The sequence below is a fragment of the Pseudomonas sp. W2Aug9 genome (genome assembly GCF_023127755.1).
GTDB classification, from domain to species: domain Bacteria; phylum Pseudomonadota; class Gammaproteobacteria; order Pseudomonadales; family Pseudomonadaceae; genus Aquipseudomonas; species Aquipseudomonas synxantha_A.
On the sequence record NZ_SPKL01000035.1, the window covers coordinates 348,021 to 405,691 of the forward strand.

Genomic DNA, 57,671 nt, shown 5'->3' on the forward strand with positions numbered 1-57,671 from the left:
TCAAATCGTTGCGTTCTGTATTACTTGCCAGTGTCCTTTTGCCTTTGGCCCTTTCGGCCACTGCCGCCCCCATCAATACTGCCCTGCCCCCCAGCGTCGCGCAGGCCTTGCAGAAAGCCAAACTGCCCAATACCGCGTTGTCTCTGGTAATGCTGCCTCTGAACGGCCCCGGTACGCCAACCGTATTCAATGCCGACGTATCGGTGAACCCGGCCTCTACCATGAAGCTGGTGACCACTTACGCGGCCCTGGAGATGCTCGGCCCCAACCACCAGTGGAAGACCGAGTTCTACACCGACGGCACCCTCAGCGGTGGCGTGTTGCGCGGCAACCTGTACCTCAAGGGCGGCGGCGATCCCAAGCTGAACATGGAAAAGCTCTGGCTGCTGATGCGCGACCTGCGTGCCAATGGCGTGCAGCAGGTCACCGGCGACCTGGTACTGGATCGCAACTTCTTCAACCAGCCGCTGTTGCCTGATTTCAATGACGACGGCAACGACGAGAACAAGCCGTTCCTGGTCAAGCCCGATGCCTTGCTGGTCAACCTCAAGGCCCTGCGCTTCGTGACCCGTAATGATTCGGGACGCGTGATCGTGTCGGTCGAACCGCCGATTGCCAGCATTCGCATCGACAACCAGGTGAAAGTCACCAACGCCAAACAGTGCACCGGTGACGTGCGTTACAACCCGGTGACCGCCGCCGACGGCAGTGTGACCGTGACCGTCAGCGGCCAACTGGCTGATGGCTGCAGCTCGCAGACTTACCTGTCACTGCTCGACCACGCCACCTACACCGCCGGCGCCGTGCGTGCGATCTGGAAGGAGCTGGGCGGCACCATCCAGGGCCGCGATATCCAGGCGCCAGTGCCCAAGGATGCCAAGGTGCTGGCCCGCGCATTCTCGCCGGACCTGGCGGAAATCATTCGCGACATCAACAAATACAGCAACAACACCATGGCCCAGCAACTGTTCCTGAGCCTGGGCGCGCAATTTCGCAACGATGCCGATGGCGACGATGCCAAGGCCGCGCAACGCGTCGTGCGCCAATGGCTGGCCAAAAAAGGCATCACCGCACCGCACCTGGTAATGGAGAACGGCTCCGGCCTGTCCCGCGCCGAACGGGTCAGCGCTCGCGAAATGGCGGCCATGCTGCAAGCCGCCTGGAAAAGCCCCTACGCGGCGGAGTACATCAGCTCGATGCCAATCGCCGGCACTGACGGCACCATGCGTAAACGCCTGAAGACCACAGCGATGCGCGGCGAAGCTCATGTGAAGACCGGTACCCTGAACACCGTACGCGCCATTGCCGGGTTCAGTCGTGACAACAACGGCAACACTTGGGCGGTGGTGGCGATTCTCAACGACTCCAAGCCTTGGGGCGCGTCATCGGTGTTGGACCAGGTGCTCCTGGACCTGTATCGCCAGCCAAAGGCCGTTGCAGCCGCACCGGTTCTGTAAAGCATCACACTACCCGGCAGGAGCGAGCTTGCTCGCGAAAAACGTCAACGATAACGCGCGCTTCCTGAGTAAACGCGGCGTCTATGGTTTTTTCGCGAGCAAGCTCGCTCCTACAGCCAGTAGGGCTTGCTCGCTCCCACACGCCTCGACCCGGTCCCTGCCCGCCTGCTTGGCCACATACACTGCCGAATCAGCGCGCAGCAGCAACCCATCGATATCTTCATCGGTCCGCCAACTGGCTACGCCAAAGCTGGCAGTGACGATGCCCACCGGTTCCATCGGCGTATCGCGCAACGACTGCCACAACTGAGTTGCCAGGCTATAGGCCTGGGCACCATTGGTACTTGGGCACAGCACCACGAATTCTTCCCCACCCAGGCGGCAAAACACGTCGGTACGGCGCAAGCGCTGGCCTATGCGCTTGCACAACTCCTGCAACACCCCGTCGCCCACGGCGTGACCATGCTGGTCGTTGATGAGCTTGAAGTGATCGATATCGAGCATGATCAACGACAGTGCACCCGAGGTGCGGTTGATCCGCAGCATCTCGCCCTTGAGCCGATCCTGAAAATAACGCCGGTTATAGATGCCCGTCAGAGAGTCAGTGATGGAAAGCGCGCGCAGTTCTTCCTCGACCCGTTTGAGATCGGAAATATCCGACACATAACCGTGCCAAAGCGTACCGCCTCCAGGTAACTCTTCAGGTGTCGCTTCGCCGCGAATCCAGCGCAAGCCTCGCTGAGGCAACTGCACGCGATATTCTTCGCGCCAATGGCTCAGTTGCAACGCCGACAAACGTATCGAGGCACGCACTCGCTCAATGTCCAAGGGGTGAATGCGTTCCAGCACCTTGCCTGCATCCTGCTGTAATGCGCCAAGTTCGATTTCATAGATATCGCGCATACCTTCGCTGGCGTAAATGAAACGCCCATTGCCCTGCAGGTCCTGGGTGAACTGGAAAATCCCGCCAGGCACATGAGCACTGAGTTTTTTCAGCAGACGGTCCCGGGCGGCCAGGGCTTCATAGGCGCGCTTTTGCTCGGTGATATCCAGGTAAATTGCCAAGTGCCCGACCCACAGGCCAAAGTCGTCCAGGAGCACGGTGGCCAGCATGTTGACCGTCAGTTGGGTACCGTCCTTGCGCACCAGCGTCCACTCGCGAGCTTCATGCAGGCTGTCAGGGCTCTCCACCAGCATTGCCTGGCTCGGCGCAATACGCTTGCCTAGCGCCAGGCTCAACGGCGCAGCCCGCGCTTCGAGTTCCACGGCCAGGTGCAGGCTTTCCAGGGTCAGGCGACCCAGCACCTCTTCGGCCTTGAAACCCAACATCTGTTCGGCGCCAGCATTGAAGGTGTTGATCACACCGCGCAAATCGGTGGCGATGATCGCGACCTGAGTCGCCGCATTCAGCACACTGCGTAATTGCCCGTGAGCCCCACGCAACTCTTGCTCACGCAAGCGCAACTGCACGGTGCGCTGTTCCACCAGTTTCAGCGCACGCTGGCGCTGGCTGACCAGCACGTAGAGCAAGGCACTGAGCAAGGCGCTGAGCAGCACACCCATGCCCAGAATGGTGTTCATCGAGGAATGATTGGCCTTGTCGAACACCTCGCTGGCACGCAGGCTCAGGGCATAGACGTGATCGCCAAGGGTGAGGCGGCGTGTCGCCGTCAGGTCGCTGTTGCCCACCGTATTGCTGGATGCATACAACACCCGTTGCTGCGTATCGGAAGTGTCAACGATCTGCATGACCAGATTGTCGCGATTCGGTTTGGGCAACCCATCGGCCACCAGTTGGCGCATGCTGAGCACCGCCATGACAAAGCCGTAGGGCTCGCTGCCAACGGCTTTGCTCACTGGCGCCACCAGCAGCACGCCGGCCGCGTAGGCAGGCTCCACGCCCACCAATTGCATGGGCTGTGACACTGCCGGCCTGGCGTTTTTTTGCGCACGCTCCAGGGCTGAACGGCGCAAGGGCTGCGCCAGCAGGTCAAACCCCAAGGGAGAACCCAGCAGGCTTTGCGTCTGGCTGTACAACACCGGTACGTATTCATCGCGCTCGGGCGCGGGCGCCAACTCACCCAAGCCATTGAGTTCACGGATGCTGAAAGGGATGCCACGCTGACGGGAAATCTCTCGCTCGAACGCCCTGCGCTGCTCACGAAATATGCGCGGTGCCCAGGCGTAGGCACGCGCATTGAGCAACAGAGGCTGGGCGAAGCCGTCGAACTCGGCACGGGAGACATCGCCAGAGTTGATGAAGAAACGCTGCAGGCTACCCAGGCGCAACTCCTGATCCTCAAAACGCTCCTGGATGCGGGTGTAGCGCTCATTGACCAGCAACTGGAAACGCTGGCGCACCTGTTGCTGATACAGGTCGGCAGTCGCCCACGCGACAACCATCGTCAACGCGCTGCCAGCCAACAACACCACCAATGCCACCAGCCAAGCCGACGCCTGTTCACTGATAAAACCAAGGATTTTCGGGCGGACAGCTTGCATCGGCATAGGCAACACTCACAACGCCAGTGTGCGGGGGTGTCACGTTGGCTGGGGTTTAAGTTATAGCCATTGGTCGGGTGTTTGACCAGCCTAAAAACTGCAGGGGCTTAATGTGGGAGGGGGCTTGCTCCCGATAGCGGTGGATCAGCCATTCCATTGATGACTGATACTCTGCTATCGGGAGCAAGCCCCCTCCCACACTGGATACTCAGCGCATTCAGAACTGCTGATATTAATCAGCGAGCAGTGATTTTCCAGGCCCGGTGGATCTTCGCATTGCGCGCAAAATCCGGGTCGATGGTCTTGTCGCTGATCTCCTCGACCGCATAGCGTTCGCTGAGGTTGTCTTCCAACTGGAACTTGCGGAAGTTGTTGGAGAAGTACAGCACGCCACCCGGCGCCAGGCGCGCCATGGCCAGGTCGAGCAACTGCACGTGGTCACGCTGCACGTCGAAGATACCTTCCATGCGCTTGGAGTTGGAGAAGGTCGGCGGATCGATGAAAATCATATCGAACTCATCGCGACTGGCCTCCAGCCACGCCATGACATCACCCTGCTCCAGGCGGTTCTTGTCGGAGAAACCATTGAGGGAGAAGTTGCGACGCGCCCAGTCCAGATAGGTTTTGGACAGGTCGACGCTGGTGGTGCTGCGCGCTCCACCCTTGGCAGCATGGACGCTGGCGGTGGCGGTGTAGCAATACAGGTTGAGGAAGCGCTTGCCGGCCGCTTCTTTCTGGATGCGCATACGCATCGGGCGGTGGTCGAGGAACAGGCCGGTATCCAGGTAGTCGGTGAGGTTGACCAGCAGCTTCACGCCACCTTCGCTGACCTCGGTGAACTTGCCCTGGGCGCTCTGGCGTTCGTATTGCTTGGTGCCGCTCTGACGCTCGCGACGCTTGACCACCACGCGGCTCTTGTCGACGTTCAGGGCCTGGGGAATCGCTGCCAGGGCGTCGAACATGCGCGCCGAAGCTTTTTCCGGGTCGATGGATTTTGGTGCCGCGTATTCCTGTACGTGAACCCAATCGTGGTACAGGTCGATGGCCATGGAGTACTCGGGCATGTCGGCGTCATACACACGGTAGCAATCCACGCCTTCACGCTTGGCCCATTTGCCCAGCAGCTTGAGGTTCTTTTGCAGGCGGTTGGCAAACATCTGCCCGCCTTCGCTCAAGCGCGCCTGTTCGACCACCGGGGCCGGGGCTGGCTTGATCGGGTTGCCGTTCTTGTTGTACTGGCGCTCAACGGGTTCGGTCGGCGCCTGGTCGTAAGCCGCTTGCTCACGCTCAGCCTGGCGCTGCTCCGGCGTGCGACGTTCGCCGGTGACGAACTGATCCGGGTTGACCTTGATCAGCAGTAATTTGCACGGCAACGCGCCGTTCCAGAACGAATACTGTTTGTGGCTGCGGATGCCCATGCGCTTGCCCAGGTCCGGCGCGCCGGTGAACACCGCAGCTTCCCAGCCCATGCAGGCCTGGCGCAGGCGCTCGCCGAGGTTCTGGTAGAGGTACAACAGGCTGGCTTCGTCACCCAGGCGCTCACCGTAGGGTGGGTTGCAGATCACTAGGCCTTTCTGGTTCTGGTCCGGGCGCGGCTCGAACGTGCCCACTTCGCCCTGGTACACCTTGATCCAATGGCTCAGGCCGGCGCGTTCGATGTTATTGCGGGCGGGTTGAATCAGGCGCGGGTCGGCTTCGTAACCGCGGACCCACAACGGTGGCTTGTTCATACCAATGGCCGCACGCTCGCTGGCCTCGGTGTGCAGCTTTTTCCACAGCGCCGGGACGTGGCCCAGCCACGTGGTGAAACCCCACAGCTCGCGGTTGAGGTTGGGGGCCATGTCGGCGGCGATCATCGCGCCTTCAACCAGGAAGGTGCCGACGCCGCACATCGGGTCGGTCAGCGCGCCGCCTTCGGCTGCAATGCGTGGCCAGCCGGCGCGAATCAGGATCGCCGCTGCCAGGTTTTCCTTCAGCGGTGCCGCGCCCTGCTGCAGGCGGTAGCCACGCTGGTGCAGGCTGTGGCCGGAAAGGTCCAGGGACAGGATCGCTTCGCCACGGTCCAGGCGCAGGTGAATGCGCAGGTCCGGGTTGATCTTGTCGATGGATGGACGCTCGCCGGTTGGGGTGCGCAGCTTGTCGACGATCGCATCCTTGACCTTCAGCGCGCCGAAGTGGGTGTTGTCGATGCCCGAGCCGTGACCGCTGAACTCGACCGCCAGGGTGCCGTCGGGAACCATATGGTCGGCCCATTCGATATCCAGCACGCCGTGGTAGAGGTCTTCGGCGTCCTTCATCGGGAAGCGCTTGAGCACCAGCAGCACACGGTTGGCCAGGCGCGACCACAGGCACAGGCGGTAGGCGGTTTCCATGTCGGCCATGCCGCGAACGGCCGAGGTGTGCTCGCGGGCGTCCTCAAGGCCTAGCCCGACGGCTTCCTCGATCAGCAGGCCTTCGAGGCCCTTGGGGCAAGTGAGGAAGAGTTCAAAACGGTCCGACATGGGGCATTCCAGGCTTTTCAGCAATAAATGAACGGGCGACGCATCGCCGGTTCGGTTTTCAATCAAGCACTTTTCTTGAAGAGTGCTCGCGTGGCACGAATGTGCCGTCCCACCCCGCTTTCCGGGCCGTTGAGCCTTGTTTGACGGGGCAGAGAAACAATGTGAAGCAACAAAAGGAAATATTCAGACCCTTCGTCGAATAATAACCGACTGCAACAGGCGGGCATTCTCACTAAAGGATTAACCCGCTTCGCTGTGCAGGGCACATCATAGCTGGCTTTGCTGCATAAAAGGGGCGAAAAACCATCCCAGCTTATGGCTATAGCATCGTTATCGTTACGTGCTTATGACAAAACGATCATTGAATACATGTGACCTATTGGTTAGAACTCAACACAGGTTGGCGCCGTAACGACGCCGACACATCGGCTCGCCACGCCGGCAGCGAGCCCACCAACGGCAGAAAAACTCTGCCCGGCCTTGGACAAGGCCGAAGGATATCTAGACAGTCAACAAGTGAGGGAAACACCCTATGAGAAGACTTAAGCGTGATCCGTTGGAAAGAGCATTTTTACGCGGATATCAATATGGCGTTCATGGAAAATCCCGTGAGCTTTGCCCATTTACTCTACCGTCGGTACGCCAAGCCTGGATCAACGGCTGGCGAGAAGGACGCGGCGACAACTGGGACGGTATGACTGGCACTGCGGGCATCCACAGACTCAACGAACTTCACGCCGTCGGCTAATCAGGGGCATTTTATTCCGACACACATCTTTGAATGAGTAACGACTTAACCACGCGCGCCCCATCCGGGCGGCGGGCTTCGGCCCAGGGGCTCCTTTATGGAGCCCTTTTTATTGCCTGGCAGATTGTCAGCGCAGGGCAGCGATGGCATCCACCGACTCGCGAATCAACGCCGGCCCCTTATAGATAAAGCCGGAGTACAACTGCACCAGGCTGGCGCCAGCCGCGATCTTCTCGGCCGCGTGCTTGCCTTCGGTAATACCGCCCACCGCGATGATCGGCAAACGCCCGGCCAACTCGGCCGCCAGCACCTTGACGATATGGGTGCTCTTGTCCCGTACCGGCGCGCCCGACAGGCCGCCCGCCTCGTCGCCATGGGCCAGCCCCTCGACGCCCACGCGGCTGAGGGTGGTGTTGGTCGCAATCACTGCGTCCATGCCCGCATCCACCAGGGCCTGGGCCACCAGTACGGTTTCTTCATCGCTCATGTCCGGGGCGATCTTGATTGCCAGGGGTACGCGCTTGCCATGACGCACGGCCAAGTCTTCCTGACGCTGGCGCAAGGCTTCGAGCAGTTGTTTGAGGGAGTCACCGAATTGCAGGCTACGCAGGCCCGGGGTATTGGGCGAGCTGACGTTGACGGTGACGTAGCTGGCGTGGGCGTAAACCTTGTCCAGGCAGATCAGGTAATCGTCCACTGCACGCTCCACCGGCGTGTCAAAGTTCTTGCCGATATTGATCCCGAGGATGCCTGTGTATTTTGCCGCTTGAACCCGCGATAACAGGTGATCGACGCCGAGGTTGTTGAAACCCATGCGATTGATGATCGCCTCTGCGTCCGGCAGGCGGAAAATGCGTGGCTTGGGATTTCCCGGCTGTGGCCGTGGCGTCACGGTGCCGATTTCAACGAAGCCGAACCCCAACTGTGCAAACCCGTCGATGGCCGCGCCGTTTTTGTCCAGGCCGGCTGCCAGGCCGACCGGATTGGGAAAATCCAGGCCCATCACCGACACCGGCACTTTCGCCGCAGCCTTGCATACCAGGCCATTGAGCCCCAGGCGGCCACCGGCACCGATCAAGTCCAGGGACAGATCGTGGGAGGTTTCCGGGGAGAGTTTGAACAACAGCTGGCGGGCCAAGGTATACATGGGCGGGCTAGACTCGGATGGCGGCAAAAGGTGACGCGATTATAGCCGGGGTGGCGGGCCTCATGCGAGGCGTGCTGCGCTCATCGGCGCTGAGCAATCAACGCCTGATAACGCACCCAGATCCTTTCGGCGTAGCGCTGGCGCAACGCCTCACGCTGCGAGCCAGGGCCCGGTCCAACATTGTAGGAACCCACCGCCATCCAGTTGTAGCCGAAACGCTGAATAAACTCGGCCAGAATCGAGGCACCGACTTGCACCGACAAACAAGGTTCGCTCAACAACCGCTCCTCGGTAATGCCCTGTTTGAGCAAACGCGGCAGGTGGATGCTGTTGATCTGCATCAAGCCGATATCACGCGTGCCATTGCGGTTGGCGTAGTTGATCGCCTGCGCACGCGAACCCGATTCGACATCAGCGATAGCCTGCAACAGTTCCGGTTCGAGATCGTACCGGCTGGCCGCCTCGTCCCAGCAATAGGCCAGTACCTGGTGACTGCCCATCAGCCCACTGAGCAACAGTACCACGCTCCAAACCTTAAGCATTGCTGGCCTGGCCACACACAGAGCACACATGCACGACACCCCGTGGTGGTTCCCCCACCCGCACCGGGCACGTAAAGCGATACCCCTTGCCATAAATCGTCTTGATAAACCCTTTGTCGGCCCTCAAATGTTTGCGCAGGGAATAGATACAGCGTGTCAGTGACTCATCGGCCACCTCTCCCCGGGGCCAGGCCAGCTCCAGCAGGCGATCCTTGGTCATCAGCGTGCCACCGGAGGCCAGCAACAATCGGAGCACATGCCACTCCTTGGGCGGCAACTGAATATCCGCATCGCCGCCCGTCAACCGGCCATCGCCATGCAAGGTCCAGCGAGCGAAGACCAGGGAGGTCGTCGATTCATCAATCACGACGGCCATACGCACCTCTGCTTTTTACTACTGACATTCACATCCTTAGTTTCCGTATCGGCTCACCTGCCAATGTCACGACTATAAAAAACCGGCCTACGGCTCGCGCTAGGACAAAGCCCATTCGGGCGCCCTTTTTTGGAAACTTTCGGTCAGACAATTCTCCTGACGCACTTATTGGGGTAGCCATTCCTGATACGTCTCCTGCAACTCAACCCCCAGCCGATCCTCCAGTTGCACCAGCTCACCCAACGCCATCAGTTGCCCATTGACCCGTACCTCCACACATCGAGTCGCCCCTGGATCCAGAGGCAGCACCTTCCCCGGTGCGAACGCAGCCAAACGCTTGCGGCTGATCAATTGCTCCTGCAGCAGTATTTCCAGGTGCATGGACAAACGCCTTTTTCATGGGGAAAACTCACGATCGGTGCGCAGGAACGCACGCTGCACACGCTCATGTTGTGCTGTGCTCAATTGCGCAGGCGCGGGAGGTGGCGGTAATGGGTCAGGGCCTGACGAAACGTCATCCTGGACCGTGGCGTTATCCAGCTCCGCCACCAGTTTTTCGATAAGACTCACCTGGGCAGGCTGGCCCTTGATCAACAAACTGTTGGTATCCGAATAGGCCACCAACACCAGGCTACCGTCTGCCAATTGGCCTTTCTGCTCAGGGGATAGCCGGGCTTCGATCATGGCAGCCATACCCGGTACGCGGACCTTATTGGCACCCTCTCCTTGCTGGCGGTCCTGAACAGCTGCATTGATCACCTGGACAACGCCGAATGCCGTTGCGCCTTCGGGCTGCTTGCGGCGTGGCTGGTCCATCAGGCTGGCCAGCCGCAAGACATGATCGACATAGCTCGGTGGCCCGTAAACGTAGAACGTACGTGCCCCACTCTCACGCAACGGGTAGCGCGGCTCATCCAGCCCCGCACGCCGCATGATGCCGCGCAGCCGATTGACTGAGATATGCCGCAGCACCACCGCAGAACTACGCACCTCATCGGCGGTGTAGAGATGCACCACTTGCCCGCTGCGGTGCCAGATCAGGTCTTGCTGCTCAGCGAGGGTTTCCAGGACCCGTTGCGGCGCTGCAAAGTCGAAGGTTCCGCTGATGCGCCTGCGCGCCACCGCACGGCTGGTGACCACAGGCAGGCCCAATGGCCCCGACAGCGCGGTAAAGAAAGTATGCAAACTTTCATCCTGTGCCTGGTACGCCTGGCCCCAGGCTGCGCGGCTACCCAGCAACAGGGCGGCACACAGTAACCCGCAGTGCAGCCAGCGGCAGTTCATGGGGTTCGGGGAATCAGTGTGCACCGTGGGTATTCCTGGGCGATCTGGCCTGAAGAAGCGGCCATACTGCGAGGCGCAAGAGGTTCAATCATGATGGAAAGTTGACGGCAGACTGCACCACGCCCCCGTGGCATGTGCCTTGCTTCGCACTTTGTATCAGGCCCGCACCAAAGGCGGCGCGGGCCTACGGACAAAGGCGTCGTTACCCGGCAATGGCCTGTCACGCCAAGCCGGGAAACGACGCTTTTTTTTCAGAAAAGGCAGGTATTGATGAACGATCCGCTGGCTTGGGTAAACGGCAGCGATGCCCCGGAAAAGAGCAGCCTTGACCTGGGGTTCATGGCCCTGACCGATTGCGCGTCGCTGGTGGTCGCTGCCACCCAGGGCTTCGCCCAGCCCTACGGCCTCACACTGAACCTCAAGCGCCAATCATCCTGGGCCAACCTGCGGGACAAGCTGGTCAGTGGCGAGCTGGACGCCGCCCACGGTCTGTACGGGCTGATCTATGCCGTGCATCTGGGCATCGGCGGCGTTGCGCCTACCGACATGGCCGTACTGATGGGCCTCAACCAGAACGGTCAGAGCATCAACCTGTCCCACGGCCTGCAACACCAGGGAGTGGTCACTCCTGAAGCGCTGGAACGCCACGTGCACCAAAGCCGGACAAAACTGACCTTCGCCCAGACATTTCCCACGGGCACCCACGCCATGTGGTTGTATTACTGGCTGGCGAGCCAAGGCATTCATCCATTGCAGGATGTGAACAGCGTGGTGGTGCCGCCGCCGCAAATGGTGGCGCACCTGCAGGCCGGACGCATCGACGGTTTTTGTGTCGGCGAGCCTTGGAGTGCCAGTGCAGTGCAACATCATCAAGGCTTTACTCTGGCGACCACCCAGGCGATCTGGCCCAATCATCCGGAAAAGGTCCTGGGCTGCACCCAGGCGTTCGTCGACGCGTTTCCCAATACCGCCCGCCTATTGGTCATGGCGATCCTCGAGGCCAGCCGGTTTATCGAACAGAGCATTGAAAACCGCCGTTCCACCGCGCAGTTGCTCAGCGCTCGCGACTACCTCGACGCCCCGTTGGACTGCATCGAGCCGCGTCTGCTGGGTCATTACGAGGACGGCTTGGGTAACCAGTGGCAGGATCCCCATGCTTTGCGCTTTTTCGCCGGTGGCGAGGTGAATTTGCCCTACCTCAGCGACGGCATGTGGTTCATGACCCAGTTCCGGCGTTGGGGCTTGTTGCGTGAAGACCCTGACTACCTCGGCGTCGCCTGCCAGGTCCAGCAATTGGCACTGTATCGCCAGGCCGCCGATGCGCTGGGCCTCAGCGTTGGCGACGCGCCGATGCGCAGCAGTCAATTGATCGACGGCAAAATCTGGGACGGCTCCGACCCCGCCGGTTACGCCCGCAGCTTCCGCCTCAATGCCCTGGGCGATGACAACCACCGTCAAGCGCTGCGCTGACAGGAGCTCAATGATGCTACGAATCCTGTTGATCAATGACACCCCACGCAAGGTCGGGCGCCTCAAGGCCGCCCTGACCGAAGCCGGCTTCGAGGTGATCGATGAATCCGGCCTGACCATCGACCTGCCCGCACGCGTCGAAACAGTGCGCCCGGACGTGATCCTGATCGATACCGAGTCACCCGGCCGCGATGTGATGGAGCAAGTGGTGTTGGTCAGCCGCGACCAGCCCCGGCCTATCGTGATGTTTACCGATGAGCATGACCCGAATGTGATGCGCCAGGCAATCAAGTCCGGCGTCAGTGCCTATATCGTCGAAGGCATTCAGGCCCAACGCCTGCAACCGATCCTTGATGTGGCCATGGCCCGCTTCGAGAGTGACCAGGCCCTGCGCGCGCAGTTGCAGGCCCGCGACCTGCAATTGGCCGAACGTAAACGCATCGAGTTGGCCAAGGGCCTGCTGATGAAAATGAAGAGCTGTAATGAAGAAGAGGCGTACACCCTGATGCGCCGTCAGGCCATGAGTCGCCAGCAGAAACTGATCCAGGTGGCAGAGCAGATTATTGCCATGAGCGAGTTGCTCGGCTGATCTGGCTCAGCTCTTGCTAAAGAATCCTCACAGGTAACCAACGGCGGTTGCCCCTCCACGACAAAGACGTCGCCCACCCGGTTTGCCCTCGCGAACCCGGTGGCGGCGTTTTTTCGTTTCAGACCCCCAACCGTTGAGGTGCGTGATGAAATCAAGCTTCTGGAAATCCGGGCATACCCCGACCCTGTTTGCCGCGTTCCTGTATTTCGACCTGAGTTTCATGGTCTGGTACCTGTTGGGCCCGCTGGCGGTGCAAATTGCCGCCGACCTGCACCTGACCACCCAGCAGCGCGGCCTGGTGGTGGCCACGCCGATCCTGGCGGGCGCGGTCCTGCGTTTTCTGATGGGCATGTTGGCCGACAAGCTGTCACCCAAGACCGCTGGGCTGATAGGCCAAGTGATTGTGATCGTGGCGCTGTTCTGCGCCTGGAAGCTGGGGATCCACAGTTACGAGCAAGCCTTGCTGCTGGGCGTGTTTCTGGGCATGGCCGGTGCCTCCTTTGCCGTGGCTCTGCCCCTGGCATCGCAGTGGTATCCCGCAGAGCACCAGGGCAAGGCCATGGGCATCGCCGGTGCCGGTAATTCCGGCACCGTATTTGCCGCCTTGCTGGCACCGGTGCTGGCGGCTGCGTTCGGCTGGAGCAATGTGTTCGGCTTTGCGCTGATTCCGCTGGTCCTTACCCTGATCGTATTCGCCTGGCTCGCACGCAACGCGCCACAACGTCCGAAAGCCAAGTCCATGGCCGACTACTTCAAGGCCCTGGGCGACCGCGACAGCTGGTGGTTCATGTTCTTCTACAGCGTGACCTTTGGTGGCTTCATCGGCCTGGCCAGCGCCCTGCCCGGCTACTTCAACGACCAATACGGCCTGAGCCCGGTGACCGCCGGTTACTACACCGCGGCCTGCGTGTTCGGTGGCAGCCTGATGCGCCCGCTGGGCGGCGCCCTGGCCGACCGTTTTGGCGGGATCAAGACCCTGCTCGGCATGTACAGCGTGGCGGTGATCTGTATTGCCGCAGTGGGTTTCAACCTGCCCAGCTCCTACGCGGCGCTGGCGCTTTTCGTCTGCACCATGCTCGGCCTGGGTGCCGGAAATGGCGCGGTATTCCAATTGGTGCCGCAGCGTTTTCGCAATGAGATCGGCGTAATGACCGGCTTGATCGGCATGGCCGGTGGCATCGGCGGCTTCGCCCTCGCCGCCGGCATGGGCGCGATCAAACAGAGCACCGGCAGTTACCAGTTGGCGCTGTGGTTGTTCGCCAGCCTCGGAGTGCTGGCCTGGTTTGGCCTGCATGGCGTCAAGCGCCGCTGGAGAACCACCTGGGGCTCGGCTGCGGTCACCGCTGCCCGCGTCTGATGAGCCTTCGACTGAGCGTCGCCCAGGCCAGCGCCATTGGCCCACGCAGTGAAAACCAGGATGCGCTGCGGGTGGTCACACCGATGGCGGAACTGGCGGCGAGCAAAGGCTACCTGTGCGCATTGGCCGATGGCGTCAGCCAATGCGCCGACGGTGGCCTGGCCGCGCGCTCGACCTTGCAGGCGCTGGCGCTGGACTACTACGCCACGCCGCAGACCTGGGGGGTGGCCCAGGCGCTCGAACGTCTGTTGGTCGCGCAAAATCGCTGGCTGCAAGCCAACGGTGGTGGGCAACCGTTGCTCACCACCCTCAGCGCCCTGGTGTTTCGCGGCCAACGCTTCACGCTGGCCCATGTCGGTGATTGCCGTGCATATCGCTGGTTCGACGGCGAGTTGCAACGCCTCAGCGAAGACCATGTGTGGGAACAGCCGGGTATGCAGCACGTACTCAAACGCGCCCTTGGCCTGGATCAGCACCTGGTGCTGGACTTCCTCGACGGCCAATTGCGCGAGGGCGAATGTTTCCTCTTGCTCAGCGACGGGGTGTGGGCGACGTTGGGCGATCACAGCATCGGCGCGATTCTGCGTGAGCAAGACGACCTCGACCTGGCCGTCAGCACCCTGGTCAGCGCCGCCCACCTGGCCGGCAGCCAAGACAACGCCAGCGCCTTGCTGGTGCGCATCGACCAACTCGGCGCCGCCACCCTCGGCGACGCCTTGGTGCAGTTGCAGCAATGGCCAACGCCGCCGCCGCTGAAGGTTGGGCAGATCTTTGAAGGCTGGGAGGTGCAAAGCGTGCTCGCGCAGAGTCGGCAATCGTTGCTGTACCGCGTGCACGATGCGCAGCGGCAACCCTGGCTGCTCAAGACCTTGCCCTTGCGCCACGATGACACCGACGCCGCCCAAGCCTTGTTATCGGAGGAATGGTTTCTGCGCCGCGTCGCTGGCCGTGCCTTTCCGGAGGTGCATACCGCCAGTGGTCGTCAGCATTTGTACTACGTGATGCGCGAATACCCCGGGCAGACCCTCGCCCAGCTGTTTCAACAACAAGGCCCGCTGCCGCTGGCGCAATGGCAGTCAATCGCCGAACGCTTGCTGCGAGCCGTGGGCCTGCTGCATCGCCGACAGATTCTGCACCGCGACATCAAGCCGGAAAACCTGCTGCTGGGCGATGACGGGGAACTGCGGGTGCTGGACTTTGGCCTGGCCTACTGCCCTGGCCTTTCTGAAGACCGTGCCCACTTACTGCCCGGCACCCCGAGTTTTATCGCGCCCGAAGCTTTCGCAGGCGAGCATCCTACTGCGCAACAGGATTTGTATAGTGTCGGTGTGACCTTGTATTACCTGCTGACTGGGCATTACCCCTACGGCGAAATCGAAGCCTTCCAACGCCCGCGTTTCAACCAGCCTGTCAGCGCCAGCCGCTATCGCCCCGACCTGCCGGATTGGTTGCCCCACAGCCTGGAGCGCGCCGTGGCCGCCCTGCCCGCACAGCGCTATGAAACTGCCGAAGAATGGCTGCTGGTACTGGAACAGGCCGACCGCCGCGAACTGAGCGTACGGCCACGGCCGCTGCTGGAGCGCGAGCCGCTGAAGGTCTGGCAAACCCTGGCAGTGGCCTCACTGTTGATCAATCTGGTGCTGCTGTACTGGCTGCTGCACCACTAACGAGCAAAATCCACCTCTCTCCTGTTTAAACGCCCAATAAAACTGGGGGTATGCAACTTGGCACAGCTGCTGCATTAGGTCTTCCAACAACCCACATATAGCCGCCCCTTCAACGTCGAAGGGTCGAGCTTCCCGAGAGAACGGGACCAGGACAAAGGCGTCCTCGCTAGCTGACTAGCGGGGACGCCTTTTTTTGTTTGCGCATGATTTGTCGAGCCATTGCGGAGAACGACATGAAAAAACTCAAACTGGTGATGATCGGCAACGGCATGGCCGGGGTTCGCACCCTTGAAGAATTGCTCAAGCTGAGCAGCGAGCTGTACGACATCACCGTATTCGGCGCCGAGCCCCACACCAACTACAACCGCATCCTGCTGTCGCCGGTGCTGGCCGGTGAGCAAACCTTCGAAGAGATCGTGCTCAACGACCTCGACTGGTACCTGGATAACAACGTCAAGCTACTGCTCAACCGCAAGGTGGTGCAGATCGACCGGGTCAAGCGCAAAGTCATCGCCGAAGACGGCACCGAGGCCGAGTACGATCGCCTGCTGATCGCCACCGGTTCTACGCCGTTTATCCTGCCGATTCCCGGCAACACCTTGCAGGGCGTGATTGGCTACCGCGACATTGCCGATACCCAGGCGATGATCGACACCGCCAAGACCCACAAGCACGCGGTGGTGATCGGTGGTGGCCTGCTCGGCCTGGAAGCGGCCAACGGCCTGATGCTGCGCGGTATGCACGTGACGGTGGTGCATCTCGGTGAATGGCTGCTGGAACGCCAACTGGACAAGACCAGCGGCCAGTTGCTGCAAACCGAACTGGAAAGCCGTGGCCTGGTGTTTCGCCTGTGCGAGCAAACCCAGGCCTTGCATGATGCCGGTAATGGTCGCGTCGGCTCGGTGCAATTCAAAAATGGCGACATCATCCCCGCCGACCTGGTGGTGATGGCCGCCGGTATCCGCCCCAACACCGAACTGGCGGAGAAGTCCGGCATCCCCTGCAACCGTGGGATCCTGGTCAACGACACGATGCAAACCTACGACCCGCGCATCTACGCGATCGGCGAATGCGCCAGCCATCGCGGGATCGCCTATGGCCTGGTGGCGCCGCTGTTCGAACAGGCCAAGGTCTGCGCCAACCACTTGGCCCAACTGGGCTTTGCCACTTACAAAGGCTCGGTGACCTCGACCAAGCTGAAGGTGACCGGCATCGACCTCTTTTCTGCCGGCGACTTCATGGGCGGTGAAGGCACCGAGACCATCACCCTCTCCGACCCGATCGGCGGCGTATACAAGAAGCTGGTAATCAAGGACGACATCCTGGTCGGTGCGTGCCTGTACGGCGATACCGCGGATGGTGGTTGGTACTTCCGCCAGATCCGTGAGAACCATGCAATTGGCGAGATCCGCGATCACCTGATGTTCGGTGAGAACGCCTTGGGCGATGTGGGCCATCAAGGCCAGGACAAAGCCATGAGCATGGCCGACAGCGCCGAAGTCTGCGGCTGCAACGGCGTGTGCAAAGGCACCATAGTCAAGGCAATCCAGGAACAAGGGCTGTTCAGCGTCGATGAGGTGAAAAAACACACCAAGGCCGCCAGCTCCTGCGGTTCCTGTGCCGGGCTGGTTGAGCAGATCCTGATCAACACCGTGGGCGGCGCGGCTGACGTCAAACCCAAAAGCGAAAAGGCCATCTGTGGGTGCAGCGACCTTAATCACGGGCAGATCCGTCAGGCTATCCGCGAGCAGCACTTGCTGACTATCGACAGCACCATGCGCTACCTGAACTGGCGTACCCCCAATGGCTGCGCCACCTGCCGCCCCGCGCTCAACTATTACCTGATTTCGACTTGGCCGGGCGAGGCCAAGGACGACCCGCAATCACGACTGATCAACGAACGGGCCCACGCCAATATTCAGAAAGACGGCACCTACTCTGTAGTCCCACGGATGTGGGGCGGCGTGACCAATCCTTCGGAGCTGCGCCGCATCGCCGATGTGGCCGACAAGTACAACGTGCCGATGGTGAAAGTCACCGGCGGCCAGCGCATCGACTTGCTCGGCATCAAGAAGCAGGACTTGCCAGGGGTGTGGAAGGACCTGGACATGCCGTCCGGCCATGCCTACGGCAAATCCATCCGCACCGTGAAAACCTGCGTGGGCAGCGAGTTCTGCCGTTTCGGCACGCAGAATTCCACCCAACTGGGCATCGAACTGGAGCATGACCTGTTCAATATGTGGTCACCGCACAAGGTCAAGCTGGCGGTGTCCGGTTGCCCACGCAACTGTTCGGAAGCGGGCATCAAGGACGTGGGAATTATCGGTGTCGACTCCGGTTGGGAGATGTATATCGGTGGCAACGGCGGCATCAAGACCGAAGTCGCGGAGTTTTTCGTCAAGCTCAAGACCGCCGATGAAGTGCGCGAATACAACGGCGCATTTCTGCAGCTGTACCGCGAAGAAGCGTTCTACCTGGAACGCACGGTGCACTACCTGCAACGGGTGGGCATGGAGCACATCAAGAAGGCCGTTCTGGAAGACCCGGCCCGCCGCCAGGCGCTCAATGAGCGTTTGCAGTTCTCGCTGTCATTCGAACAGGACCCGTGGAAGGAACGCCTGGAACAGCCGCTGCTGAAAAAGGAGTTCGACGTTATCCCGGTCAAACAACTGGAGGTGTCGCTATGAACTGGCTGGATATCTGCGCCCTTGATGAAATCAATACCCTGGGCTCGCGCATCATCAGTGGGCCCAAAGGCGACATCGCGATTTTTCGTACCAGTGACGACGAAGTCTTCGCCCTTGACGACCGTTGCCCGCACAAGGGCGGCCCGCTCTCCCAAGGCTTAATCTATGGCAAGCGCGTCGCCTGCCCGCTGCACAACTGGCAGATTGACCTGGCGTCCGGCGAAGCCCAGGCGCCGGATATCGGCTGCGCCCACCATCATCAGGCCCGGGTAGAAAACGGCCGGGTGATGCTGGCCCTGCGGGACGCGGGTTGATGAACCGCCAGACCACCGCGTCCACCTGCTGTTATTGCGGCGTGGGCTGCGGCGTGCTGATCGAGCATGACGGCGAGCAGATCCTGGGGGTACAAGGCGATCCGAGCCATCCGGCCAACTTCGGCAAATTGTGCAGCAAAGGCGCCAGCCTGCACCTGACCGGCGACGTGAGCGCACGCGCCCTGTATCCGGAGTTGCGCCTGGGCAAAGGTTTGGCCCGTACCCGTACCGACTGGGACACCGCCCTGGATCACGCCGCCAACGTGTTCGCCGAGACCATCGCCGAGCACGGCCCGGACAGCGTGGCGTTCTATATCTCGGGGCAACTATTGACCGAGGATTACTACAGCTTCAACAAGCTGGCCCGGGCGTTGGTAGGCACCAACAATATCGACAGCAATTCTCGGCTGTGCATGTCATCGGCGGTGGTCGGCTACAAACGCAGCCTGGGCGCCGATGCGCCGCCATGCAGTTATGAAGACCTGGAAAACAGCGACTGCGTGATGATCGTCGGCAGCAATATGGCCTACGCCCACCCGGTATTGTTCCGACGCCTGGAGCAGGCCAAGGCGCAGCGCCCGCAGATGAAAGTGCTGGTGATTGATCCTCGGCGTACAGACACCTGCGATTTGGCTGACCTGCACCTGGCAATCTTGCCGGGGACGGACGTGGCGTTGTTTCACGGGATTTTGCATTTGCTGCTGTGGGAAGACTGGATTGATCGTGCGTTCATCCAGGCCCACACCGATGGCCTGGCCGAGCTCAAACGCCTGGTGCATGACTACACGCCGCAGATGGTCACGCAGTTGTGCGGGATCAGCGTCGAACAACTGCGCCTATGTGCGCAGTGGGTCGGCACATCCAGCAGCTTCTTGTCGCTATGGTGCATGGGCCTCAACCAATCCACTGCCGGCAGCGCAAAAAACAGCGCGTTGATCAACCTGCACTTGGCCACGGGCACCATTGGCAGGCCGGGGTGCGGGCCGTTTTCCCTGACCGGTCAACCGAATGCCATGGGCGGTCGCGAAACCGGCAGCCTGTCCAACCTGCTGCCGGGCCACCGCGAGGCGTCCAACCCGGCACATCGCGCTGAAGTGGCCACCTATTGGGGTGTGGAGCAACTGCCTGCACCCGATGGCCTTACCGCGATCGAACTGTTTGAACAGATGCAGGCAGGCAAGATCAAGGCCCTGTGGATCGCCTGCACCAACCCTGCACAATCCTTGCCCGACCAGAACGCCGTGCGTGCGGCCTTGGCGGCGTGCCCGTTCGTGGTGTTGCAGGAGGCTTTTCGCACCACCGAAACCGCCACTTATGCCGACCTGCTGTTGCCTGCCGCCAGTTGGGGCGAAAAAGACGGCACGGTCACCAACTCCGAGCGGCGTATTTCCCACGTACGCCGCGCCATCAGCCCACCGGGAGAGGCGCGGGCGGACTGGGCAATTACCGTAGATTTCGCACAGCGCCTGGAGCGTCGCCTACGGCCAGGGTTGCCCAGCCTGTTCGCCTTTGCACAGCCGGCGCAGCTGTTTGACGAGTTCAAGGGGCTCACTCAAGGGCGTGACCTCGACTTGTCCGGTATCAGCCATGGCCTGCTCGACCAACTCGGCCCGCAGCAATGGCCGTTTCCCACAGGCGCACAGACAGGCACAGCGCGCCTTTATAGCGATGGCATCTTCCCCACCGACAATGGCCGGGCGCGGTTTGTGGCCGACCCTTACCGCGCGGCCAAGGAACAACGGGACGCGCGCTTCCCCCTGACCTTGATCACCGGCCGTCTGCGTGACCAGTGGCACGGTATGAGCCGCACCGGCACGGCCGCACAGTTGTTCGGGCATGTCAGTCAAGCGCTGTTGAGCCTGCACCCGGACGAGCTTCGCCGCCACCGCTTCCAGGAAGGTGACCTGGTCAGCCTGAAAAGCCGTCGCGGCAGCGTGATCGTCGCCGTCAGCAGCGATGACAGCGTACGGCCCGGCCAGGCATTTCTGCCGATGCATTGGGGCGACCGCTTTCTCAAGGGCGGCGTCAATGTGATCACCCAACCGGCGTTTGACCCACTGTCCAAACAGCCTGAACTCAAGCACAGCGGGGTGCGTCTGGAAGCCGTGCAACTGCCGTGGCAGCTGTTCGCGTTGATCGAGGGCAATGTGCAGCAGCATTTCGAAGCGCTGCGCCCGCTGTGTGAGGAATTTGCCTACGTCAGCCTTAGCCTGGCCGGCCGTGAACGCCCTGCGTTGCTGGTACGGGCAGCCCATACCGAGGCGCCGGACCTGCATTTGTTGACTCGAATTGACCACTTGCTGGGCCTGAACGACGGTCCGGTCATGGCCTACGACGACCCGCGCCGCTCGATCGGCAAGCGCGTGAAAATCGAAAAAGGCCGTATCACCGCCCTGCGCCTGGCCGGCGAAACCCTGGCCCGCCACTGGTTGCAAAGCCTGTGGCTGGAAGGCCGCGCCGACGAGCAACTGCGACGCTGGCTGTTGGCACCTTTAAGCGCGCCACCCGGTGCCGCAACGGCCAGCAACAAGATTGTGTGCAACTGCAAGAACGTCAGCGAAAACGCCGTGTGTGCGGGCGTTGGACGTGGCCTGGACCTGGATGGACTTAAACGGGAACTGGGTTGCGGCACCCAATGCGGCTCCTGCGTGCCGGAAATCAAACGTCTTTTGGCCAGCAAACCGCAGCCAATCGCCATCAGTGTGTAAGGGGAACAACATGAGCGCAAAAGTGTGGCTGGTAGGCGCGGGGCCCGGTGATCCGGAGTTATTGACCCTCAAGGCAGTCAGAGCCCTGCATGAAGCGGACGTGGTGCTGATTGATGACCTGGTCAACCCGGCCGTGCTCGAACACTGCGGCGATGCACGCGTGATTACCGTCGGTAAACGCGGTGGCTGCCGCTCCACCCCTCAGGTTTTTATCCATCGCCTGATGCTGCGTTATGCCCGCCAGGGCAAATGCGTGGTGCGGCTCAAGGGCGGCGACCCGTGCATTTTTGGTCGCGGTGGCGAAGAGGCGCTGTGGCTGCGCGAACGTGGCATTGAGGTGGAGTTGGTCAACGGCATCACGTCGGGGTTAGCCGGGGCGACGAGCTGCGATATTCCCCTGACGTTACGCGGTGTGAGCCGTGGGGTGACGCTGGTCACTGCTCATACTCAGGACGACAGCGCGTTGAACTGGCGCGCACTGGCGGAAAGTGGAACCACACTGGTGGTGTACATGGGCGTGGCGAAGCTGGAGGAGATTCGTCAGCAGTTGCTCGAAGGCGGCATGGCCCCGGACATGCCCGTGGCGATGATCGAAAATGCTTCGCTGCCCCAGCAGCGCGAATGCCGCAGTGATCTGGCGCGGATGCATGAGGATGCGCAAGCGTTCGCCCTGAAAAGCCCGGCTATCCTGGTGATTGGTAGCGTTGCTGGTGCTGCGCAGGCGGCTTGCCTGGCGACGGCGGCCAGTGCCTGAGGCAAATTCCAGGCGAAAAAAACCCGGCCTAAGCCGGGTTTTTTTGTAAAGCCAGGCTAATTACTTAGCGGTGGCTTCAACAGCTGCTTCTACGCGACGGTTAACAGCGCGGCCAGCTTCAGTTGCGTTGTCAGCAACTGGGCGGGACTCACCGTAACCAACGGAAGTGATGCGGCTAGGAGCTACGCCATCTTTAACCAGGACTTGCTTAACAGCGTCAGCACGACGCTGGGACAGCTTCTGGTTGTAAGCGTCTGGACCGACGGAGTCAGTGTGACCAGCAACTTCTACGTTGGTGTCTGGGTACTGAGCCATGAAGTCGGCCAGGTTTTTCACGTCGCCGTAGCTGTTAGGCTTAACAACCGACTTGTCGAAGTCGAACTTAACGTCCAGCTCAACACGAACAACCTGAGCAACCGGAGCTTCTGGCTCTGGAACTGGCTCTGGAGCTGGTGCTGGGGTAGGAGCTGGAGCAGCTGCGCCAGCGTTACCGCCGAAGTTCACGCCCAGGCCAACCAGTGCGGAGTAGTCCCACTTGCCGTTGTCCAGACCGTAGTCAGCTTCAACACCAGCACGAGCGTACAGGTTGTTGGTGAAGTAGTACTTCACGCCAGTACCGATGGTGGCGAAAGTGGTCTGGTCGCGACCGCTGTGGCCGTCAGCCTTGACGTTGGTACGGCTCTGGTGGCCGAAACCGCCTTCAACGTATGGACGCAGGCTATCAACGCCAGCCTGACCGAAGTGGTACTGAGCAACGAGGCTGCCAGTGTCACCTTTGATCTTCTGGTTGCCAGTGCCGTCGTTCGAACGGGTGTGGTTGGTCTTGTCGTACGACAGATTCAACGACAGATCGTCGGTCAGGAAGTAACCAATGCGAGCGCCTGGGTTGAAGCCGTCTTCGATGTGCTTAACGCTATCGTTGTACTGCTTCTTGTAGAACAGCTCGCCTTCAACTGCGCCTTGGCCTTGTGCCAGAACGCCGAAAGAAGTAGCGGCAATAAGAGAACCAATGGCCAAGCCCAAGGTGTTTTTCAGTTTCATCCGTTAAATCCCCATCTGGTGATTGTAAAGCAGTCCCACAAACCGGGGGACAACTCGGCGACAAGTCTAACAGAACTTGCCTACACGTAAGAGATATTTGCTACGCACTAAGTTTCAGTCTCGCCCGCAAATTTCTCACGTAATTTATCAAGAGCACGTTTGTACCGCATTTTTGTAGCACTCAAGCCCATATGCATGATGTCAGCGATTTCCTGGAATTCCAGCTCTGCGACAAAGCGAAGCACCAGAATTTCCCGGTCAATCGGGTTCACATGCACCAACCAGCGATCAAGTCCGCCCTTCTCCTCGGGTGCCGGCGCCTTTTCTTCAGACGCCTCCTCAAGGGGGTCCAGACTCAAAGCGTCCATCAAGCGACGCTTTCGCCGTTCCTTCCGATACTGCGTGATGCACTCGTTGTACGTGATGCTGTACAGCCAGGTCTTGAACTTCGATTTGCCCTCGAAGTTCTTCAGGCCATATAGCACCTTGAGCATCACTTCCTGACAGACATCGTCCGCGTCTCTATCGTTCCCCAAATACCTTGAACAAACGTTGAACAGAGTGCGTTGATACCTGCGCATCAATTCTTCGTACGCGCGTGTTACGTGAAACAGCTCCGTGTGCGAGCGCGCGACCAACTCCTCATCAGAGAGCTCACGGGGGTCATAGCGCGTGGACAGCGTTTGGGCTTTATTCAAAACAAGTCGTGCCGGCAGTCAGGTCAATGTCCGTTGCAACCCGGTCACCCGGGTTTGCGGCGGCGTACATTAGCAGGGTTTGCCGGATTAGCGGCTACTGACCTGCTGCTCCAGGAGAATCCGGTTGGACAGCGAAACCAGTTCTCCGTCATCGGTCAGCACTGTCGTCTTGACCGTGCCGATCTCCTCGATCTGCCCTTCAACCTCGCCCACACGCACTTGTTGCCCAACCTGATATAGCTCACGCACATAGATTCCCGCAAGAATCTGACCGGCAATTTCCCGGCTTCCCAAACCCATGGCCAGTGCAACGGCCAGACCAACGGTAATCAAAACAATCACAATAACGTGGTTCAGCAGGTCAGTCTTGACTTCCAACTGGCTGATCGCGACGGAAATACTGATGATGATCACCAGCCCCTGTGCGATTCGCCCCAAGCCTGCCGCGTAGTCCAACCCCACGCCTTCAGCGGCCCCGCGCACCAGCCCATTGGCCAATTGCGCGAGTAAAACACCTACCAGCAACACCAGCGCGCCGCCGAAAACTTTCGGCAAATACAGTGCCAGCATGTCGAGCGTAGCTGAAACTCGCTCAAGTCCAAGGGATTGCGCTGCAGAAACCAGAAAAATAAGTAGAACAAACCAGTAGACGATCTTGCCGATCAAGGTAGAAATCGGCACCTGCAGCCCGGCGCGACCCAGCAATTTGGTCAAACCGGTGCCGGCCATCAGGCGATCCAGCCCGAGTTTGGCGAGCAGCTTGGACAACAGGGTGTCGAGCAACTTGGCCACGACAAAGCCCAGCAACACCAGGACCAGGGCACCAAACAGGTTGGGAATGAAATTCGCAACCTTGGTCCACAATGCGGTCATCGCGGTGACCAGGCTCTGGGTCCAGAGATCAAGTTCCATATTCAATCAGCCTTATCAGCAGTGCGAGCAAGAGGTTTACGGCGGGAAACCGGTGACACATGGGCCGAACCGTTGTTCAGGGCCATCATCAATGCCGGCAACCAACGCCCGAGCAGCCCGAACAGATCACCCGCACCGACCTGACGGTTGGCGGTTTTCAATACGCGACCCAGGCAAGCATCGTCATCACGGTTGGATGGCGAAGCATTGAGCATGTCACGCAAAGACTGTTCGAACGGATCGTGCATAGAGACCTCTCGCAAGTGAATTAAAAGACGAGGGTAAAATTCATCGGGTCACATCGACCCTTTCCTACGTTCAGGTCATATTCAGCTCAAACCCATCGTAATCGTCGAAATAGCCACCATTGTCCCAGGGCCACCGAGACCATCAACAGGCACGCAATCATGAATCCGTAGGGGCTCTCGGAGAACGGAATGCCACCCACATTTATACCGAGCAAACCGGTGAGAAAACTCATCGGCAAGAAGATCCCGGTGATGATCCCGAAGCGATACATGGTGCGGTTCATGCGCAGGCTCAAGCGCCGGTCTTCGGCCTCAAGTACAAGCCCCACGCGCTCTCTGGCCAGTTCCAGCTCTTCCAGGTAACGGGTCAGACTGTTGTGCAACTCGTTCCAATAGTCAGCATCGTCATCGCAGAACCATGCCAATTTTATTCGCGTCAGCTGGGCAAAAATATCCCGCTGTGGTGCCAAAAACCGCTTGAGCCCGGCCGCGCGCCGACGGATCTGCAAAACGCTGCCGTGCTCTGGGGTATACCGTTCGTCGGCATCGAGTTTTTCTTCCTCGGAATCGACGATTTCAGACAACCCTGTAACCAGATCCTGCACTTTGTTGGTCAGGTACTGAGCCATATAAAGGATGAGTTCAGACGCCGTTTTAGGGCCTTTGCCGTCCGCCAGTTGCACCAATAGCTCATCGGTGGCGCGCAACGGGCGCAAACGCAGGGAGATCACACGATTGGCGGCGGCGAAGATACGCACCGAAACCATGTCCTCCGGCTCTGCCCCGGGGTTGAGATTGATCCCGCGCAGAAACAACAGCAATTCGGCGTCGGGCAACGGCAACAACCGTGGGCGGGTGTTCTCCTCCAGCAGCAGGTCGCAGGCAAATTCGCTCAGGCCGCTGGATTTGCGCAGCCAGGTCTGGGTCTGGGGATGGCTGCGATCCCAATGCAGCCACAGGCTTTCCTGGGGTTGCAACTGCAGATCGTCGAGCTCAGTCCGGGCAATCGAACGCGCACCGCCTTTACCATCCAGCACCAGGGCATGTACCAGCCCCCATTGCGCGTTCTCTTCCTCGAACATCCAGACTCCTTGGGTTTATTCAGGCATTTTCAGCGGGCTGGGCGACACGATCACGCCGTTATTGTCGGCGTAGATGTACTCACCCGGACGGAACGTCACACCCGCGAACGTCACAACGACGTTCAGGTCACCGAGGCCACGCTTGTCGGTTTTCATCGGGTGGGAGGCCAGTGCCTGCACACCCAGGTCGGTCTGGGCGAGAACATCCACATCCCGGACGCAACCATAGATCACCAGCCCTTCCCAGCCATTTTTCGCAGCTTTATCGGCAATCAGATCGCCCAGCAACGCGCGGCGCAGTGAGCCTCCGCCGTCAACGACCATCACTTTGCCAGCGCCCGGCTGGTCAGCCTGTTCCTTTACCAGGGAATTATCTTCGAAGCATTTGATGGTGACGATCTCACCCCCAAAAGAATCTCGGCCACCGAAGTTGCTGAACATCGGCTCCACTACCTGCACCAGTTCCGGGTAGGCGTCACACAGGTCGGGGGTCACGTAATGGTTCATCGAGAAGCTCCTGTCGTCAAAGAAGAGATCGAACATCCACGGTGTACATCAGAAAAACGCGCCGCGACAGGCATTCTTTAAGTGCCTGCCAGTGGTGAGCCGCCATGATCGGACCCGCATCAGCGCAACGCAATACACGTTGCGCGACTGAATATGACCAGAAGCGCCCAGCGCGTCATATCTTAGCCGCAACCACTCAAGAGTGAAACGCCCTTGGTAGAGCGTTTGCTCAAACTGCTGCGGCCACTTGGGGTCGAGTCCCGAATAATGGTGTCAGGGGGTCGTTCAACCACCGTTCCACCAATGGCCATACTTCGGCCTGCGCGGCTTTGCTGACCAGCATCTGCACATGCCCGAAGTCCTCGCTGAAACCCTGCTCGCGCCCCAGGCACAGATACTGGCGATGCTCGCTGCCGACCTGCTCGAAGAGCTTGCGACACGCCCAGTCCGGGTCTTGCCGATCGCCCGCCGCGCTGACCGCGAGCAACGGCACATCGATCTGCGCCAAGCCCTTCCACCAGTCACATTCGGCATCGCCGAAGCGGCCGAACAGGCCATTCCAGCGCATCGCTTCGATCATCACTCCCGCCGGCTCATCCTCGGGGCCGCGCTTGAAGCGTGGGCCAGACACATGGGCAAGGCGCTTGAGGATCAACCGAGTACCCCACTCCACGGGTGGAATTTTCAACGGCCAATGGGTGCGGCTGACCTGGCAGCCGAACAATGCCACCGAAGCCACCTCAGGCGCCCCCAAATGTTGCCCGCCCAGGGCCGCAGCCAAGGTCGTGGCACCGAGGGAATGCCCGATCCAGTGCGGGACCTGCCCGCTTTGCTCACGCACAAAGGCCCCCATGGCCGGCAAATCGTAGCGGGCGTAATCGGCGACGCGGTTTCTGGCGTACTCATGGTTACGCTTGGACAGCCCATGGCCGCGCATTTCCGGGATCCACACATCAAAACCCCGGCGCGCCAGGTACGCGCCCAGGCCGATCCCCTTGGGCGAGTACCAGAAGCGCCGATTGGAAAAGCTGCCATGCAACAAAATAATCGGCGTGCCCCGGTTTTCCGGGACATCGGCCAGGCCCAAACGGGTAACCGCCAGCTCGACGGTGCCATCAGGGCTATTGCCGGGCTTGAGCCGGTAGACGTCTTCACTCAGGTCGCCACGACGTTCAGCGCTGATCAAGGCGACGGGAAACAGGTTGCTGCTGCTTTGCATAATGCTCTTGCACAAAAAAGGGCGGCGTCCGCAAGGAGTTCCCGCCCAGTACAGATAAGAATGCCGGTCACCCTCACGAGTGACCGGCACTTTTGACGTTGCGACTTTAAGCGGACGCTTGGCCTTCCGCCAGGAAGAACCAGGTTTCCAGCACAGAGTCCGGGTTCAGCGAGACGCTTTCAATGCCCTGCTCCATCAGCCATTTAGCCAGGTCAGGGTGGTCGGAAGGGCCTTGGCCACAGATACCAATGTACTTGCCGGCCTTGTTACACGCCTGGATGGCATTGGCCAGCAGCTTTTTGACCGCAGGGTTACGCTCGTCAAACAGGTGAGCAATGATCCCGGAGTCGCGGTCCAGGCCCAGGGTCAACTGGGTCAGGTCGTTGGAGCCGATGGAGAAACCGTCGAAGAACTCCAGGAATTCCTCGGCCAGGATGGCGTTGGACGGCAACTCGCACATCATGATCACGCGCAGGCCGTTCTCGCCACGGGTCAAGCCGTTTTCGGCCAGCAGGTCGACCACTTGGCTCGCTTCGCCCAGGGTGCGCACGAACGGCACCATGATCTCGACGTTGGTCAGGCCCATCTCGTTGCGCACGCGCTTGAGGGCACGGCACTCAAGCTCGAAGCAGTCACGGAACGCTTCGCTGATGTAACGCGAGGCGCCACGGAAGCCCAGCATCGGGTTTTCTTCTTCCGGCTCGTAGAGCTTGCCGCCGATCAGGTTGGCGTACTCGTTGGACTTGAAGTCCGACAGGCGCACGATGACCTTTTTCGGGTAGAACGCCGCGGCCAGGGTACTGATGCCTTCCACCAGCTTCTCGACATAGAAGCCTACCGGGTCGTTGTAGCCGGCGATGCGCTTGTCGACGCTTTCCTTGATATCCAGCGGCAGGCCGTCATAGTTCAACAAGGCCTTTGGGTGCACGCCGATCATGCGATTGATGATGAACTCCAGGCGGGCCAGGCCCACACCGGCGTTCGGCAACTGCGCGAAGTCGAAGGCGCGATCCGGGTTGCCGACGTTCATCATGATCTTGAACGGCAGGTCGGGCATGGCGTCGATGGAATTTTGCTTGATATCGAAGCCCAGCTCACCTTCGAAGATGAAACCGGTATCGCCTTCGGCGCAAGACACGGTGACACCCTGGCCCTCCTTGAGCAGTTGGGTGGCGTTGCCGCAACCGACTACCGCCGGGATCCCCAGTTCACGGGCGATGATCGCCGCGTGGCAAGTACGCCCGCCTCGGTTGGTGACGATGGCGCTGGCGCGCTTCATCACCGGCTCCCAGTCCGGGTCGGTCATGTCGGAAACCAGCACGTCGCCGGGCTGGACCTTGTCCATTTCCGACACGTCCTTGATGATCCGCACCTTGCCAGCACCGATGCGCTGGCCAATGGCACGGCCTTCCACCAGTACGGTGCCGGTTTCCTTGAGCAGGTAACGCTCCATGACATTGGCCGAAGTGCGGCTCTTCACGGTTTCCGGACGCGCTTGCACGATATATAGCTTGCCGTCGTCACCGTCCTTGGCCCACTCGATGTCCATCGGGCACTTGTAGTGCTTCTCGATGATCATCGCCTGTTTGGCCAGTTCGCTGACTTCAGCATCGGTCAGGCAGAAACGCGCGCGCTCGGCCTTGTCGACGTCAACGGTTTTCACCGAGCGACCGGCCTTGGCTTCGTCGCCGTAGATCATCTTGATCGCCTTGCTGCCCAGGTTGCGGCGCAGGATGGCCGGGCGTCCGGCCTCAAGGGTGTGCTTGTGCACGTAGAATTCGTCAGGGTTGACCGCGCCTTGTACGACGGTTTCGCCCAGGCCGTAGGCACCGGTAATGAATACCACATCACGGAAGCCCGACTCAGTGTCCAGGGTGAACATCACGCCAGCAGTGCCGGTTTCCGAACGCACCATGCGCTGCACACCAGCAGACAAGGCCACCAGCTTGTGGTCGAAACCCTGGTGTACACGGTAGGAAATAGCGCGGTCGTTGAACAGCGAGGCGAATACTTCCTTGGCCGCGCGAATGACGTTTTCCACGCCACGGATATTCAGGAAGGTTTCCTGCTGGCCGGCAAAGGAAGCGTCCGGCAAGTCTTCGGCGGTGGCCGAGGAGCGTACGGCGACAGCCATGTCCGGGTTGCCGGCGGACAGGGTGGCGAAGGCGGTGCGAATTTCTTCGTTGAGCTTCTCGGGGAACTCGGCTTCCATGATCCACTGACGGATCTGGGCGCCGGTCTTGGCCAGGGCGTTGACGTCGTCGACGTCCAAGGCATCCAGCGCGGCGTGGATCTGGGCGTTGAGGCCGCTCAGCTCGAGGAAGTCGCGGTAAGCCTGGGCCGTGGTGGCGAAACCACCGGGCACCGAGACACCAGCGCCTGCAAGATTACTGATCATCTCGCCGAGGGATGCGTTCTTGCCCCCCACATGCTCTACATCATGGACGCCGAGCTTATCGAGGGAAACTACGTACTCTACCAAGGTGATCTCTCCACTTTCTGTGTTGGAAAAGCTCAGGACGCGGGTTGCTCAGTAGGAGCTAACGCCAGCGCTTGTGGCCTGGACCTGGAAAATAAGTGAGAATGCGGCCCACTGCGGGACGGCAAAATCGCGCCTATCATATCCAAGATTCGCCATCAGCTTAAGGCCCAGGGCTCAAATGAAACGATCTGCTTTCTTTATTTCCGACGGCACCGGCATCACAGCCGAAACACTGGGCCAGAGCCTGCTTGCGCAGTTCGAAAACATTACCTTCGCCAAATTCACCCGGCCTTATATAGACAGCGTGGATAAAGCGCGGGCCATGGTACAACAAATCAATCTGGCGGCTGAAAAAGACGGTTTTCGCCCGATCATTTTCGACACCATCGTCAATCAAGACATTCGTGAGATTCTCGCAACGTCGAATGGTTTCATGATCGACATTTTCTCGACCTTCCTGGCGCCATTGGAACAGGAGTTGAGTGAGCATTCTTCATACTCTGTCGGAAAGTCCCATTCCATCGGGCATAACTCCAACTATATGGAGCGCATCGAGGCGGTGAACTTTGCCCTCGACAACGATGATGGCGCCCGCACCCACTACTACGACAAGGCCGACCTCATCCTGGTGGGCGTGTCGCGTTGCGGCAAGACCCCGACCTGTCTGTACATGGCCATGCAATTCGGTATCCGTGCGGCCAACTACCCGCTGACCGAAGACGATATGGAGCACCTGACGCTGCCCGCCGCCCTGCGCGCCCACTCGCACAAACTGTTCGGCCTGACCATCGACCCGGACCGCCTGACCGCCATCCGTAACGAACGCAAGCCCAACAGCCGCTACTCCAGCTATGCGCAGTGCGAGTTCGAAGTGCGTGAAGTGGAAAATCTGTTCCGTCGCGAGAATATTGCACACATCAATTCCACGCATTTTTCGGTGGAAGAGATTTCGGCAAAGATTTTGGTTGAGAAGGGTGTGGAGCGGCGCTTCAAGTGATCTCTGTCGCCTGATCTGACGCTATCGCAGGCAAGCCAGCTCCCACAGCTGGAATGCGTTCCCCTGTGGGAGCTGGCTTGCCTGCGATGAACGGTAACGCGGATTTACAGATGAAACCGCCCCCCCCCCTGCCCCAACGCCGTCGCCAGCGCATCAAACCCCTCGCGCAGTAACTGATCATCGCCAGACGTATTGCAGATACTCGCCCGAATAAACTGCGGCACCGCCGTCTGCCCCACGGCAAACGCCTCGGCGGTGGCGATCAGGTAATTGTTCTGCCTGAGCTCTGCCTCGATTTCCGACGCACGCCATGGCTCCGGCACTTCGATCCAGAAATGCGGGCTGTTGAGGTGGGTGCGATACGCCAGCCCGGTCAATAAATCCTCGACCAAGGTCTTGCGGCGGCTGATTTCGTTGATTTGTTGGCGCAACAGATATTCCGCCGTGCCGTTTTCAATCCACTGGGTGGCCAGTTCCAGGGTCACAGGCGTCGCCATCCAGCAGGTCGAGCGCAACGCCGCGGAAATGCGACTGACCAGCGCGGGTGGCGCGTGCACGTAGCCTACCCGCAACCCTGCCGACACCGCTTTGCTCAGACTGCTGATCAAAATCGTACGCTCAGGCGCGAAATAGCTGAGGGGCGGCGGGCGATCCTCAACCAGCACGCCGTGGGCTTCGTCCTCGAGAATCAGCAGGTTGTGCTCACGACACACCTTGGCCAAGGCTTCGCGACGCGCCACCGACAACACCGCCGTCGTGGGATTCTGAATAGTCGGCGTGCAGTACAACGCCGAAATGCGGTGATTACGACAGACCTCATCCAGCGCCGTGGGCAACACGCCTTCTTCATCCATTTCCAGGCCAATCAGGCGCACGCCCAACATGCGCGCAGCCGTAATCAGCCCAGGATAAGTCAGTTGCTCGGTGACTACCGTATCGCCAGCACGCAGCAGCGCCATCATCGCGCACAGCAAACCGTGCTGGCCGCCGTTGACGCAGATGACCTGCTCTGGAATCGGATGAAAATCGCGCTGCACCAGCCATTGCGCCCCGGCTTCACGGTAACGCGGCAAGCCGGCGTCGGGGGTATAGGCGCTGATGTCCTGCAGGAACTTGGCGTTGGTCGACAGCGTTTGGAAGCTCTGGGCAAGAAACACCGTTTCCTGCCCCGGAATGTGCATGTTGCGACTCATGTCGAAGTACTGGCGCGGCTCCTCGCTGAAATTGCGAAAGCCTTCATCACGTTGACGCTCCATCCCACGCTTGCGCACGAAGGTTCCGTCACCGACCCGCGCAACCACCAAGCCCAGGCGCTCCAACTCACCGTAGGCCCGGCTGATGGTGCCAATGGTCACCCCCAGGTTGTCGGACAGCACCCGATGGGGCGGCAGTTTTCGTCCCGGTTCAATCAAGCCTTCGAGGATGCCCCGCTCCATCACATCAGACAGGCGCTTGTACTTCACGCCCTGCCCATTGGACAGGCCCTCACGCATAATTGACACCATGTCAATATTTGTTTTGACAGCCATCTTTCGCCCTAATAGTGTGCTTTTACGGGTTCAATCGCCGATAAACATAACTCATTACAAGTTCAATATAGAGTTCAATTCCGGCTCAGGGAAGCAATAAAAGATGCCAATGTCCGCCGTTCTCGAAAACACTGCAAAAACAAAAACTCAAAAACAGTGGCTCGCCGGGCTGGTGACCAGCTTGATGTTTCTGATCGTGTGCCTGAGTTGGGGCACTACATGGCTGGGCATCAAGATCGCCGTAGAGAGCGTGCCGCCGCTGACATCCGCCGGGCTGCGCTTTCTGATCGCGTTTCCGCTGTTCCTGTGTTTTGCCATGGTGCGTCGCGAGCCGATCCTGTTCCCACGGGAAAGCCGCTGGTTCTTTGTGTTTGTGACCCTGTCGTACTTCAGCGTTCCCTATTACCTGCTCAACTATGGCGAGATGCACGTGTCATCCGGCCTGACGGCCCTGCTGTTCAGCTGCATGCCGGTATTCATCCTGATCTTTTCGGCGCTGTTCCTGCGTGAGCGCATCTACTTCTCCCAGGTCGTTGGCATCGGTATCGGGTTTGGCAGCCTCTACATGATCATCAAGAGCCAGGGCCTGCACCTGGACCACGCCGAGTTCTTCGGGGTGTTGGCGATACTGAGCGCCGCGATCATGCACGCGTTGTGCTACGTGATTACCAAGCAGAAAGGCAGTGCCATCAGCGTGATTACCTACAACACCCTGCCCATCGGCATCGCCGGGCTGATGTTGTTCGTCGCCGGCCTGTGGTTTGAAACGCCAGCCTTCAATGACATCACCCTGCGCTCCTGGACTGCACTGTTCTACCTCGGGCTGGTGGCCTCGGTAGGCGGGTTTATTGTGTATTTCATGCTGCTCAAGCGCCTGAGCCCGATCATCCTGTCGTTCGTCTTCATCATCTTCCCGGTGTTCGCGGTGATCATCGGTGCCTGGTACGAAGGCGTGGAAATTTCCCGCGACCTTATGCTGTATTCGGCGATTCTGCTGGCCGGCTTTGCGATCACCAAGCTGCCGGTTGAAAAACTCCTGGCCAAGAAAAAATGACCCTCAACCAACGCGAGAGAAACATGGAAGTCCTCCGCCCCACCGCCCTGGAACAGATCTACGCCCACGCCAGCCGCAGCTACCCAGAAGAGTGCTGCGGCTTCGTCTTCGCCGACGGCAGTGTGTACCTGGGCAGCAATATCCAGAACGAGTTGCACCACAAGAACCCCCAGATGTACCCCCGCAGCGCGGCCAACGGCTACACCTTCTCGGTGGCCGATACCCTGCTGCTGAACAAGGCGTTTCGCAGCGACAATCCGGTGGTGGTGATCTATCACTCCCACCCGGATGTCGGCGCCTATTTCAGTGATGAAGACCAGGACAAGGCGCTGTTCATGGGGGAGCCGATCTACCCCGTCAGCTATCTGGTGGTGGATGTTCGCCAGAGCCAGGTCCTGGGCTCAAAACTGTTTGCCTGGGATGGCAAGCATTTCGCACCTCAACCCTTCAACGACCTGCACACGGAGTTGTCCATGAACGCTGTCTCTTTCCCCGACATTCTGGTTCGCGTGGCCAAGCTGCCGGAATCGACCCTTGAGGGCGCCGGATCGACATTGCGCGAAGTCATTGAAAATCTCTGCACCAATCACCCCCAATTGCGTCAGTACCTGTTCCATGAAAAGAACAACCAGCTCAAGGAACACTTCCTGTTTACCGCCGAGGAGGCGCTGATCGAAGCCGATGAAGTCCTGCCGCCAAAATCCCGGATCGAAGTGTTGCTCGCCACCTCAGGCGGCATGGACATCGACACCCTGAGCAACGAAGAAGTGCAGCGCTACGTGCGCCACATCACCCTGCCGGGCGTCGGCCGCGAAGGCCAATTGAACCTGAAGAAAGCCAAAGTTCTGGTCATCGGCACCGGGGGCCTGGGCTCGCCCATCAGCCTGTACCTGGCAGCGGCAGGCATCGGCACCCTGGGGCTGGTGGATTTTGACGTGGTGGAAAGCAGCAACCTGCAGCGCCAGATTGTCCATGGCAACAGCACCCTGGGAATGCCCAAGGTCGAGTCCGCCAAGCAACGCCTGCTGGACCTCAACCCTCATATCCGGATCAATGCGCACAACACCGCGCTTGACACCGACAACGCTCTGGAACTGGTGGGCGCCTATGACCTGGTGATCGACGGTACCGATAATTTCGATACCCGCTACCTGGTCAACGATGCTTGCGTACAGTTGGGCAAACCTTTGGTCTATGGCGCCATCTACCGTTTCGACGGGCAGATCAGCGTGCTCAACTACAAAGGCGGGCCGTGCTATCGCTGCCTGTTTCCCAAGGCCCCGCCCGCAGAACTGGCGCCCAATTGCAGCGCCGGCGGCGTGATCGGCGTGCTGCCGGGTGTGGTAGGAATGATCCAGGCCACCGAGGCGATCAAATTGCTGATCGGCATTGGCGAACCTTTATCCGGCCGCTTGATGCGCTTTGACGCGCTGGCGATGAAGTTCAGCGAGATCCGCTTCAAGCGCCGCCTCGACTGCCCCTGCTGCTCGGAGCTGCGCAGCAGCGAAAGCGCCGCCCCCACGGCATGTGCCGATGCCGTACCGAGCCAACCGTCGCTGGCGGCAGAACGCTACATCAAGCCTCAGAACCTCAAGCAGGTGCTTGAGCACCCCAACAACGCCGATGTATTGCTGGACGTGCGCGACGCCAGCGAATTGGAAGTATGCAAGCTGCCAGGCGTGTTGCACATTCCCCTGGCCGAACTGGATGGGCAACTCGACAACCTCAGCCGAGACAACACACATTACCTGATCTGCTACGCGGGCACCCGAGCCGAACAAGCCGCCAGCACCCTGCTGGCAGCCGGGTTCGCGAACACCAAAGTCCTGCAGGGCGGCATGAAGCACTGGGTTCGCGACGTCGAACCCGACATGCCTCTGTACTGATCGTGGAGACTTGCTGATGCTGCATAACTCCATTCTCGACGTCATCGGCCAAACGCCTATCGTGCGCCTGGCCCAGTTTTCCGAAGACCTCGGCATCGAAGTCTACGCCAAGCTGGAATCCCTCAACCCCGGTGGCAGCCACAAGGCGCGCATCGCCTTGGGCATGATCCTCGATGCCGAGCGCCGTGGCGTACTGATCCGCGACTCCGGGCAAACCATCATCGAACCCAGCGGCGGCAACACCGGCATTGGCCTGGTGATGGCCGGCAATGTCCTGGGCTATAAAGTGGTGCTGGTGATCCCTGACAACTACAGCCCCGAAAAGCAGAAATTGCTACGCCTGTATGGTGCCAAAGTGGTGCTGTCAGACAGCCGCCTGGGCAACAACTCCCACGGCGAAAAGTGCATGGAACTGCAGTTGGAAAACCCCAACTTCGTGATGCTCAACCAGCAGCGCAACGGCGCCAACCCGCAGACCCACCGCGACACCACCGCGCCGGAGATCATCCGCGCCTTCGGTGATCAGCGCGTGGACTACTTCGTCAGCGGCATCGGCACAGGTGGCCATATCACCGGCATTGGCGAAACCCTCAAGGCCGCCTGGCCAGCGATCCGCGTGATGGGCGTGGAGCCGCAGGAATGCGACCTGCTCAAAGACCAGCACGCTGCGCACGCAATCCAGGGCCTGTCGATTGGCCTGATCCCGAGCATCCTCAACCTGGACGTGATCGACGGCATGCTCAAGGTGTCGCACTCGGCGTGCCTGGACATGATCAAACGCATCATGCGCACCGACGCCATCAGCCTGGGGCTGTCCTCCGCCGCCAACATGGTTGCCATCGCCCAACTCGCCCCCGAACTGCCGCCTGAAACGGTGGTGCTGACCATGGTCTACGACAATGCCGACAGCTACCTGCCCAGTTTCGAGTAACGGGTTTTTCAATCATCCAGAATGCGGGGGTGCCTCCATGGGGGGCTTTATCGACATGCAACTGCTGCACGATGAGTTGCTTACCCATCTCATCACGACCCTGACGCCCGGGCAGATGAAGCAGTTGGAACCACACCTGGCGCCACTGATCCAGAACGCCGCCCAAGCAGTGGCCGAGGACCTGATCGCCTACGCCTATCGAGATCCGGCATCGCGTGGGCGCGGTGAGTTGATCCTGGAATCCTATGCCTCGTTCAAGGCAGTGCTGTTCTATCGTCTTGCGCACCAGGTGTGGAATTTCCCCGACCCGGGCCATGGGATGTTTTCGCGCATGGCACTCAAGCTCAGCAACCAGGGCAAGATTCTCTCCGGTGCCGAGATTCATCCGGCGGCGCGTATCGGCCGGCGCTTTGTACTGGACCATGGCTATGGCACCGTCATCGGCGAAACCTGCGTGATCGGCAACGACTGCTACATCCTGTGCGGCGTGACCCTGGGAGCCCGCGGCATCGCCAACAATCCGGACGGCAAGCGCCACCCGCGCCTGGGCAACAACGTCGAGGTGGGCGCCGGTGCCCGGGTGCTGGGCTACGTGTCGATCGGCGACAACGTATTTATCAGCCCCTCCTGCGTGATCACCCAGGACGTACCGGCAGGCACCAAGGTCAAGGTAGTCAACCAGATCCAGTTGCAAAAAAACGACGAATCGGACCGCAGCAATTACCTAGGCGCCTTTGCCCTGGATGAGCGCTTGCACGTCGTCGGTGAGGTGAGTGCCGGTCATAAGGTCACGGTGCTGGATGCCGACTTTCATCCGCTGCAAGGGTTAATGCTCGAACCCACGGTGAAAGAGCGCCACCACCTGCAATTTCGCCTGCACCGTGTCGATACCGGCGAACAACTGCCGCGCTTGCCGCTGAACCTGAAAGTCTGCGGGCCGGAATTTGAAATCACCCTGCTCTCTCCCCCTGGCTTGAGCGCGATGGTGCGCCATCTCTTGCAAGCCAGCCCACTGATCGTTGGAGGTTGAACATGTCCGTGCATACCATGGAAACCCTGGCGCTGTTCGACAGCGCGCCCTATCAGAACGCGTTCAGCGCCCGGGTTATTGCGGTCAGTGAACACGGCATCGCCCTGGAGCACACACTGTTCTACCCCACCGGCGGCGGGCAACCGGGCGATACCGGCCATTTCACCCTGCCCGATGGCACGCGGGTCGAGGTGACAGGTACCGTGCGCGATCCGGTGTTGCGCTCGATCATCTGGCATCAGGTGGACCATTGCCCCGAGCAGTTGACGGCAGGAGTCCAGGTAGACGCCGGCCTGGATTGGGAGCGGCGCTACCAGCACATGAAAATGCACACCTGCCTGCACTTGTTGTGCTCGCTCATCGACGCGCCCGTGACCGGTTGCAGCATCAGTGCGGATAAAGGCCGACTGGATTTCGACCTACCGGAAATGACCCTGGACAAAGACGGTCTAACCCGTGACCTCAACGCCCTGATCGAGCAGGCCCACGCGGTGAAGACCCTGTCGATGCCCGCCACCGAATACGCGACCTTGCTACAGATCACCCGCACCCAGGCGGTTGCGCCACCGGTGGTGTCGGGCTCGGTACGGGTGATTGAGATCCCCGGCATCGATATCCAGCCATGCGGCGGCACCCATGTGCTCAACACCGAGGAAATCGGCCGGGTGTTCTGCGAGAAAATTGAAAAGAAGAGCAAGCACAACCGCAGGGTGATACTGCGGTTTGAACAAGCTTGCGCCTGACCCGATAGTTGCCCCAATGGAGGAAAAATGTGGGAGGGGGCTTGCTCCCGATAGGGGTGGACCAGTCAATGAATCTGTTGACTGACACCCAGCTATCGGGAGCAACCCCCCTCCCACATTGGCCGCGTTGTTTTTTAGATCACCAACAGATCCATGAAACGGTTCACAGCCGTCGCCTCAAGCCGTGCCTGATCCTTGCACAACGCAACAATCTCGGCGCTGCGCTGCGCAGTGAACCGCGTCGCCAGGTTGGCTTTGAACTTGTCTTCCAGCAATGGGATACCGTCCACCCGACGGCGGCGATGGCCAATCGGGTATTCCACCGCTACCTGCTCAGTGCAGGTGCCATCCATAAAGAACACCTGCACCGCATTGGCAATGGAACGCTTGTCCGCCTCCAGGTATTCGCGGCTATAGCGTGGGTCTTCAACGATGACCATCTTGTCGCGCAGCTCGTCGATGATCGGGTGGGCCGCGTGGAAATCATCTTCGTAGTGCTCGGCCACCAGATTGCCGAACACCAAGGGCACGGCGGTCATGTATTGCAGGCAGTGGTCGCGATCGGCAGCGTTGGCCAATTGGCCAACCTTGGAAATAATCCGAATCGCCGACTCATGGGTGGTGATCACGATACGTTCGATTTCATGCAGACGATGCTTGACCTGCGGGTGCAAGGTCACCGCCGCCTCGCAGGCGGTTTGCGCGTGGAACTCCGCCGGGAAACTGATCTTGAACAGCACGTTTTCCATCACGTAGGTGCCGTAGGCCTGAGGCAGGCTGAAGGCGCGCTTGTCTGTGGGCTTGAGCGCCAGGTCCTTGTTGGTGTGGCTGAACAACACGTCGTAGAACCCCCACTGCGGCGCACTCAACACACCGGGGATGCCCATTTCGCCACGCAGGGCGATATCCGCCAGGCGCACACCACGGCTCGATGCATCGCCTGCGGCCCAGGATTTGCGCGAGCCGGCATTCGGTGCATGGCGATAGGTGCGCAACGCCTGCCCATCAACGAAAGCGTGAGACAGGGCCGACAGCAGTTGTTCACGATTGGCGCCCATCAGCTTGGCGGTGACAGCCGTGGAGGCGACTTTGACCAGCAGCACGTGGTCAAGGCCGACGCGGTTGAAAGAGTTTTCCAGGGCGATCACTCCCTGAATTTCGTGGGCCATGATCATCGCTTCCAGCACCGCACGTACGGTGAGCGGCGCCTCGCCATTGGCCACGCGTTTTTGCGAAAGGTGATCGGCCACGGCGAGAATGCCCCCGAGGTTGTCCGAAGGGTGGCCCCATTCAGCAGCGAGCCAGGTGTCGTTGTAGTCGAGCCAGCGCACGATGCAGCCAATGTCCCAGGCGGCCTTGACCGGGTCGAGGCGAAACGAAGTGCCCGGCACGCGCGCGCCGAACGGCACCACGGTGCCCTCCACTATCGGCCCCAGGTGCTTGGTGCACTCGGGGAACCGCAGGGCCAGCAGGCCACAGCCAAGGGTGTCCATCAGGCAATTGCGGGCGGTGTCCAGTGCATCCCGGGATTCGATGCGGTAGTTGAGGACATAGTCGGCGATGTCCTGCAAAAACTGGTCGTAGTCGGGGCGGTTGTTCTGGTCGACGTTGGCGCTCATGGCAGTTCTCCTAAAAGTTGGGTTGTTCCATCCTCAGGGTCAGGGTTAATCGTTGCGCAGGTCTGATTGCCTGCTTGTATCCCTGTGGGAGGGGGCTTGCTCCCGATGACGGTGGGTCAGTTAATGAATGGGGCGACTGACACCCTGCTATCGGGAGCAAGCCCCCTCCCACATAAAGCTAAAAAGCGTCACCGGGGACGCGCACGAAACCTTCCATTAACACCCGCGCACTGCGGCTCATGATGGCTTTCTTCACCACCCATTCACCGTTCACTTGGCTGGCTTCGGCACCGACGCGCAAGGTGCCGGACGGATGCCCGAAGCGCACGGCATTGCGCTCCACGCCGCCCGCCGCCAGGTTGACCAGGGTGCCGGAGATCGCCGCCGCCGTGCCGATCGCTACCGCCGCCGTGCCCATCATGGCGTGGTGCAGTTTGCCCATGGACAGGGCACGCACCAGCAGATCCACATCGCCGGCCTTGATTGCCTTGCCGCTGGAGGCCACGTAATCCGCAGGCTTGGCCACGAAGGCGACCTTGGGTGTGTGCTGGCGCTGGGCGGCCTCGTCCAGGTGCTTGATCAGGCCCATGCGCAACGCGCCATAGGCCCGTACCGTCTCGAACATGGCCAGGGCCTTGGGGTCGCTGTTGATCGCGCCCTGCAGTTCGGTGCCGGTGTAGCCGAGGTCCTGGGCGTTGATGAAAATGGTCGGAATACCGGCGTTGATCAACGTGGCCTTGAAGGTGCCGACGCCCGGTACTTCCAGGTCGTCGATGAGGTTGCCGGTGGGGAACATCGAACCACCACCGCCCTCTTCTTCCGCCGCCGGGTCGATGAATTCCAGCTGGACTTCGGCGGCCGGGAAGGTCACACCGTCCAGTTCGAAGTCGCCGGTTTCCTGTACCGCGCCGTTGGTGATCGGCACATGGGCGATGATGCTCTTGCCAATATTGGCCTGCCATATCCGCACCACCGCCACCCCGTTCTCGGGCACGCGGGCCGGATCAACCAGGCCAGCGCTGATGGCGAACGAGCCCACTGCTGCCGACAGGTTGCCGCAGTTGCCACTCCAATCGACAAACGGCTTGTCGATGGAGACCTGGCCGAACAGATAGTCCACGTCGTGATCGGCGCGGCTGCTTTTGGCCAGGATCACGGTTTTGCTGGTACTTGAAGTGGCACCGCCCATGCCGTCGATCTGCTTGTCGTAAGGGTCGGGACTGCCGATGACCCGCAGCAACAAGGCATCGCGGGCCGCCCCCGGCACCTGCGCGACTTCGGGCAGGTCCTTGAGGCTGAAGAACACGCCCTTGCTGGTGCCGCCACGCATGTAGGTGGCTGGGATCTTGATTTGCGCTACGTGTGCCATGGTAGTCCTCTTCAGGCGGTGGCCGCCGATTCCAGGAAATCCTGGGCAAAACGTTGCAACACGCCGCCCGCCTCGTAGATCGACACTTCTTCGGCGGTATCCAGGCGGCACGTCACCGGCACCTCGACACGTTCGCCATTCCTGCGGTTGATCACCAGGGTCAGTTGCGCGCGCGGGGTGCGCTCGCCGATCACGTCATAGGTTTCACTGCCGTCGATCTTGAGGGTGTGGCGGTCGGTGCCCGGCAGGAATTCCAGCGGCAACACGCCCATGCCCACCAGGTTGGTGCGGTGAATGCGCTCGAAGCCTTCGGCGGCAATCGCTTCCACACCGGCCAGGCGCACGCCCTTGGCGGCCCAGTCGCGGGACGAGCCCTGGCCGTAGTCGGCACCGGCGATGATGATCAGCGGTTGCTTGCGCTCCATGTAGGTTTCAATCGCTTCCCACATCCGCGTAACCTTGCCTTCCGGCTCGATTCGCGCCAGCGAGCCCTGCTTGACCTTGCCGTTTTCCTGCACCATTTCGTTGAACAGTTTCGGGTTGGCGAAGGTGGCGCGCTGCGCCGTCAGATGGTCACCGCGATGGGTCGCGTAGGAGTTGAAGTCGACTTCCGGCAAGCCCATCTTCGCCAGGTATTCCCCGGCAGCACTGCCCGGCATGATCGCGTTGGACGGCGACAGGTGGTCGGTGGTGATGTTGTCCGGCAGCACCGCCAGCGGGCGCATACCCTTGAGCGGCCGCGCGCCGGCCAGCGCGCCTTCCCAGTACGGCGGGCGACGGATGTAGGTGCTCTGCGGGCGCCAGTCATACAGCGGGGTGACTTTGGGGCCGGTGTCTTCGTGAATCGCGAACATGGGGATGTACACCGCACGGAACTGCTCGGGCTTGACCGATGCCTTGACCACCGCGTCGATCTCTTCGTCGCTCGGCCAGATATCCTGCAGGCGAATTTCCTTGCCGTCGGCATCCAGGCCGAGCACGTCCTTCTCGATATCGAAACGGATGGTGCCGGCAATCGCATAGGCCACCACCAGCGGCGGCGAAGCCAGGAAGGCTTGCTTGGCGTAAGGGTGAATGCGCCCGTCGAAGTTGCGGTTGCCCGACAACACGGCGGTGGCGTACAGGTCGCGGTCGATGATTTCCTGCTGGATCACCGGGTCGAGCGCGCCGGACATGCCGTTGCAGGTGGTGCAGGCAAAGGCCACTACGCCGAAACCGAGTTTTTCCAGCTCACGGCCCAGACCGGCCTCTTCCAGGTACATGGCCACGGTTTTCGAGCCCGGCGCCAGCGACGACTTGACCCACGGCTTGCGGGCCAAGCCAAGCTTGTTGGCGTTACGTGCCAGAAGCCCCGCGGCGATGACGTTGCGCGGGTTACTGGTATTGGTGCAACTGGTGATGGCCGCAATGATCACCGCCCCGTCGGGCATTTGCCCTGGCACTTCGTCCCATTGGCCGCTGATGCCTTTGGACGCCAGGTCGCGGGTGGCAACACGGGCGTGTGGGTTGCTGGGCCCGGCCATGTTGCGCACGACGCTGGACAGGTCGAAGGTCAGGCCACGCTCGTACTGAGCCCCCTTGAGGTCATCGGCCCACAGACCGGTGTGGCGTGCGTACTGTTCGACCAGGGCGACTTGTTCGTCTTCTCGGCCAGTGAGTTTGAGGTAGGCGATGGTCTGCTGATCGATATAGAACATCGCTGCGGTGGCGCCGTATTCAGGAGCCATGTTGGAGATGGTCGCACGGTCGCCCAGGGTCAGTGCACTAGCCCCTTCGCCGAAGAACTCCAGCCAGGCGCCGACCACTTTCTGCTGGCGCAGGAACTCGGTGAGTGCCAGCACCATATCGGTGGCGGTGATGCCCGGTTGCAGCTTGCCGGTCAATTCCACGCCGACGCTTTCCGGCAGGCGCATCCACGACGCACGGCCGAGCATCACGCTCTCGGCCTCCAGGCCGCCGACGCCAATGGCGATCACGCCCAGGGCATCGACGTGGGGAGTATGACTGTCAGTACCGACGCAGGTATCCGGGAAGGCTACGCCGTCACGGACCTGAATCACCGGCGACATTTTCTCCAGGTTGATCTGGTGCATGATGCCGTTGCCCGGCGGGATGACATCGACGTTCTTGAAGGCTTTTTTGGTCCACTCGATAAAGTGGAAGCGGTCTTCATTGCGACGGTCTTCAATGGCGCGGTTTTTCTCGAACGCCTGTGGGTCAAAGCCGCCAGCCTCGACAGCCAGGGAGTGGTCGACGATCAGTTGGGTCGGCACCACCGGGTTGACCTGCGCCGGGTCGCCGCCTTGCAGGGCGATGGCATCGCGCAGACCAGCGAGGTCCACCAGGGCGGTCTGGCCGAGGATGTCATGGCACACCACGCGCGCCGGGAACCAGGGGAAATCGAGATCACGTTTGCGCTCGATCAGTTGGCTCAGGGATGCGTTGAGGGTGGCCGGGTCGCAACGGCGCACCAGGTTTTCGGCAAGCACGCGCGAGGTGTAAGGCAAGGTGGCGTAGGCGCCGGGGGTGATTGCTTCGACAGCCGCACGGGCGTCGAAGAAATCCAGGCGGCTGCCGGGGAGCGGTTTGCGAAATTCAGTGTTCATCGTCAGGACTCGGTCACGGTAAGTTCGAAAGGTGAACTGTCGACACTGGCTTTGTTTCCTGTGGGAGCTGGCTTGCCTGCGATTGCATCACTGCGGTGTGACAGGTACACCAAGGTGATGCCATCGCAGGCAAGCCAGCTCCCACAAAAAAGCACATTAGCCAGCGAACACAGCCCATCCCATTCAGCGACGTTCGATTGGCACGAACTTGCGCTGCTCAACGCCGATGTACTCGGCGCTTGGACGGATGATGCGGTTGTTGGCGCGCTGTTCGAACACGTGCGCGGCCCAGCCAGTCAGGCGCGAGCACACGAAGATCGGTGTGAACAATTTGGTCGGGATGCCCATGAAGTGGTAAGCCGAGGCATGGTAGAAGTCGGCGTTGGGGAACAGCTTTTTCTGCTCCCACATGGTCTTGTCGATGGCTTCAGACACCGGGAACAACACCGTGTCGCCCACTTCATCAGCGAGTTTTTTCGACCAGCCCTTGATCACTTCATTACGCGGGTCGCTGTCTTTATAGATCGCGTGGCCGAAGCCCATGATCTTGTCCTTGCGCGCCAACATGCCAAGGGTGCCTTCGACCGCTTCTTCGGCCGAGGAAAAGCGCTCGATCATTTCCATCGCCGCTTCGTTGGCCCCGCCGTGTAGCGGGCCGCGCAGGGAACCGATGGCGGCGGTGACGCAGGAATACAGGTCGGACAGGGTCGAGGCGCACACCCGGGCAGTGAAGGTCGAGGCGTTGAATTCGTGCTCGGCGTAGAGAATCAGCGACACATTCATGACTTTGACGTGCAGCTCGCTGGGTTTCTTGCCGTGCAGCAGGTGCAGGAAGTGGCCGCCGATACTCGGCTCGTCGGTCACGCAGTCGATGCGCTTGCCGTCGTGGCTGAAGCGGTACCAGTAGCACATGATCGCCGGGAATGCGGCAAGCAGGCGGTCAGTGACATCGCGCTGTACGCTGAAATCTTTTTCCGGCTCGATATTGCCCAAAAACGAGCAACCGGTGCGCATCACGTCCATCGGGTGGGCGTCGGCGGGGATGCGTTCGAGCACTTCTTTCAATGCCTGGGGCAAGTCACGCAGTTTGCTCAGCTTGGCGCTGTAGGCGGCCAGTTCGGTCTTGGTCGGCAACTCGCCGTACAGCAACAGGTAGGCGACTTCTTCAAACTGCGCATCGGCGGCCAGTTCACGCACATCGTAGCCACGATAGGTCAAGCCGGCACCGGCCTGGCCCACGGTCGACAGTGCGGTCTGCCCGGCAACCTGGCCACGCAGGCCGGCGCCACTCAATACTTTTGCTTCAGCCATGTTCGTTCTCCAATCTTGAATTTATTAGGGAGGCGCACCGCATTATTTTTTTGCGGCAAACAGCGCGTCGAGCTTCTGCTCGAAGGTGTGGTAGTCGATGCGATCGTAGAGCTCCATGCGCGTTTGCATGGTGTCGATCACGTTCTGTTGGGTGCCGTCGCGACGGATCGCGGTGTAGACGTTCTCGGCGGCCTTGTTCATGGCACGGAAGGCCGAGAGCGGGTACAGCACAATGGAAACATCCGCAGATTTCAACTGTTCGGTGGTGTACAGCGGCGTCGCGCCGAACTCGGTAATGTTAGCCAGGATCGGCGCCTTTACGCGGGAAGCGAACAGCTTGTACATCTCGAGCTCGGTGATGGCTTCCGGGAAGACCATGTCGGCACCGGCTTCGATACACGCGGCGGCACGTTCAAGGGCAGACTCCAGGCCCTCGACCGCCAGGGCGTCGGTGCGCGCCATGATCACGAAGCTGTCATCGGTACGCGCATCCACGGCAGCCTTGATGCGGTCGACCATTTCCTGCTGCGACACGATCTCTTTATTGGGGCGATGCCCGCAGCGCTTGGCGCCGACCTGGTCTTCGATATGGATGGCGGCGGCGCCGAACTTGATCATCGACTTGACGGTGCGCGCCACATTGAACGCCGAGGAGCCGAAACCGGTGTCCACGTCCACCAGCAGCGGCAGGTCGCAGACGTCGGTAATGCGGCGCACGTCGGTGAGTACGTCATCCAACCCGGTAATACCCAGGTCCGGCACGCCGAGCGAGCCGGCGGCGACACCGCCACCCGACAGGTAAATAGCCTTGAAGCCGGCGCGCTTGGCCAACAACGCGTGGTTGGCATTGATTGCACCAACAACTTGCAAAGGCTGTTCGCTGGCGACTGCGTCACGGAAACGCTGGCCGGGAGTGCTGTTGTTATGGGAACTCATGACTCACCTCGTGATGAAGGAGCACCGTCCGGGAAGTGACGGGCGATGTTGCGTTTGGAGGCGCCGATATGCCGGCGCATCAACAGTTCGGCCAATTCACCATCGCGATCGGCAATCGCGTCGAGAATGCGGTGGTGTTCGGCAAAGGCCTGGCGTGGACGATTGGGGGTGGCGGAAAACTGGATGCGGTACATGCGCACCAGTTGGTACAGCTCGCCGCAGAGCATTTGGGTCAGGGTGCGGTTACCGGCGCCCTGGATGATCCGGTAATGAAAGTCGAAGTCGCCTTCCTGCTGGTAGTAGCCAACACCGGCCTGGAACGCGGCATCGCGCTCATGGGTGTGCAATACCTGGCGCAGCTCTTCGATTTCTGCGTCGGTCATGCGCTCGGCAGCGAGGCGGCAGGCCATGCCTTCCAGGGACTCGCGGATCTCATAGAGTTCGATCAGCTCGGCATGACTCAACGACACAACCCGTGCGCCGACGTGGGGCACGCGCACCAGCAGGCGCTGGCCTTCCAGGCGGTGGATCGCCTCGCGCAGCGGGCCGCGGCTGATGCCGTAGGTACGCGCCAGTTCCGGCTCGGAAATCTTGCTGCCGGGGGCGATTTCACCTTTGACGATGGCGGCCTGGATACGCCGAAAAACGTTCTCGGACATGGTTTGGGAATCGTCTGACGCCGCTATCGGAATTTCCGCCTGACCCAGCATATTGTCGACACCTTTAAAAGCAATGCCGCAAAAACTAGCTAATTACCCCTTAACAGTCAAAGAATAAATACACATTGTCGACAATCGTCTAATACGCCTGAATAACCCATCCAAGGCATGGCCGCCTGCCAGCGCTGGCGCCAAAAAAGCATCATGTTAGAATGCCCGGCGTATTTGCCTGACATCTCTGGATGAAACGGCGCACGAGGGAGTTTGCGCAGCAATGCCAGTCGCCTTGAATTGAACATCGCACGGCACCGCCTCAGGATTTATGAGACTCAAGCCCTTCCCCCTGTTTGTTTGCCTACTGTTGCTGCCCAGCCTTGGCTTCACCGCCGAGAAAACGGTGTATGGCCTCAATGAATACGCCAAGCTGGACGGTATCGACCTGGAGGTCGCGGCCAAGCTCGACACCGGCGCCAAGACCGCCTCGTTGAGCGCCCGCGATATCAAGCGCTTCAAGCGCAACGGCGAAACCTGGGTACGCTTCTACCTGGCCATCGACACCGCCCACTCCCACCCCATCGAACTGCCCCTGGCCCGCGTCAGCAAGATCAAGCGCCGCGCCGGCGACTACGACCCCGATGAGGACAAGAACTACACCGCCCGTCCGGTGGTTGCCCTGGATATCTGCATGGGCACTGCTTTACGCAGCATCGAAGTGAACTTGACTGACCGCAGCAGCTTCCAATACCCGCTGCTGATCGGCTCCGAAGCGCTGAAACGCTTTGATGCGCTGGTCGACCCCAGTCTTAAATATGCAGCAGGCAAACCCGCCTGCGTCGCCGACGCTCATACCGCCGAGTAAACCGAATGCGCTCTCTGACCCTGCACCTGAAAATCCTGATCACCTTCCTGGTGGTGCTCGGCATTTCGGTCACCGCCTATCAGATTTTCGTGCTGGGGATTCCCGTGACCGAGGATGCCACCGACGACTTGTGGAACATCGACGCCAAGGTCGAGTTCGTCGCCAACCCCAAGGACCCGGTCAAGATCCAGATGTTCGTGCCGCCACTGAGCCGCGACTTCGTCAGCCTTAATGAAAGCTTTATCTCCAACAACTACGGAGTCAGCGTCAACCGCATCGACGGCAACCGCAAGGTCACCTGGTCAGCGCGCCGGGCCAAGGGCAACCAGACCCTGTATTACCGCCTGGTGCTGACCAAGCGTTACAGCGGCGAAAAGGTCAAGATCAAGGGCCCGACCTTCCGCGACAGCATCGCCGTGGAAGGCCCGGAAAAAATCGCCGCCGAAGCCTTGCTGGCGCCGATCCGCCAGCACTCGGCCGACGTCGAGACTTTCATCAGCGAAGCCATCAAGCGCACCAACAACCTCAACGACGACAACGTGAAGCTACTGCTGGCCGGCGACCCGTCGACGCCGCACAAGGCCAGGATCGTCGAGCTGCTGCTGTCCATCGCCCATGTGCCGGTGGAGAAAGTCCACACCATCCGCCTGGTGGCCGACCAGCCGCAAACCCCGGAACTGTGGCTGCGCAGCTTCAACGGCAACGACTGGCTGTACTTCAACCCGGAGACCGGTGAACAGGGCCTGCCCGCCGACCGCCTGCTGTGGTGGACCGGCGATGAAAACCTGATCACGGTCGATGGCGGCAAGAAGGCCATGGTGACCTTCAGCCTCAACAACAGCGAAATGAACGCGATTCGCCTGGCCAAGCTGACCGACGAAAACACCGACGCCAACTTCCTCGAATACTCGCTGTACGGCCTGCCGCTGCAAACCCAGCAGACCTTCATGATCATGGTGATGATCCCGATTGGCGTGCTGGTGATTCTGATCCTGCGCAACCTGATCGGCCTGCAGACCCTGGGCACCTTCACGCCGGTGCTGATCGCCCTGGCGTTCCGCGAGACGCAACTGGGCTTCGGCATTGTGCTATTCACGATTATCACGGCACTGGGGCTGTCGCTCAGGTCGTATCTGGAACACTTGAAACTGCAGATGCTGCCGAGGCTGTCGGTGGTGCTGACCTTCGTGGTGGTGCTGATCGCCGCCATCAGCCTGTTCAGCCATAAGCTGGGGCTGGAGCGTGGCTTGTCGGTGGCGCTGTTCCCGATGGTGATCCTGACCATGACCATCGAACGCCTGTCGATTACCTGGGAAGAACGCGGCGCCAACCATGCACTGAAAGTGGCGATTGGCACCCTGTTCGCCGCCTCGTTGGCCCACCTCATCATGAGCGTTCCGGAGCTGGTTTACTTCGTGTTCACCTTCCCGGCGATCCTGCTGATTCTGGTGGGCTTCATGCTGGCCATGGGTCGTTATCGCGGCTATCGCCTCACCGAGCTGGTGCGTTTCAAGGCATTCCTGAAGGCTGACTCCTGATGTTTGGCTTCTGGAAAACCTGGAAGGCCCTGGAAGCGCGCGGGATCATGGGCATCAATCGGCGTAACGCCGACTACGTGCTCAAGTACAACAAACGCAGCCTGTACCCGATTGTGGATGACAAGATCATCACCAAGGAACGGGCGCTGGCCGCCGGTATCCATGTGCCGGAAATGTACGGGGTGATCTCCACCGAGAAGGAAATCGACAAGCTCGACGAGATCATCGGTGGGCGCAGCGATTTCGTGATCAAGCCCGCCCAGGGTGCCGGCGGCGACGGCATCCTGGTGGTGGCAGACCGTTTTGAAGGGCGCTATCGCACGGTGTCCGGCAAGATCATCAGCCACGAAGAAATCGAACACCAGATTTCCAGCATCCTCACCGGCCTGTATTCCCTGGGCGGCCACCGCGACCGCGCACTGATCGAGTACCGTGTGGTGCCCGACCAGATCTTCAAAAGCATCAGCTACGAGGGCGTGCCGGATATCCGCATCATCGTGCTGATGGGCTACCCGGTGATGGCCATGCTGCGCCTGCCGACCCGCCAATCCGGCGGCAAGGCCAACCTGCACCAGGGCGCGATCGGCGTAGGCGTCGACCTTGCCACCGGCCTGACCCTACGCGGTACCTGGCTGAACAACATCATCACCAAGCACCCTGACACCACCAATGCGGTCGATGGCGTGCAACTGCCCAACTGGGACGGTTTCATGCGGCTTGCGGCTGGCTGCTACGAGCTGTGCGGACTGGGCTATATCGGCGTGGACATGGTACTGGACCAGGAAAAAGGCCCGCTGATCCTTGAATTGAATGCACGGCCGGGGCTGAATATCCAGATCGCCAATGACTGCGGGCTGACCTTGCGCACCCATGCGGTGGAGGCGCGACTGGAGGAACTCAAAGCTGCCGGCGTGACGGAAACCCCGCAAGAGCGGGTGAAGTTCGTGCAGGAGATGTTCGGGCATATACCGCCCGTAGAAGGTTGATCCGGTCTTCAAACTGTCTATCCCCGACATCCCCTCTAGGAGCAAATCCTACAGGGGACTACAATCCCCCTCCCCCGCGCCATTGGCTGATCCAACCCCGCATGTTGACCTGCTCCGTACATCCATTGCCCTACCGGGCCAACCCCGCCGAGTATTTTGCGGCGATTCGCCATGCTCCAGGCGCGGTACTGCTCGACAGCGGCCGGCCGACGGCTGATCGCGGCCGGTATGACCTGCTCAGTGCCTGGCCCGAAGCGACATTGACGGTAGGGCCGGACGAAAGTGGCAGTGATTTTCTGCAACGCTTGCGGAAAAACCTCACACGATTGGGTGAAGCCGCAATCCCCGCCGATTTACAGTTGCCGTTCGCCGGAGGCTTGATCGGCTACCTGAGCTACGACTTCGGCCGGCACCTTGAGGACATGCCGCACCTGGCGGTGGATGACCTGCACCTGCCGGACGCGCGCTTCGGGCTGTACGCCTGGTCGCTGATCAGCGACCACCAGGCCCGGAGCAGCCAACTGGTGTTTCATCCCACGCTGGCCGATAGCGAACGACAACGGTTGATCGCGCTGTTCAGCCACGGGACTGTCGACACCTCTGCGACGTTCAAACTCCAGGGCCCGATGGCACCAGACCTCACCGCAGAGGCCTACCGCCAAGCCATCGCGCGTATCCAGGATTACATCCAGGCCGGCGACTGCTATCAGGTCAACTTTGCCCAGCGCTTTCGCGCACCCTGCATGGGGGATCCCTGGGCAGCCTATTGCGCCCTGCGCGAAGCCTGCCCCACGCCGTTTTCCGGGTTCCAGAGCTTGCCCGATGACGGTGCGGTACTGAGCCTGTCACCGGAACGCTTTGTGCGCATCAGCGAACGCCAGGTCGAGACCCGCCCGATCAAGGGCACCCGCCCTCGCGGCGTAACACCTGCAGAAGATGCCGCCAACGCCGCCGAGTTGCTCGCCAGCCCCAAGGACCGCGCAGAAAACCTGATGATCGTCGACTTGCTGCGCAACGATCTCGGTCGCAATTGCCGCATCGGCTCAGTGAAAGTGCCAGAGCTGTTCAGCCTGGAAAGCTACCCCAACGTGCACCACCTGGTGAGCAGTGTCACCGGTGTACTGGCCGACGACAAAGACGCCCTCGACCTGATCGCCGGCAGCTTCCCCGGCGGCTCCATCACCGGCGCGCCGAAGATCCGCGCGATGCAGATCATCGACGAGCTAGAGCCCACCCGCCGCGGGTTGTATTGCGGCTCGCTGGTCTACCTGGACGTGCGCGGCGAGATGGACAGCTCCATTGCCATCCGCAGTTTGCTGGTCAAGGACGGGCAGGTGTGTTGCTGGGGTGGCGGTGGAATTGTGGCGGATTCGCAGTGGCAGGCTGAGTATCAGGAGTCGCTGACGAAGGTGCGGGTGTTGTTACAGACTTTGGAAAGTTTGTAGGGCCTGTACCGGCCCTATCGGGGCAAGCCCCCTCCCACCTTCGACCGCGCCGCGATCAAAGGTGGGAGCTGGCTTGCCTGCGATGGGGCAATCAGTCGCGTCGCATAACTTACAGGCTCAACTGCCGATTCGACGCCTTGATAAACTCTTTCTTCAAGTCTTCAAACGTATGCACCGCCGGGAACTGCGGGAATTCGCGAATCACATTCTCCGGCGCATGGAACAGAATCCCACGGTCCGCTTCCCCCAGCATGGTGGTGTCGTTGTACGAATCACCGGCAGCGATCACGCGGTAGTAGAGGCTTTTGAACGCCAATACCGACTGGCGCTTGGGGTCTTTCTGGCGCAACTGGTAGCTTACCACCCGATCATTTTCATCAGTGATCAAGCGGTGGCACAGCAAGGTCGGGAAACCCAGCTGGCGCATCAGCGGTTGGGAGAATTCGTAGAAGGTGTCGGACAGGATCACCACCTGGAAGCGTTCGCGCAGCCAGTTGACGAACTCGACGGCCCCGTCCAACGGTTTGAGCGTAGCAATCACCGCCTGGATATCGGCCAGTTTGAGCCCGTGCTCGTCGAGGATGCGCAGGCGCTGCTGCATCAGCACGTCATAGTCGGGAATGTCGCGTGTGGTGGCGCGCAGGGATTCAATACCGGTTTTTTCGGCGAAGGCGATCCAGATTTCCGGAACCAGCACCCCTTCCAGGTCAAGACAGGCAATTTCCACAAGACACTCCATTGGATTTATTAGTTGAGCGGGCAAAAGGACTGCCGAACTCTAGCGACTCAAGCACGCCGCCGCAACGCACGGCAGATTTTGATACCATCGCCGCCTATAGAGCGCTCAGCGCCACTGACCTGTAGGAACCGTCCTGATGAACCAAGCCTTCGACGTCGCTGAACTCGCCGCGACTTATGCCAACAAGTCTGCACAGGATATTCTCAAGCTGGCGTTCAGCCAGTTCGGCGATGACCTGTGGATTTCCTTCAGCGGTGCCGAGGATGTGGTGCTGGTGGACATGGCCTGGAAGCTGAACAAGAACGTCAAGGTATTCAGCCTCGACACTGGCCGTCTGCACCCGGAAACCTACCGGTTTATCGAGCAGGTGCGCGAGTTCTACAAGATCGACATCGAACTGATCTCGCCGGACCAGAGCAAGCTGGAACCCTTCGTCAAGGAAAAGGGCCTGTTCAGCTTCTATAAGGACGGCCATGGCGAATGCTGCGGCATCCGCAAGATCGAACCGCTGCGCCGCAAGCTCGCAAGTGTAAGTGCCTGGGCCACCGGCCAGCGCCGCGACCAGAGCCCCGGCACCCGCAGCCAGGTGGCTGCGCTGGAAATCGACACGGCTTTCTCCACCCCCGAACGTACCCTGTACAAGTTCAACCCGCTGGCGCAGATGACCAGCGAAGAGGTGTGGGGTTACATCCGCATGTTGGAGTTGCCTTACAACAGCCTGCATGAGCGCGGCTTTATCAGCATCGGCTGCGAGCCCTGCACCCGCCCGGTATTGCCGAACCAGCATGAGCGCGAAGGTCGCTGGTGGTGGGAAGAAGCCACGCAGAAGGAATGCGGGCTGCATGCGGGGAATATCATCAGCAAGGCCTGAGGCCTGGCAAACTGGTGAGGTAAAAATGTGGGAGGGGGCTTGCTCCCGATAGCGGTGGGTCAGTTGCAGATTTTCTGACTGATATACCGCTATCGGGAGCAAGCCCCCTCCCACATTTTGTTTTGTGCGCAGCATAAAATGTACACAACCTTGTAACCATCGGTGCCATTTTTGTGTGCAACTCATATTCGAGCGCACCAAAACGTAACATTCATCTCTGCTAGTCCCCACACCCCCGAATCACGCTACTCCCAATCAAAAATAAATACCTGTTCAAACGGTCAATTTATATTGCTTTCAATTCAGTAGTTTATTTAAAAATACTATAAAAAAGAAATTATCCCCGTTTTTCATATAACGAAAACTGGCACGCATGTGGCTTAGTGAAAAGTACGCTTTGTATACAATCAATACAAAACCTACATACACTTTGCCATCCGCCGCTTTGCTGCCGATGCGCTGGAGCCTGCCGGAATGCGTACAAGTCTTTCGAGCAATATCGCGCTGGATCTGCCCTCCTCCACCCTCCACCCCGAGGCTGCAAGCCCCGGCCCCCTGGTCCTCAGCCCGCGCCTGCACAACAAGGACCTGGCCCCCACCAAAATCGAGGGCCGACGCTGGGGGCGCTATAGCATCTTTGCGCTGTGGACCAATGACGTGCACAACATCGCCAACTATTCGTTTGCCATCGGCTTATATGCATTGGGCTTGGGCGGCTGGCAAATATTGCTGTCCCTGGGGATCGGCGCGGCGCTGGTGTACTTCTTCATGAACTTGTCGGGGTACATGGGACAGAAGACCGGTGTGCCGTTTCCCGTGATCAGCCGCATCAGTTTCGGTATCCACGGGGCGCAGATTCCAGCATTGATCCGGGCGGTGATTGCGATTGCCTGGTTTGGTATCCAGACGTACCTGGCGTCGGTGGTTTTCCGTGTATTGCTGACGGCGATTCATCCGGGCTTTGCCGACTATGACCACAACTCGATCCTGGGCCTGTCGAGCCTGGGCTGGGCGTGTTTTGTCGCGATCTGGCTGGTGCAGTTGGTGATCCTCGCCTATGGCATGGAAATGGTACGCCGCTATGAAGGCTTCGCCGGGCCGGTGATTTTGCTTACGGTGGCTGCGTTGGCCGGCTGGATGTACTTCCAGGCGGGCGGGCATATCGCCTGGTCGATCCGTGAACCGCTGAGCGGCGGCGAGATGTGGCGCAATATCTTTGCCGGTGGCGCGCTGTGGCTGGCGATCTACGGCACCTTGATCCTCAACTTTTGCGACTTCGCCCGCTCTTCGCCCTGCCGCAAGACCATCCAGGTCGGCAATTTCTGGGGCCTGCCGGTGAATATCCTGGTGTTCGCCGCCATTACCGTGCTGCTGTGCGGCGGCCAGTTCCAGCTCAATGGCCGAGTGATCGAGAGCCCGACCGAAATCATCGCGGCAATCCCCAATACCTTCTTCCTGGTGCTCGGTTGCCTGGCCTTCCTGATCGTCACCGTGGCGGTGAACATCATGGCCAACTTCGTCGCCCCGGCCTTTGTGCTGAGCAACCTGGCGCCCAAGTACCTGAACTTTCGCCGCGCCGGGTTGATCAGCGCCTTCGTGGCGGTGCTGATACTGCCGTGGAATCTCTACAACAGCCCGCTGGTGATTGTGTACTTCCTTTCTGGCCTGGGCGCGCTGCTGGGGCCGTTGTACGGGGTGATCATGGTCGATTACTGGCTGATCCGTAAAAGCCAGGTGGACGTGCCGCAGCTGTATAGCGAAGACCCCAATGGCGTTTATTACTACAGCCGGGGGGTGAATATGCGCGCCGTGGCGGCGTTTATTCCTGCGGCGGTGATCGCCATCCTGCTGGCGCTGTTGCCAGGGTTTGCCAGCGTTTCACCGTTCTCCTGGCTGTTCGGCGCCGGCATCGCAGGGTTGCTGTACCTGCTGATCGCCAAGCGTCAGCCGCACTACGCCGATGTCAGCGGCGAAAGCATTGCCGTCGATAACGTCAGTCATTAAACAAGGACTCTCCATGCGTATCCTCGTGGTCAACGTCAACACCACCGAATCCATCACCGACACCATTGCCCAGCAAGCACGGGCCGTGGCTTCACCGGGCACCGAGATTGTCGGGCTCACCCCGTACTTCGGCGCAGAATCGGTGGAAGGCAATTTTGAAAGCTATCTGGCAGCCATCGCCGTGATGGATCGGGTAATGGCCTACGACCAGCCCTTTGATGCGGTGATCCAGGCCGGCTATGGCGAACATGGCCGTGAAGGCCTGCAGGAGCTGCTCAATGTGCCGGTGGTGGATATCACCGAGGCGGCAGCCAGCATCGCGATGTTCCTGGGGCACGCCTACTCGGTGGTGACGACCCTGGACCGCACTGTGCCGCTGATTGAAGACCGGCTGAAACTCGCCGGCCTCTACCAGCGTTGCGCTTCGGTGCGCGCCAGCGGCATGGCAGTGCTGGAGCTGGAAGAAGACCCGCTGGGCGCCATGGAAGCCATCGTGCACCAGGCGGAACTGGCCATTCGCGACGACAAGGCCGAGGTGATCTGCCTGGGCTGCGGCGGCATGGCCGGGCTGGATGAGCAGATTCGCAAACGCACCGGAGTGCCGGTGGTGGACGGGGTGACGGCGGCGGTGATGGTTGCCGAGTCGTTGGTGAGGTTGGGGTTGTCGACGTCCAAAGTCAGGACGTATGCGGCACCCAGGCCTAAGAAAGTCATAGGTTGGCCCGGTAAGTTCGGCCACTGAAGATCAAATGTGGGAGGGGGCTTGCTCCCGATAGCGGTGTATCAGCCAGCTTATCTATAGCTGGCCCACCGCAATCGGGAGCAAGCCCCCTCCCACATTTTGATCACTACAAGGTGTTAGATGGCACTGAATCTTTGGCCTAACTGCTGCTCGGCAAACTGCTCGATGATGAAATCCACAAACGCCCGAGTCTTGCCTGGCAGCAGTTTATGTTCGGCGTAGTAGATGCAAATATTGCCGTCGTTCACATACCAGTCCGGCAATACCCGCAGCAACTTGCCGCTCGCCAGCCAGGGTACGGCAAACGGCATGCTCACCAGCGCAACGCCCAAGCCCTGTTCGGCGCAGATGCAGGCGGCCTGCGAGTCGCTCATGGTCATGCGCGGTTTGAGACTCAGCGGGCCGTGCTCGCCATTGCGATGAGTCAGTTGCCAGGAGCGCACTCGCCCGGTTTGCGGTGAGCGAATCAGGATGCCGTCGCAGTGCTCCAGGTCTTCTGGCTGCAACACCGCTGGGCGTGCCGCCAAATAGTCAGGCGATGCCACCAGCACGCGGTGAGCCGGCGTCAGCTTGCGTGCCACCACGCCTTGGGGCAACTCAAAGCCGCCGCCAAGGGCCGCGTCAAAGCCCTGGCCAATCAGATCGACCTGGCGATTGTCGAAATGCCAATCCGGGCTGATATCGGGGTAGCGTTTCAGAAACTCCCCCAGCAGCGGCACGATATACAAACAGCCGACCACCGTGCCCATGCTGACCTTGAGCGTGCCCACCGGTCGCCCTTCGGCGCTGGCCAGGTTGGCCACAGCATTCTGGATAGTGGTGAGGCTGGCGCTGACCTCTTCCAGGAATAACTTGCCGGCTTCAGTCAACGTAAGCCGCCGAGTGCTGCGCTGAAACAGCCGCACACCCAGGCGCGCTTCCAGTTTGGCGACACTTTTGCCCACGGCTGCGGGCGTCAGGCTCAGGTGCCGGGCCGCCTCGGCAAAGCTGCCACCCTCGGCGCTGCGCACAAAGCATTCGATACTACCAAAGCTCTCCATATCGGCCACTCTAAACTTTTGGTTTACACAGACTATAGCAATCACGGTCTACCGGCGTACCGGAGGCAGGTCGATACTCAGCCCATCAACTACTTGGAGATCGACATGACCACACAAAACCTCACCGGCAAAGTCGCCCTGATTCAAGGCGGTTCCCGCGGCATCGGCGCCGCCATCGTCAAGCGCCTCGCCGCGCAGGGTGCTGCAGTCGCCTTTACCTACGTCAGTTCGGCCGCCAAGGCCCAAGCGTTGCAGCACGACGTGATCAGCGAAGGCGGCAAAGCCCTGGCGATTCAAGCCGACAGCGCCGATGCCACGGCAATTCGCAATGCCGTCAACGCCACGGTCGATGCGTTTGGGCGCCTGGATATCCTGGTGAACAACGCAGGCGTGCTGGCCATCGCGCCGCTGGAAGACTTCAAGCTGGAGGACTTCGACCAGACCCTGGCAATCAACGTGCGCAGCGTATTTATCGCCACCCAGGA

Annotated in this window: 47 protein-coding genes and 1 pseudogene (2 of these 48 cut by a window edge); 24 read left to right on the forward strand and 24 right to left on the reverse strand. The window is 60.3% G+C overall.

The features are described from left to right. On the forward strand, positions 1 to 1,457 hold the 3' portion of the coding sequence (dacB, locus tag E3O56_RS22315; protein ID WP_005790339.1) for a D-alanyl-D-alanine carboxypeptidase/D-alanyl-D-alanine-endopeptidase. The gene continues 4 nt to the left of window position 1, outside the view; only the last 1,457 of its 1,461 coding nucleotides appear in the window; its start codon lies beyond the left edge, outside the window; the stop codon is at positions 1,455 to 1,457. Between the two features lie 81 nt (positions 1,458 to 1,538). On the opposite strand, the gene E3O56_RS22320 is transcribed toward dacB, so the two are convergent. Together E3O56_RS22320 and rlmKL are read right to left on the reverse strand one after the other, a co-directional pair. Beyond that, entirely contained in the window at positions 1,539 to 3,965 is a 2,427-nt protein-coding gene (locus E3O56_RS22320) for a diguanylate cyclase (RefSeq protein ID WP_248128994.1), read from the reverse strand. 230 nt (positions 3,966 to 4,195) lie between these two features. Continuing rightward, complete coding sequence (gene rlmKL / locus E3O56_RS22325) at positions 4,196 to 6,460, reverse strand: bifunctional 23S rRNA (guanine(2069)-N(7))-methyltransferase RlmK/23S rRNA (guanine(2445)-N(2))-methyltransferase RlmL (protein ID WP_005790343.1); 2,265 nt, start codon at positions 6,458 to 6,460, stop codon at positions 4,196 to 4,198. A 532-nt stretch (positions 6,461 to 6,992) separates the two neighbouring features. Here rlmKL and E3O56_RS22330 point away from each other — a divergent pair. Next, positions 6,993 to 7,208, forward strand: a complete 216-nt coding sequence (locus E3O56_RS22330) for a ribosome modulation factor (protein ID WP_002553055.1) — start codon at positions 6,993 to 6,995, stop codon at positions 7,206 to 7,208. Positions 7,209 to 7,335: 127 nt separating this feature from the next. On the opposite strand, the gene E3O56_RS22335 is transcribed toward E3O56_RS22330, so the two are convergent. From E3O56_RS22335 to E3O56_RS22355, 5 genes and pseudogenes are all read right to left on the reverse strand, one after another. After that, entirely contained in the window at positions 7,336 to 8,355 is a 1,020-nt protein-coding gene (locus E3O56_RS22335; RefSeq protein WP_005790346.1) for a quinone-dependent dihydroorotate dehydrogenase, read from the reverse strand. Positions 8,356 to 8,435: 80 nt separating this feature from the next. Continuing rightward, positions 8,436 to 8,897, reverse strand: a complete 462-nt coding sequence (locus E3O56_RS22340) for a transglycosylase SLT domain-containing protein (RefSeq protein WP_279309750.1) — start codon at positions 8,895 to 8,897, stop codon at positions 8,436 to 8,438. Continuing rightward, a complete protein-coding gene (locus E3O56_RS22345; RefSeq protein WP_032879928.1) occupies positions 8,890 to 9,273 on the reverse strand; it encodes a winged helix-turn-helix domain-containing protein in 384 nt (127 codons plus the stop codon). The genes E3O56_RS22340 and E3O56_RS22345 overlap by 8 nt, the downstream gene beginning before the upstream one ends. A gap of 165 nt (positions 9,274 to 9,438) precedes the next feature. Further along, complete coding sequence (locus tag E3O56_RS22350; RefSeq protein ID WP_005790352.1) at positions 9,439 to 9,654, reverse strand: FliM/FliN family flagellar motor switch protein; 216 nt, start codon at positions 9,652 to 9,654, stop codon at positions 9,439 to 9,441. Between the two features lie 153 nt (positions 9,655 to 9,807). Then, positions 9,808 to 10,557: pseudogene (locus E3O56_RS22355) on the reverse strand (secretin N-terminal domain-containing protein); the annotation flags it as partial. Positions 10,558 to 10,827: 270 nt separating this feature from the next. Here E3O56_RS22355 and E3O56_RS22360 point away from each other — a divergent pair. From E3O56_RS22360 to cobA, 8 genes are all read left to right on the forward strand, one after another. Next, a complete protein-coding gene (locus E3O56_RS22360; RefSeq protein WP_032879926.1) occupies positions 10,828 to 12,027 on the forward strand; it encodes a CmpA/NrtA family ABC transporter substrate-binding protein in 1,200 nt (399 codons plus the stop codon). Positions 12,028 to 12,040: 13 nt separating this feature from the next. Continuing rightward, on the forward strand, positions 12,041 to 12,616 hold the full coding sequence (locus tag E3O56_RS22365; protein WP_005790358.1) for an ANTAR domain-containing protein: 576 nt from the start codon (positions 12,041 to 12,043) through the stop codon (positions 12,614 to 12,616). A gap of 145 nt (positions 12,617 to 12,761) precedes the next feature. Further along, positions 12,762 to 13,973, forward strand: coding sequence for a nitrate/nitrite transporter (locus tag E3O56_RS22370; protein ID WP_248128995.1), 1,212 nt, complete (start codon positions 12,762 to 12,764; stop codon positions 13,971 to 13,973). After that, entirely contained in the window at positions 13,973 to 15,640 is a 1,668-nt protein-coding gene (locus E3O56_RS22375; RefSeq protein WP_228308836.1) for a bifunctional protein-serine/threonine kinase/phosphatase, read from the forward strand. Before E3O56_RS22370 ends, E3O56_RS22375 begins: the two co-directional genes overlap by 1 nt. 233 nt (positions 15,641 to 15,873) lie before the next feature. Beyond that, the gene (gene nirB / locus E3O56_RS22380) at positions 15,874 to 18,327 is read left to right on the forward strand and encodes a nitrite reductase large subunit NirB (RefSeq protein ID WP_032879922.1); all 2,454 of its coding nucleotides are present in this window, start codon (positions 15,874 to 15,876) and stop codon (positions 18,325 to 18,327) included. After that, the gene (nirD, locus tag E3O56_RS22385) at positions 18,324 to 18,641 is read left to right on the forward strand and encodes a nitrite reductase small subunit NirD (protein WP_005790365.1); all 318 of its coding nucleotides are present in this window, start codon (positions 18,324 to 18,326) and stop codon (positions 18,639 to 18,641) included. The genes nirB and nirD overlap by 4 nt, the downstream gene beginning before the upstream one ends. Next, complete coding sequence (locus tag E3O56_RS22390; RefSeq protein ID WP_248128996.1) at positions 18,641 to 21,349, forward strand: nitrate reductase; 2,709 nt, start codon at positions 18,641 to 18,643, stop codon at positions 21,347 to 21,349. Before nirD ends, E3O56_RS22390 begins: the two co-directional genes overlap by 1 nt. A gap of 10 nt (positions 21,350 to 21,359) precedes the next feature. Beyond that, a complete protein-coding gene (gene cobA, locus E3O56_RS22395; RefSeq protein ID WP_248128997.1) occupies positions 21,360 to 22,103 on the forward strand; it encodes a uroporphyrinogen-III C-methyltransferase in 744 nt (247 codons plus the stop codon). Positions 22,104 to 22,163: 60 nt separating this feature from the next. Here the strand turns inward: cobA and E3O56_RS22400 are convergent, their stop codons facing one another. From E3O56_RS22400 to ppsA, 8 genes are all read right to left on the reverse strand, one after another. Further along, positions 22,164 to 23,144, reverse strand: a complete 981-nt coding sequence (locus E3O56_RS22400; RefSeq protein ID WP_005790371.1) for an OmpA family protein — start codon at positions 23,142 to 23,144, stop codon at positions 22,164 to 22,166. A gap of 107 nt (positions 23,145 to 23,251) precedes the next feature. After that, on the reverse strand, positions 23,252 to 23,842 hold the full coding sequence (gene sigX / locus E3O56_RS22405) for an RNA polymerase sigma factor SigX (RefSeq protein ID WP_003193286.1): 591 nt from the start codon (positions 23,840 to 23,842) through the stop codon (positions 23,252 to 23,254). Between the two features lie 87 nt (positions 23,843 to 23,929). Next, positions 23,930 to 24,754, reverse strand: coding sequence for a mechanosensitive ion channel domain-containing protein (locus E3O56_RS22410; RefSeq protein WP_003193288.1), 825 nt, complete (start codon positions 24,752 to 24,754; stop codon positions 23,930 to 23,932). A 2-nt stretch (positions 24,755 to 24,756) separates the two neighbouring features. Beyond that, complete coding sequence (locus E3O56_RS22415; RefSeq protein WP_005790375.1) at positions 24,757 to 25,002, reverse strand: hypothetical protein; 246 nt, start codon at positions 25,000 to 25,002, stop codon at positions 24,757 to 24,759. An 86-nt stretch (positions 25,003 to 25,088) separates the two neighbouring features. Continuing rightward, the gene (locus E3O56_RS22420) at positions 25,089 to 26,084 is read right to left on the reverse strand and encodes a zinc transporter ZntB (RefSeq protein WP_005790378.1); all 996 of its coding nucleotides are present in this window, start codon (positions 26,082 to 26,084) and stop codon (positions 25,089 to 25,091) included. 15 nt (positions 26,085 to 26,099) lie between these two features. After that, positions 26,100 to 26,591 carry a ribonuclease E activity regulator RraA gene (gene rraA / locus E3O56_RS22425; protein WP_005790380.1) on the reverse strand — a complete coding sequence of 164 codons (492 nt, stop codon included), beginning with the start codon at positions 26,589 to 26,591 and terminating at the stop codon, positions 26,100 to 26,102. Between the two features lie 229 nt (positions 26,592 to 26,820). Then, positions 26,821 to 27,810: an alpha/beta fold hydrolase gene (locus E3O56_RS22430; protein ID WP_032879918.1), complete on the reverse strand. Its 990-nt coding sequence runs from the start codon at positions 27,808 to 27,810 to the stop codon at positions 26,821 to 26,823. Between the two features lie 106 nt (positions 27,811 to 27,916). Then, the gene (gene ppsA, locus E3O56_RS22435) at positions 27,917 to 30,292 is read right to left on the reverse strand and encodes a phosphoenolpyruvate synthase (protein WP_005790384.1); all 2,376 of its coding nucleotides are present in this window, start codon (positions 30,290 to 30,292) and stop codon (positions 27,917 to 27,919) included. Between the two features lie 178 nt (positions 30,293 to 30,470). Between ppsA and E3O56_RS22440 the strand changes: the two genes are divergently transcribed. Beyond that, entirely contained in the window at positions 30,471 to 31,289 is an 819-nt protein-coding gene (locus tag E3O56_RS22440) for a pyruvate, water dikinase regulatory protein (RefSeq protein ID WP_003193298.1), read from the forward strand. A gap of 104 nt (positions 31,290 to 31,393) precedes the next feature. Here E3O56_RS22440 and E3O56_RS22445 read toward each other — a convergent pair whose 3' ends face one another. After that, positions 31,394 to 32,818 carry a PLP-dependent aminotransferase family protein gene (locus E3O56_RS22445; protein ID WP_005790387.1) on the reverse strand — a complete coding sequence of 475 codons (1,425 nt, stop codon included), beginning with the start codon at positions 32,816 to 32,818 and terminating at the stop codon, positions 31,394 to 31,396. A gap of 109 nt (positions 32,819 to 32,927) precedes the next feature. Between E3O56_RS22445 and E3O56_RS22450 the strand changes: the two genes are divergently transcribed. Genes E3O56_RS22450 through E3O56_RS22470 form a run of 5 tightly spaced genes read left to right on the forward strand, consistent with a single transcriptional unit; the run spans position 32,928 to position 38,462 of the window. Next, positions 32,928 to 33,872 (forward strand): EamA family transporter, encoded by a 945-nt coding sequence (locus tag E3O56_RS22450; RefSeq protein ID WP_032879916.1) that lies wholly within the window; start codon positions 32,928 to 32,930, stop codon positions 33,870 to 33,872. A gap of 23 nt (positions 33,873 to 33,895) precedes the next feature. After that, the gene (moeB, locus tag E3O56_RS22455; RefSeq protein WP_248128998.1) at positions 33,896 to 35,758 is read left to right on the forward strand and encodes a molybdopterin-synthase adenylyltransferase MoeB; all 1,863 of its coding nucleotides are present in this window, start codon (positions 33,896 to 33,898) and stop codon (positions 35,756 to 35,758) included. Positions 35,759 to 35,774: 16 nt separating this feature from the next. Next, complete coding sequence (locus E3O56_RS22460) at positions 35,775 to 36,689, forward strand: cysteine synthase family protein (protein ID WP_057701141.1); 915 nt, start codon at positions 35,775 to 35,777, stop codon at positions 36,687 to 36,689. Between the two features lie 37 nt (positions 36,690 to 36,726). Beyond that, positions 36,727 to 37,719 carry a serine O-acetyltransferase gene (locus E3O56_RS22465; RefSeq protein WP_005790394.1) on the forward strand — a complete coding sequence of 331 codons (993 nt, stop codon included), beginning with the start codon at positions 36,727 to 36,729 and terminating at the stop codon, positions 37,717 to 37,719. A gap of 2 nt (positions 37,720 to 37,721) precedes the next feature. Then, positions 37,722 to 38,462 carry an alanyl-tRNA editing protein gene (locus E3O56_RS22470; protein WP_148852814.1) on the forward strand — a complete coding sequence of 247 codons (741 nt, stop codon included), beginning with the start codon at positions 37,722 to 37,724 and terminating at the stop codon, positions 38,460 to 38,462. A 134-nt stretch (positions 38,463 to 38,596) separates the two neighbouring features. Here the strand turns inward: E3O56_RS22470 and prpD are convergent, their stop codons facing one another. The 6 genes from prpD to E3O56_RS22500 form a co-directional block, all read right to left on the reverse strand. After that, positions 38,597 to 40,081 (reverse strand): 2-methylcitrate dehydratase, encoded by a 1,485-nt coding sequence (gene prpD / locus E3O56_RS22475; RefSeq protein ID WP_216091960.1) that lies wholly within the window; start codon positions 40,079 to 40,081, stop codon positions 38,597 to 38,599. A gap of 178 nt (positions 40,082 to 40,259) precedes the next feature. Beyond that, positions 40,260 to 41,450, reverse strand: a complete 1,191-nt coding sequence (gene prpF, locus E3O56_RS22480; RefSeq protein WP_032879912.1) for a 2-methylaconitate cis-trans isomerase PrpF — start codon at positions 41,448 to 41,450, stop codon at positions 40,260 to 40,262. Positions 41,451 to 41,461: 11 nt separating this feature from the next. Then, positions 41,462 to 44,056, reverse strand: coding sequence for a Fe/S-dependent 2-methylisocitrate dehydratase AcnD (gene acnD, locus E3O56_RS22485; RefSeq protein WP_228308843.1), 2,595 nt, complete (start codon positions 44,054 to 44,056; stop codon positions 41,462 to 41,464). A gap of 183 nt (positions 44,057 to 44,239) precedes the next feature. After that, positions 44,240 to 45,367, reverse strand: coding sequence for a 2-methylcitrate synthase (gene prpC, locus E3O56_RS22490; protein WP_005790404.1), 1,128 nt, complete (start codon positions 45,365 to 45,367; stop codon positions 44,240 to 44,242). A gap of 42 nt (positions 45,368 to 45,409) precedes the next feature. Then, the gene (prpB, locus tag E3O56_RS22495) at positions 45,410 to 46,303 is read right to left on the reverse strand and encodes a methylisocitrate lyase (protein ID WP_032879910.1); all 894 of its coding nucleotides are present in this window, start codon (positions 46,301 to 46,303) and stop codon (positions 45,410 to 45,412) included. Next, complete coding sequence (locus E3O56_RS22500) at positions 46,300 to 47,013, reverse strand: GntR family transcriptional regulator (RefSeq protein ID WP_032879909.1); 714 nt, start codon at positions 47,011 to 47,013, stop codon at positions 46,300 to 46,302. Before E3O56_RS22500 ends, prpB begins: the two co-directional genes overlap by 4 nt. Positions 47,014 to 47,284: 271 nt before the next feature. Between E3O56_RS22500 and E3O56_RS22505 the strand changes: the two genes are divergently transcribed. The 4 genes from E3O56_RS22505 (at position 47,285) to pabB (ending at position 51,790) form a co-directional block, all read left to right on the forward strand. Beyond that, positions 47,285 to 47,821, forward strand: coding sequence for an ATP-dependent zinc protease (locus tag E3O56_RS22505; RefSeq protein ID WP_032879908.1), 537 nt, complete (start codon positions 47,285 to 47,287; stop codon positions 47,819 to 47,821). A 5-nt stretch (positions 47,822 to 47,826) separates the two neighbouring features. Beyond that, the gene (locus tag E3O56_RS22510) at positions 47,827 to 49,359 is read left to right on the forward strand and encodes an inactive transglutaminase family protein (protein ID WP_032879907.1); all 1,533 of its coding nucleotides are present in this window, start codon (positions 47,827 to 47,829) and stop codon (positions 49,357 to 49,359) included. Continuing rightward, the gene (locus E3O56_RS22515; RefSeq protein ID WP_248128999.1) at positions 49,359 to 50,345 is read left to right on the forward strand and encodes an alpha-L-glutamate ligase-like protein; all 987 of its coding nucleotides are present in this window, start codon (positions 49,359 to 49,361) and stop codon (positions 50,343 to 50,345) included. The genes E3O56_RS22510 and E3O56_RS22515 overlap by 1 nt, the downstream gene beginning before the upstream one ends. A gap of 101 nt (positions 50,346 to 50,446) precedes the next feature. Next, on the forward strand, positions 50,447 to 51,790 hold the full coding sequence (gene pabB, locus E3O56_RS22520) for an aminodeoxychorismate synthase component I (protein WP_248129000.1): 1,344 nt from the start codon (positions 50,447 to 50,449) through the stop codon (positions 51,788 to 51,790). Between the two features lie 109 nt (positions 51,791 to 51,899). Here pabB and thrH read toward each other — a convergent pair whose 3' ends face one another. Then, positions 51,900 to 52,517: a bifunctional phosphoserine phosphatase/homoserine phosphotransferase ThrH gene (gene thrH, locus E3O56_RS22525; protein ID WP_005790415.1), complete on the reverse strand. Its 618-nt coding sequence runs from the start codon at positions 52,515 to 52,517 to the stop codon at positions 51,900 to 51,902. A 148-nt stretch (positions 52,518 to 52,665) separates the two neighbouring features. On the opposite strand from thrH, the gene E3O56_RS22530 reads away from it, so the two are divergent. The 3 genes from E3O56_RS22530 (at position 52,666) to E3O56_RS22540 (ending at position 56,146) form a co-directional block, all read left to right on the forward strand. After that, positions 52,666 to 53,400, forward strand: coding sequence for a phosphoadenylyl-sulfate reductase (locus E3O56_RS22530; protein ID WP_032879905.1), 735 nt, complete (start codon positions 52,666 to 52,668; stop codon positions 53,398 to 53,400). 474 nt (positions 53,401 to 53,874) lie between these two features. After that, positions 53,875 to 55,404: an NCS1 family nucleobase:cation symporter-1 gene (locus E3O56_RS22535; protein WP_078822065.1), complete on the forward strand. Its 1,530-nt coding sequence runs from the start codon at positions 53,875 to 53,877 to the stop codon at positions 55,402 to 55,404. Between the two features lie 13 nt (positions 55,405 to 55,417). Further along, positions 55,418 to 56,146 carry an aspartate/glutamate racemase family protein gene (locus tag E3O56_RS22540; RefSeq protein ID WP_228308845.1) on the forward strand — a complete coding sequence of 243 codons (729 nt, stop codon included), beginning with the start codon at positions 55,418 to 55,420 and terminating at the stop codon, positions 56,144 to 56,146. Between the two features lie 116 nt (positions 56,147 to 56,262). Here E3O56_RS22540 and E3O56_RS22545 read toward each other — a convergent pair whose 3' ends face one another. Continuing rightward, positions 56,263 to 57,186, reverse strand: coding sequence for a LysR family transcriptional regulator (locus E3O56_RS22545; RefSeq protein WP_032879902.1), 924 nt, complete (start codon positions 57,184 to 57,186; stop codon positions 56,263 to 56,265). A 105-nt stretch (positions 57,187 to 57,291) separates the two neighbouring features. Here E3O56_RS22545 and E3O56_RS22550 point away from each other — a divergent pair, with 105 nt between their 5' ends. Next, a protein-coding gene (locus E3O56_RS22550; RefSeq protein ID WP_248129001.1) for a 3-oxoacyl-ACP reductase family protein crosses the window boundary here: on the forward strand, positions 57,292 to 57,671 show its 5' portion. 367 nt of this gene lie beyond the right edge of the window; only the first 380 of its 747 coding nucleotides appear in the window; the start codon lies at positions 57,292 to 57,294; the stop codon falls past the right edge of the window.

Coding starts and splice junctions, on each gene's coding strand:
- E3O56_RS22410 (WP_003193288.1), bottom strand. CDS start 24,754: ATGGAACTTGATCTCTGGACCCAGAGCCTGGTCACCGCGATGACCGCA.
- E3O56_RS22500 (WP_032879909.1), bottom strand. CDS start 47,013: ATGCTGGGTCAGGCGGAAATTCCGATAGCGGCGTCAGACGATTCCCAA.
- E3O56_RS22505 (WP_032879908.1), top strand. CDS start 47,285: ATGAGACTCAAGCCCTTCCCCCTGTTTGTTTGCCTACTGTTGCTGCCC.
- E3O56_RS22415 (WP_005790375.1), bottom strand. CDS start 25,002: ATGCACGATCCGTTCGAACAGTCTTTGCGTGACATGCTCAATGCTTCG.
- cobA (WP_248128997.1), top strand. CDS start 21,360: ATGAGCGCAAAAGTGTGGCTGGTAGGCGCGGGGCCCGGTGATCCGGAG.
- E3O56_RS22460 (WP_057701141.1), top strand. CDS start 35,775: ATGCTGCATAACTCCATTCTCGACGTCATCGGCCAAACGCCTATCGTG.
- E3O56_RS22445 (WP_005790387.1), bottom strand. CDS start 32,818: ATGGCTGTCAAAACAAATATTGACATGGTGTCAATTATGCGTGAGGGC.
- E3O56_RS22365 (WP_005790358.1), top strand. CDS start 12,041: ATGCTACGAATCCTGTTGATCAATGACACCCCACGCAAGGTCGGGCGC.
- E3O56_RS22320 (WP_248128994.1), bottom strand. CDS start 3,965: ATGCCGATGCAAGCTGTCCGCCCGAAAATCCTTGGTTTTATCAGTGAA.
- nirD (WP_005790365.1), top strand. CDS start 18,324: ATGAACTGGCTGGATATCTGCGCCCTTGATGAAATCAATACCCTGGGC.
- E3O56_RS22510 (WP_032879907.1), top strand. CDS start 47,827: ATGCGCTCTCTGACCCTGCACCTGAAAATCCTGATCACCTTCCTGGTG.
- E3O56_RS22400 (WP_005790371.1), bottom strand. CDS start 23,144: ATGAAACTGAAAAACACCTTGGGCTTGGCCATTGGTTCTCTTATTGCC.
- prpD (WP_216091960.1), bottom strand. CDS start 40,081: ATGAGCGCCAACGTCGACCAGAACAACCGCCCCGACTACGACCAGTTT.
- E3O56_RS22515 (WP_248128999.1), top strand. CDS start 49,359: ATGTTTGGCTTCTGGAAAACCTGGAAGGCCCTGGAAGCGCGCGGGATC.
- E3O56_RS22370 (WP_248128995.1), top strand. CDS start 12,762: ATGAAATCAAGCTTCTGGAAATCCGGGCATACCCCGACCCTGTTTGCC.
- E3O56_RS22335 (WP_005790346.1), bottom strand. CDS start 8,355: ATGTATACCTTGGCCCGCCAGCTGTTGTTCAAACTCTCCCCGGAAACC.
- E3O56_RS22340 (WP_279309750.1), bottom strand. CDS start 8,897: ATGCTTAAGGTTTGGAGCGTGGTACTGTTGCTCAGTGGGCTGATGGGC.
- E3O56_RS22470 (WP_148852814.1), top strand. CDS start 37,722: ATGTCCGTGCATACCATGGAAACCCTGGCGCTGTTCGACAGCGCGCCC.
- prpF (WP_032879912.1), bottom strand. CDS start 41,450: ATGGCACACGTAGCGCAAATCAAGATCCCAGCCACCTACATGCGTGGC.
- E3O56_RS22540 (WP_228308845.1), top strand. CDS start 55,418: ATGCGTATCCTCGTGGTCAACGTCAACACCACCGAATCCATCACCGAC.
- prpC (WP_005790404.1), bottom strand. CDS start 45,367: ATGGCTGAAGCAAAAGTATTGAGTGGCGCCGGCCTGCGTGGCCAGGTT.
- E3O56_RS22345 (WP_032879928.1), bottom strand. CDS start 9,273: ATGGCCGTCGTGATTGATGAATCGACGACCTCCCTGGTCTTCGCTCGC.
- E3O56_RS22430 (WP_032879918.1), bottom strand. CDS start 27,810: ATGCAAAGCAGCAGCAACCTGTTTCCCGTCGCCTTGATCAGCGCTGAA.
- E3O56_RS22420 (WP_005790378.1), bottom strand. CDS start 26,084: ATGTTCGAGGAAGAGAACGCGCAATGGGGGCTGGTACATGCCCTGGTG.
- nirB (WP_032879922.1), top strand. CDS start 15,874: ATGAAAAAACTCAAACTGGTGATGATCGGCAACGGCATGGCCGGGGTT.
- E3O56_RS22360 (WP_032879926.1), top strand. CDS start 10,828: ATGAACGATCCGCTGGCTTGGGTAAACGGCAGCGATGCCCCGGAAAAG.
- E3O56_RS22390 (WP_248128996.1), top strand. CDS start 18,641: ATGAACCGCCAGACCACCGCGTCCACCTGCTGTTATTGCGGCGTGGGC.
- E3O56_RS22535 (WP_078822065.1), top strand. CDS start 53,875: ATGCGTACAAGTCTTTCGAGCAATATCGCGCTGGATCTGCCCTCCTCC.
- pabB (WP_248129000.1), top strand. CDS start 50,447: ATGTTGACCTGCTCCGTACATCCATTGCCCTACCGGGCCAACCCCGCC.
- E3O56_RS22465 (WP_005790394.1), top strand. CDS start 36,727: ATGGGGGGCTTTATCGACATGCAACTGCTGCACGATGAGTTGCTTACC.
- moeB (WP_248128998.1), top strand. CDS start 33,896: ATGGAAGTCCTCCGCCCCACCGCCCTGGAACAGATCTACGCCCACGCC.
- rlmKL (WP_005790343.1), bottom strand. CDS start 6,460: ATGTCGGACCGTTTTGAACTCTTCCTCACTTGCCCCAAGGGCCTCGAA.
- rraA (WP_005790380.1), bottom strand. CDS start 26,591: ATGAACCATTACGTGACCCCCGACCTGTGTGACGCCTACCCGGAACTG.
- E3O56_RS22330 (WP_002553055.1), top strand. CDS start 6,993: ATGAGAAGACTTAAGCGTGATCCGTTGGAAAGAGCATTTTTACGCGGA.
- E3O56_RS22450 (WP_032879916.1), top strand. CDS start 32,928: ATGTCCGCCGTTCTCGAAAACACTGCAAAAACAAAAACTCAAAAACAG.
- E3O56_RS22375 (WP_228308836.1), top strand. CDS start 13,973: ATGAGCCTTCGACTGAGCGTCGCCCAGGCCAGCGCCATTGGCCCACGC.
- E3O56_RS22545 (WP_032879902.1), bottom strand. CDS start 57,186: ATGGAGAGCTTTGGTAGTATCGAATGCTTTGTGCGCAGCGCCGAGGGT.
- prpB (WP_032879910.1), bottom strand. CDS start 46,303: ATGAGTTCCCATAACAACAGCACTCCCGGCCAGCGTTTCCGTGACGCA.
- E3O56_RS22530 (WP_032879905.1), top strand. CDS start 52,666: ATGAACCAAGCCTTCGACGTCGCTGAACTCGCCGCGACTTATGCCAAC.
- E3O56_RS22440 (WP_003193298.1), top strand. CDS start 30,471: ATGAAACGATCTGCTTTCTTTATTTCCGACGGCACCGGCATCACAGCC.
- acnD (WP_228308843.1), bottom strand. CDS start 44,056: ATGAACACTGAATTTCGCAAACCGCTCCCCGGCAGCCGCCTGGATTTC.
- E3O56_RS22350 (WP_005790352.1), bottom strand. CDS start 9,654: ATGCACCTGGAAATACTGCTGCAGGAGCAATTGATCAGCCGCAAGCGT.